At 46.6% G+C, this 57,671-nt stretch carries 48 protein-coding genes (2 of these 48 only partly in view); 7 read left to right on the top strand and 41 right to left on the bottom strand.

All coding sequences use genetic code 11. The features are described from left to right. Positions 1 to 869: the 3' portion of a PAS domain S-box protein gene (locus BM056_RS06115; RefSeq protein WP_131820730.1), read on the top strand. It extends 607 nt beyond the left edge of the window; 869 of the gene's 1,476 nt are visible here — the last part of the coding sequence; its start codon lies beyond the left edge, outside the window; it ends in the stop codon at positions 867 to 869. Positions 870 to 917: 48 nt separating this feature from the next. Here BM056_RS06115 and murA read toward each other — a convergent pair whose 3' ends face one another. From murA to BM056_RS06040, 15 genes are all read right to left on the bottom strand, one after another. Next, positions 918 to 2,171 (bottom strand): UDP-N-acetylglucosamine 1-carboxyvinyltransferase, encoded by a 1,254-nt coding sequence (gene murA / locus BM056_RS06110; RefSeq protein ID WP_092469747.1) that lies wholly within the window; start codon positions 2,169 to 2,171, stop codon positions 918 to 920. A 14-nt stretch (positions 2,172 to 2,185) separates the two neighbouring features. Beyond that, entirely contained in the window at positions 2,186 to 3,091 is a 906-nt protein-coding gene (murB, locus tag BM056_RS06105; protein WP_092469745.1) for a UDP-N-acetylmuramate dehydrogenase, read from the bottom strand. Between the two features lies 1 nt (position 3,092). Beyond that, positions 3,093 to 4,469, bottom strand: coding sequence for a UDP-N-acetylmuramate--L-alanine ligase (murC, locus tag BM056_RS06100; protein WP_092469743.1), 1,377 nt, complete (start codon positions 4,467 to 4,469; stop codon positions 3,093 to 3,095). Positions 4,470 to 4,625: 156 nt separating this feature from the next. Continuing rightward, positions 4,626 to 5,732 (bottom strand): undecaprenyldiphospho-muramoylpentapeptide beta-N-acetylglucosaminyltransferase, encoded by a 1,107-nt coding sequence (gene murG, locus BM056_RS06095; RefSeq protein ID WP_092469741.1) that lies wholly within the window; start codon positions 5,730 to 5,732, stop codon positions 4,626 to 4,628. A 359-nt stretch (positions 5,733 to 6,091) separates the two neighbouring features. Beyond that, on the bottom strand, positions 6,092 to 7,201 hold the full coding sequence (gene ftsW, locus BM056_RS06090; protein WP_092469739.1) for a putative lipid II flippase FtsW: 1,110 nt from the start codon (positions 7,199 to 7,201) through the stop codon (positions 6,092 to 6,094). A 36-nt stretch (positions 7,202 to 7,237) separates the two neighbouring features. Then, positions 7,238 to 8,593 carry a UDP-N-acetylmuramoyl-L-alanine--D-glutamate ligase gene (murD, locus tag BM056_RS06085; RefSeq protein ID WP_092469737.1) on the bottom strand — a complete coding sequence of 452 codons (1,356 nt, stop codon included), beginning with the start codon at positions 8,591 to 8,593 and terminating at the stop codon, positions 7,238 to 7,240. Between the two features lie 334 nt (positions 8,594 to 8,927). Then, positions 8,928 to 9,917 carry a phospho-N-acetylmuramoyl-pentapeptide-transferase gene (gene mraY / locus BM056_RS06080; protein ID WP_092469735.1) on the bottom strand — a complete coding sequence of 330 codons (990 nt, stop codon included), beginning with the start codon at positions 9,915 to 9,917 and terminating at the stop codon, positions 8,928 to 8,930. Positions 9,918 to 10,061: 144 nt separating this feature from the next. Beyond that, the gene (locus BM056_RS06075; protein ID WP_092469733.1) at positions 10,062 to 11,438 is read right to left on the bottom strand and encodes a UDP-N-acetylmuramoyl-tripeptide--D-alanyl-D-alanine ligase; all 1,377 of its coding nucleotides are present in this window, start codon (positions 11,436 to 11,438) and stop codon (positions 10,062 to 10,064) included. Between the two features lie 20 nt (positions 11,439 to 11,458). After that, on the bottom strand, positions 11,459 to 12,934 hold the full coding sequence (locus BM056_RS06070) for a UDP-N-acetylmuramoyl-L-alanyl-D-glutamate--2,6-diaminopimelate ligase (RefSeq protein ID WP_274377524.1): 1,476 nt from the start codon (positions 12,932 to 12,934) through the stop codon (positions 11,459 to 11,461). Positions 12,935 to 13,041: 107 nt separating this feature from the next. Further along, entirely contained in the window at positions 13,042 to 15,246 is a 2,205-nt protein-coding gene (locus BM056_RS06065; protein ID WP_092469729.1) for a stage V sporulation protein D, read from the bottom strand. A 28-nt stretch (positions 15,247 to 15,274) separates the two neighbouring features. Next, complete coding sequence (locus tag BM056_RS06060; protein ID WP_092469727.1) at positions 15,275 to 15,787, bottom strand: cell division protein FtsL; 513 nt, start codon at positions 15,785 to 15,787, stop codon at positions 15,275 to 15,277. A 3-nt stretch (positions 15,788 to 15,790) separates the two neighbouring features. Beyond that, the gene (gene rsmH / locus BM056_RS06055) at positions 15,791 to 16,756 is read right to left on the bottom strand and encodes a 16S rRNA (cytosine(1402)-N(4))-methyltransferase RsmH (protein WP_092469956.1); all 966 of its coding nucleotides are present in this window, start codon (positions 16,754 to 16,756) and stop codon (positions 15,791 to 15,793) included. 132 nt (positions 16,757 to 16,888) lie between these two features. Further along, on the bottom strand, positions 16,889 to 17,326 hold the full coding sequence (gene mraZ, locus BM056_RS06050; RefSeq protein WP_092469725.1) for a division/cell wall cluster transcriptional repressor MraZ: 438 nt from the start codon (positions 17,324 to 17,326) through the stop codon (positions 16,889 to 16,891). Positions 17,327 to 17,634: 308 nt separating this feature from the next. Then, the gene (gene hisJ, locus BM056_RS06045) at positions 17,635 to 18,447 is read right to left on the bottom strand and encodes a histidinol-phosphatase HisJ (protein WP_092469723.1); all 813 of its coding nucleotides are present in this window, start codon (positions 18,445 to 18,447) and stop codon (positions 17,635 to 17,637) included. Then, positions 18,444 to 19,517, bottom strand: a complete 1,074-nt coding sequence (locus BM056_RS06040; RefSeq protein ID WP_092469721.1) for a uroporphyrinogen decarboxylase/cobalamine-independent methonine synthase family protein — start codon at positions 19,515 to 19,517, stop codon at positions 18,444 to 18,446. The genes hisJ and BM056_RS06040 overlap by 4 nt, the downstream gene beginning before the upstream one ends. Before the next feature lie 264 nt (positions 19,518 to 19,781). Here BM056_RS06040 and BM056_RS06035 point away from each other — a divergent pair, with 264 nt between their 5' ends. Beyond that, entirely contained in the window at positions 19,782 to 20,405 is a 624-nt protein-coding gene (locus BM056_RS06035) for a DedA family protein (protein WP_165613401.1), read from the top strand. Positions 20,406 to 20,541: 136 nt separating this feature from the next. Here BM056_RS06035 and BM056_RS06030 read toward each other — a convergent pair whose 3' ends face one another. The 3 genes from BM056_RS06030 to BM056_RS06025 form a co-directional block, all read right to left on the bottom strand. Next, complete coding sequence (locus BM056_RS06030; RefSeq protein ID WP_092469717.1) at positions 20,542 to 21,462, bottom strand: patatin-like phospholipase family protein; 921 nt, start codon at positions 21,460 to 21,462, stop codon at positions 20,542 to 20,544. Positions 21,463 to 21,525: 63 nt separating this feature from the next. Continuing rightward, positions 21,526 to 21,675 (bottom strand): histidine kinase, encoded by a 150-nt coding sequence (locus BM056_RS25570; RefSeq protein WP_114319274.1) that lies wholly within the window; start codon positions 21,673 to 21,675, stop codon positions 21,526 to 21,528. An 8-nt stretch (positions 21,676 to 21,683) separates the two neighbouring features. Next, positions 21,684 to 22,139 carry a Fur family transcriptional regulator gene (locus tag BM056_RS06025; protein WP_092469715.1) on the bottom strand — a complete coding sequence of 152 codons (456 nt, stop codon included), beginning with the start codon at positions 22,137 to 22,139 and terminating at the stop codon, positions 21,684 to 21,686. A 535-nt stretch (positions 22,140 to 22,674) separates the two neighbouring features. Between BM056_RS06025 and BM056_RS06020 the strand changes: the two genes are divergently transcribed. Beyond that, on the top strand, positions 22,675 to 22,998 hold the full coding sequence (locus tag BM056_RS06020; protein ID WP_092469713.1) for a hypothetical protein: 324 nt from the start codon (positions 22,675 to 22,677) through the stop codon (positions 22,996 to 22,998). A 65-nt stretch (positions 22,999 to 23,063) separates the two neighbouring features. On the opposite strand, the gene BM056_RS06015 is transcribed toward BM056_RS06020, so the two are convergent. Beyond that, a complete protein-coding gene (locus tag BM056_RS06015; RefSeq protein ID WP_092469711.1) occupies positions 23,064 to 24,266 on the bottom strand; it encodes a methyl-accepting chemotaxis protein in 1,203 nt (400 codons plus the stop codon). A gap of 195 nt (positions 24,267 to 24,461) precedes the next feature. Between BM056_RS06015 and BM056_RS06010 the strand changes: the two genes are divergently transcribed. After that, complete coding sequence (locus tag BM056_RS06010) at positions 24,462 to 25,388, top strand: Na/Pi cotransporter family protein (RefSeq protein ID WP_092469709.1); 927 nt, start codon at positions 24,462 to 24,464, stop codon at positions 25,386 to 25,388. Positions 25,389 to 25,440: 52 nt separating this feature from the next. On the opposite strand, the gene BM056_RS06005 is transcribed toward BM056_RS06010, so the two are convergent. From BM056_RS06005 to BM056_RS05995, 3 genes are all read right to left on the bottom strand, one after another. Beyond that, positions 25,441 to 26,736 (bottom strand): D-alanyl-D-alanine carboxypeptidase family protein, encoded by a 1,296-nt coding sequence (locus tag BM056_RS06005; protein WP_131820729.1) that lies wholly within the window; start codon positions 26,734 to 26,736, stop codon positions 25,441 to 25,443. 59 nt (positions 26,737 to 26,795) lie between these two features. Then, positions 26,796 to 28,724 (bottom strand): ferrous iron transport protein B, encoded by a 1,929-nt coding sequence (gene feoB, locus BM056_RS06000; RefSeq protein ID WP_092469705.1) that lies wholly within the window; start codon positions 28,722 to 28,724, stop codon positions 26,796 to 26,798. A 97-nt stretch (positions 28,725 to 28,821) separates the two neighbouring features. Next, positions 28,822 to 29,097 carry a FeoA family protein gene (locus BM056_RS05995; protein ID WP_092469703.1) on the bottom strand — a complete coding sequence of 92 codons (276 nt, stop codon included), beginning with the start codon at positions 29,095 to 29,097 and terminating at the stop codon, positions 28,822 to 28,824. Between the two features lie 143 nt (positions 29,098 to 29,240). Between BM056_RS05995 and BM056_RS26105 the strand changes: the two genes are divergently transcribed. Continuing rightward, positions 29,241 to 29,390, top strand: a complete 150-nt coding sequence (locus tag BM056_RS26105; RefSeq protein WP_165613400.1) for a hypothetical protein — start codon at positions 29,241 to 29,243, stop codon at positions 29,388 to 29,390. An 84-nt stretch (positions 29,391 to 29,474) separates the two neighbouring features. On the opposite strand, the gene BM056_RS05990 is transcribed toward BM056_RS26105, so the two are convergent. The 5 genes from BM056_RS05990 to BM056_RS05975 all read right to left on the bottom strand — a co-directional run bounded on the left by BM056_RS05990 (position 29,475) and on the right by BM056_RS05975 (position 34,904). After that, positions 29,475 to 30,737: a nickel-dependent lactate racemase family protein gene (locus BM056_RS05990; protein ID WP_092469701.1), complete on the bottom strand. Its 1,263-nt coding sequence runs from the start codon at positions 30,735 to 30,737 to the stop codon at positions 29,475 to 29,477. Positions 30,738 to 30,985: 248 nt separating this feature from the next. After that, complete coding sequence (locus BM056_RS05985; protein ID WP_092469699.1) at positions 30,986 to 32,884, bottom strand: methyl-accepting chemotaxis protein; 1,899 nt, start codon at positions 32,882 to 32,884, stop codon at positions 30,986 to 30,988. Positions 32,885 to 33,013: 129 nt separating this feature from the next. Further along, positions 33,014 to 33,154: a hypothetical protein gene (locus BM056_RS26100; protein ID WP_165613399.1), complete on the bottom strand. Its 141-nt coding sequence runs from the start codon at positions 33,152 to 33,154 to the stop codon at positions 33,014 to 33,016. 42 nt (positions 33,155 to 33,196) lie between these two features. After that, entirely contained in the window at positions 33,197 to 34,324 is a 1,128-nt protein-coding gene (locus BM056_RS05980) for a radical SAM protein (RefSeq protein ID WP_092469697.1), read from the bottom strand. 139 nt (positions 34,325 to 34,463) lie between these two features. After that, entirely contained in the window at positions 34,464 to 34,904 is a 441-nt protein-coding gene (locus BM056_RS05975) for a hypothetical protein (protein ID WP_092469695.1), read from the bottom strand. Between the two features lie 478 nt (positions 34,905 to 35,382). Between BM056_RS05975 and BM056_RS05970 the strand changes: the two genes are divergently transcribed. Then, positions 35,383 to 36,906, top strand: a complete 1,524-nt coding sequence (locus BM056_RS05970) for a class I adenylate-forming enzyme family protein (RefSeq protein ID WP_092469693.1) — start codon at positions 35,383 to 35,385, stop codon at positions 36,904 to 36,906. Positions 36,907 to 36,958: 52 nt separating this feature from the next. Here BM056_RS05970 and BM056_RS05965 read toward each other — a convergent pair whose 3' ends face one another. The 5 genes from BM056_RS05965 to BM056_RS05945 form a co-directional block, all read right to left on the bottom strand. Further along, a complete protein-coding gene (locus BM056_RS05965) occupies positions 36,959 to 38,125 on the bottom strand; it encodes a trypsin-like peptidase domain-containing protein (protein ID WP_337833489.1) in 1,167 nt (388 codons plus the stop codon). A 216-nt stretch (positions 38,126 to 38,341) separates the two neighbouring features. Next, complete coding sequence (locus tag BM056_RS05960; protein WP_092469691.1) at positions 38,342 to 39,049, bottom strand: hypothetical protein; 708 nt, start codon at positions 39,047 to 39,049, stop codon at positions 38,342 to 38,344. Between the two features lie 18 nt (positions 39,050 to 39,067). Further along, positions 39,068 to 40,384 carry a sulfite exporter TauE/SafE family protein gene (locus BM056_RS05955; RefSeq protein WP_092469689.1) on the bottom strand — a complete coding sequence of 439 codons (1,317 nt, stop codon included), beginning with the start codon at positions 40,382 to 40,384 and terminating at the stop codon, positions 39,068 to 39,070. A 318-nt stretch (positions 40,385 to 40,702) separates the two neighbouring features. Further along, a complete protein-coding gene (locus tag BM056_RS05950; protein ID WP_092469687.1) occupies positions 40,703 to 42,343 on the bottom strand; it encodes an IS1634 family transposase in 1,641 nt (546 codons plus the stop codon). Positions 42,344 to 42,633: 290 nt separating this feature from the next. Next, entirely contained in the window at positions 42,634 to 44,151 is a 1,518-nt protein-coding gene (locus BM056_RS05945; protein WP_092469685.1) for an SLC13 family permease, read from the bottom strand. Between the two features lie 496 nt (positions 44,152 to 44,647). Between BM056_RS05945 and BM056_RS05940 the strand changes: the two genes are divergently transcribed. Then, positions 44,648 to 45,253 carry a CBS domain-containing protein gene (locus tag BM056_RS05940; protein WP_092469683.1) on the top strand — a complete coding sequence of 202 codons (606 nt, stop codon included), beginning with the start codon at positions 44,648 to 44,650 and terminating at the stop codon, positions 45,251 to 45,253. A 149-nt stretch (positions 45,254 to 45,402) separates the two neighbouring features. On the opposite strand, the gene BM056_RS05935 is transcribed toward BM056_RS05940, so the two are convergent. The 9 genes from BM056_RS05935 to sat form a co-directional block, all read right to left on the bottom strand. Then, the gene (locus BM056_RS05935; RefSeq protein WP_092469681.1) at positions 45,403 to 46,815 is read right to left on the bottom strand and encodes an ArsB/NhaD family transporter; all 1,413 of its coding nucleotides are present in this window, start codon (positions 46,813 to 46,815) and stop codon (positions 45,403 to 45,405) included. A 212-nt stretch (positions 46,816 to 47,027) separates the two neighbouring features. After that, positions 47,028 to 48,455, bottom strand: a complete 1,428-nt coding sequence (locus tag BM056_RS05930; protein WP_092469680.1) for an ArsB/NhaD family transporter — start codon at positions 48,453 to 48,455, stop codon at positions 47,028 to 47,030. Positions 48,456 to 48,842: 387 nt separating this feature from the next. Beyond that, positions 48,843 to 49,724: a CoB--CoM heterodisulfide reductase iron-sulfur subunit B family protein gene (locus tag BM056_RS05925; protein ID WP_092469678.1), complete on the bottom strand. Its 882-nt coding sequence runs from the start codon at positions 49,722 to 49,724 to the stop codon at positions 48,843 to 48,845. Then, a complete protein-coding gene (locus BM056_RS05920) occupies positions 49,724 to 50,314 on the bottom strand; it encodes a 4Fe-4S dicluster domain-containing protein (protein ID WP_092469676.1) in 591 nt (196 codons plus the stop codon). Before BM056_RS05920 ends, BM056_RS05925 begins: the two co-directional genes overlap by 1 nt. 121 nt (positions 50,315 to 50,435) lie before the next feature. After that, positions 50,436 to 52,640 carry a hydrogenase iron-sulfur subunit gene (locus BM056_RS05915; protein WP_092469674.1) on the bottom strand — a complete coding sequence of 735 codons (2,205 nt, stop codon included), beginning with the start codon at positions 52,638 to 52,640 and terminating at the stop codon, positions 50,436 to 50,438. After that, positions 52,640 to 53,893 (bottom strand): CoB--CoM heterodisulfide reductase iron-sulfur subunit A family protein, encoded by a 1,254-nt coding sequence (locus tag BM056_RS05910; RefSeq protein WP_092469672.1) that lies wholly within the window; start codon positions 53,891 to 53,893, stop codon positions 52,640 to 52,642. Before BM056_RS05910 ends, BM056_RS05915 begins: the two co-directional genes overlap by 1 nt. 371 nt (positions 53,894 to 54,264) lie before the next feature. Further along, the gene (gene aprA / locus BM056_RS05905; RefSeq protein ID WP_092469670.1) at positions 54,265 to 56,145 is read right to left on the bottom strand and encodes an adenylyl-sulfate reductase subunit alpha; all 1,881 of its coding nucleotides are present in this window, start codon (positions 56,143 to 56,145) and stop codon (positions 54,265 to 54,267) included. A gap of 50 nt (positions 56,146 to 56,195) precedes the next feature. After that, positions 56,196 to 56,639 carry an adenylyl-sulfate reductase subunit beta gene (gene aprB, locus BM056_RS05900; protein ID WP_092469668.1) on the bottom strand — a complete coding sequence of 148 codons (444 nt, stop codon included), beginning with the start codon at positions 56,637 to 56,639 and terminating at the stop codon, positions 56,196 to 56,198. Between the two features lie 569 nt (positions 56,640 to 57,208). Continuing rightward, on the bottom strand, positions 57,209 to 57,671 hold the end of the coding sequence (gene sat / locus BM056_RS05895) for a sulfate adenylyltransferase (protein ID WP_092469666.1). The gene runs 776 nt beyond the window's last position; the window shows 463 of its 1,239 coding nt (coding positions 777-1,239); the start codon falls outside the window, past its right edge; its stop codon occupies positions 57,209 to 57,211.

The raw sequence follows: 57,671 nt of genomic DNA, 5'->3' as shown, positions 1-57,671 counted from the left end.
AACATATGAAAGATAAAATTCGCGAGATGGATGAAAAATTATACCAAAATCCAGGTACTCAGGTCTATGAAACTAAGATTTCTCATGCCGATGGATCACAACATGATGTTATCTTAAACAAGGCTACTTATTCAGCTACCAGTAATGCACAAATTGATGGCTTAGTTGGAGTAATAACCGACATCACCGAATACAAGCATTTGAAAGAGGAGATGGGCCGCCTGGACCGTCTTAACTTAATTGGTGAAATGGCAGCCAGCATTGGGCATGAAGTTAGAAATCCAATAACTACAGTGCGGGGATTTCTTCAGATACTTAAAGGCAAAAAGGAATGTGTCAACTATAATGATTTTTTTGATTTGATGATCGAGGAACTGGACAGGGCTAATTCCATTATTACTCACTTCTTATCGCTGGCCAAAAACAAGCCTGTAAATAAGGTGCGGCAAAACCTTAACCATATAATAGAGACCATTTTTCCGCTAATCCAGGCCAGTGCCAATAAAGATGATAAAAATATCAATCTTGAAATTAACGACACCCCTAATTTACTTCTGGATGAAAAAGAGATCCGGCAGCTTATATTAAATCTGGTTCGCAACGGGTTAGAAGCAATGTCCCCCGGCAAAACTCTTTCAATAAAAACATACACTGACAAAGACAATGTAATTATGGCAGTTCAGGACCAAGGCAGCGGAATTGAAGCAGCATTAATCGATAAACTGGGAACTCCCTTTTTAACCACTAAGGACAATGGCACGGGTTTAGGACTTTCCGTTTGCTATAGTATTGTCGAAAGGCATCAGGCCAAAATAGATTTAGAGACTGGTCCCACAGGAACCACATTCTTTGTAAGGTTTAAGGTGTAATTAAATCTTGTCCCCCATAAAACCAAAAAAGAGTCCACATTAAATCAATTAATTGTGTACTCGAATAATACGCGCCCCCAGGGCGTTATATTTATTTTCAAGCCTTTCGTAACCCCGGTCTATATGCTCCACCTGTTCTATAACGGTGCCGTTTTCCGCCGCCATTGCCGCCAGCACCAGCGCAGCGCCCGCTCTTAGATCGGTGGCTTCCACACAGGCCCCCGATAAACCGGGTACACCCCTTACTACCGCTGTCTGGCCTTCCAGGCGGATATCCGCACCCATGCGGCGCATTTCCATTACGTGTTTATATCTGTTTTCAAAAACTGTCTCTGTGATTATCCCGGTTCCCTCGCACATGGTCAGCAGAGCCATGAATTGGGGCTGCATGTCGGTGGGAAAGCCGGGGTAAGGCATTGTCTTTATATCTACCGCCTTTAATTTTCTATCTACCGCCACCCTGACCTGGCTATCTTTCACCTCCACAAAAGCCCCGGTTTCACGCAATTTATTGATAACAGGCTCAAGATGTTCAGGAATCACATCTGCAACTGTCACATCACCACCGGTAATCGCCCCGGCAATCATGTGTGTACCAGCTTCAATCCGGTCGGGTATTACGGTGTGATCAGCCCCGTACAGGCCATCGACACCCTGAATTTTTATTACATCGGTGCCTGCTCCGTTTATCCTTGCGCCTAACAGGTTGAGGAAATTTTGCAAGTCGGTAATTTCCGGTTCACGTGCGGCATTTTTAATAACCGTTTTTCCTTTGGCGAAAACCGACGCCATCATCAGGTTCTCTGTCGCTCCCACGCTTGGTACATCAAGGTAAATTTCGGTGCCGGCCAAGTTCCTGGCCTCTGCCGAAATATAACCGAATTTTTCGGTTATTGTTGCACCTAGACCTTGAAGTCCTTTAAGGTGGAGATTCATTGGCCTTGAACCGATCTGGCAACCCCCGGGATAGGATATCTTTGCCTGCCTGAACCTGCTGATAAGCGGTCCCAGCACCAGATTTGAAGCACGCATGCGCCGCATCAAATCTTCCGATACTTCCTGGCTGCTGACATTTCTGGCGTCGATATACATAGTATCTTTCTCCCAGACCACACCGGCCCCGAGATATACCAGCACATCGCGCATAACCGCCACGTCCCTGAGGCGGGGTATCCCCCTGATAATGCACTGGCCGTCCAGCAGCAAGCTGGCTGCCATAATAGGCAGCGTGGCATTCTTGGAGCCGCTCGCGCGCACTGTGCCCACCAGACGGTTTCCGCCAACGACCATAAATCTTTGCAATTGTGTCACCTCCGCTAAAACTCTCCCAGTTTTTGCACCTCCATTATAAGTTTGCAGCCAAATTTTTCAAAAACACGCTGCTGCACTTTTTCCACCAGTGCCAGAACCTGCTGGGCAGTCCCTCCACCCAGGTTGACAAAAAAGTTGGCGTGGCACGGTGAAACCTGGATATTTCCTTCCCGCATGCCCTTGCAGCCAGACTGCTCAATCAGTTTTCCCGCCGAATCGCCGGTAGGATTTTTAAAAACGCTGCCGGCATTGGGGTATTCAAGAGGTTGGGTTTTCCTTCGACGTTCAAGGTAGCTGTCCATTTTCGCTTTAATCGCATCTGCGTTGCCGGGAATGCCTTCAAATTCGACTTCCGCCACAATTAGTTTTCTCCTGATCAGACAACTGCAGCGGTAGGAAAACTCCAGCTCTTGATTGTTTAATTGGACCTCTTTACCTTCGAAGTCAACGGCAGTTACCTGCCTGACCCTTTCACCTACCGCGCACCCGTTGGCGCCCGCGTTCATTACCAGTGCCCCACCCACCGTACCCGGTATGCCGGCAAGAAACTCAAAACCTGAAAGGCTGGAGCGCATGGCTACAGCGGCAAGGCGAGGCAGGGGCACGCCGGCTCCCACCTGAATTCTCTCGCCCCGCACCTCAATCCGGCTCAGCCCCGGCCCGATTTTTATTACCATACCTCTTACACCAAGATCGGAAACTAAAAGGTTGGTGCCGTTGCCGATAATGCTAACCGGCAATTCACAACGCCGGGCCAGAGATAGTGCCTCCCGCAAATCAACAATGTCTCCGGGCAGAACAAATATATCTGCCGTACCGCCGATGTGCCAACTGGTGTGTTTATGCATAGGTTCATTAAACCTAACTTCGCCTTTAATTATTTCGCTTAATAATTGGGCTGGGAAGCTCACCTTAATTCTCCTTTAAACGATCCAGCAGCGCCAGACCAGTCTTCCATACGTCACCGGCACCCATTGTTAATATGAGGTCGCCTTCCTGATCATTATTCAGCAAGTATTCAATTGTATCCCCTGCAGTAGGAAGGAAAACTATATCGTCCCCCTTAAATTCGCGCGCAGCGTCAACTATCAGCTGTGCAGATACGCCTTCAATAGGTTTTTCACCGGCACTATAAATTTCATTAATTATTACCAGGTCCGCGTCTTGAAAGCATGGCCCGAACCGCTTATGCAGCAATGAGGTCCTGGTATACCTGTGCGGCTGAAAAACAGCCACCACGCGACCGGCATGAACCTGCCGGGCTGCCCGCAGCGTAGCCGCAATTTCTGTTGGATGATGCGCGTAATCATCTACCACAGTGACGCCTTTTACGCACCCGTGGTATTGGTACCGTCTGCCTGCACCCCTGAACTCCTTTAGGCTAGCTGCAATTTCGTTGAAATCCAGGCCCAATTTAAGGCATGCGGCAACAACCGCCAGAGCGTTAGCCAGATTATGCCTGCCGGGCACAACCAGTTCTATCAGGCCCAGGCGCTGTCCCCGGAAATATACTTCTCCGGCCGACCTTCCGGGTTCCAGCTTGATATCACGCAACACATAATCCGCCTCCGGGTTATCCAGAGCATAGGTTATTACGGCGCCGCCACATTCCGGGGCAACATCCCGGACATTGGTGTCATCAAAACAAAGTACTCCCGCGCCATCGGCCGGTATCTTCTGCAGAAAATACCTGAACGACTTAATAATCTCATCTACCGACCCGTAATGATCCAAGTGATCATCTTCAATATTTGTAACAATTGCCAGATAAGGGTATAATTTTAAAAATGACCGGTCGCTTTCATCTGCTTCAGCCACCAGGTATTTTCCCCGTCCCAATTTAGCGTTACCGCCAACATCAGTCAGTTCACCTCCAATTAATATAGTGGGGTCCTGATGGCATTTTTCCATAACCAGCGCCAGCATGGCGGTAGTGGTGGTTTTACCGTGCGCACCTGCCACGGCCAGGCCCTTTTGCCTTTCCATAAGCAAGCCCAGCATATCCGCCCTGTGTATAACCGGAATGCCGCTTTCAGTGGCCACCCTGAGTTCAGGGTTATCACCGCTTATTGCGGTGGATACCACTACCAGACCGGCACCCGTGACATTGTGACCGTGGTGCCCTTCAAACACAGTAGCGCCAGCTGCTTTAAGCCGCTCAGTAACCTGGCTGGAATTGAGGTCCGAACCACGAACGTCAAAGCCAAGATCCAGCAGCACTCTGGCCAGGCCGCTCATACCGGCGCCGCCAATACCTATGAAATGAATTTTATCCGGAATATCCTGCATCCGCTAATCAGCTCCTTCCTGCACCGGGCGGCGCAAGTGCGACAAGCCGGAAGAAAGAGATACCTTATATTATGCTTGATTCAAATAAGGTGTTACTTGCACCTGTTTCCACCTATAGCTTGTCCCAATATATTGTGTTTGAAAGCGGAACCGTTTTTAGAAAAGCTCCGCTATCCCGTCTAATATGTCATCTAAAGCCCTGGGCTTGCCAAGCCCGCGGCTGGCTTCAGCCATTTTCGCCAGCTCATGGCGGTTTTCCAGCAGCTGTTTCAGTTTGTTAACCAGTGTTGTCCCATTAAATTCCGCGTCTCTGACCATTTCAGCCGCGCCTCTGGAAACCAGCGCTCTGGCATTGTATTCCTGGTGATTTCCGGTAGCATATGGAAAAGGAATTAACACAGAGGGCAGGCCTCTGGCTGTTATCTCAGCCAATGTGGCCGCCCCGGCCCTGCTTATGATCAGGTCTGCGGCAGCGAGCGCTTCGGGCATTTCATACATATACGGCACCATGTTGATATTGTCTGGCAAATCGCCCTGGCAGGCGCCACTTTTAAGCATTTCAAAAAAGTCCTGGTGCTGGCCGCTGCCGGTTACATGCAGCAGTTTTATGCCCGGCAGGGCAGATAACGGGCCTATGGCCTCAGCCACCGCGCGGTTGATGCTGCGTGCCCCCTGGCTGCCGCCAAAAGAAAGCACCATTATTTCCCCTGCACCGACACCAAATTTTTCTCTGGCCTTTTCTCTATCTGCAGAAAGAATTTCCGGGCGCACCGGCAGCCCCGTAAGGTATGGCCTGGACCGACCCGGGAAATATCGTAAAGAATCTTCAAAAGTCACCGCCACCCGGTCCGCCACCCGTGATAAAATCCGGTTGGTAATCCCCGGCAGCGCGTTTTGTTCATGAATAAATGTCGGTTTTTTCAGCCGTGACGCAGAAAGCAGCACCGGTCCACAAACGTAGCCTCCGGTACCAATTACAGCCCGGGGGGCAAAACCCCTGATCAGCTTGTGGGACTCTCTGTAGCCGGCCAATGCCTCCAGCGGCACTTTCAGGTTTTGCGGAGTTAGGCTGCGTTTAATGCCCACAGCCCGAACAGCATGAAACTCGTAGCCCGCCTTGGGCACGATATCCGCCTCAAGCCCCCGGCCGGTGCCGATATACATTATCTCACAGTTGGGATAACGCTGCTGTAGACCTCGTGCAATGGCCAGCGCCGGGTAAATGTGGCCCCCGGTTCCGCCACCAGCAACAACAAAACGCAAAAACCCCTCACCTCTCCACTATGTAGGCGGACAATAGTTGTCCACCCCTATAGACTCCTTTATAAAGCTTTACCCAGAAAAAGTTTTTAAGTTACTTGTATCTGGCGCTCCGGCGGTTCCCTCCGTGCGCTGCGCAATTTTCCTTATATCTTTTATTGTTATTTATAGCTAACGCTTGCAACAGATAGCCCGGCGAAACTTTACGCCCTTCCGGGGTCAAGCTTTGGGGATTTGACGGGCTATGGACCGCATCCAGTGCTCCGCTTACTCCAGGAATCCACCGGATCACCTTGCCTACGGTATCTACTTTTCATCCTTAGCTGGTGTCGCGTTAGCGGCATGGAGGTCTATCCAGCACATCATCTGGATGAGGTATATCGTGATATATTCAATATTATACCTACACCCATTAGGGAAAAGATCAAAGACGTTGATCCAAAGCTTACAAAAGGCAGCGTAATCCCCGTTACCGGCAGCGTACCGGTTACCACCCCAATGTTAACAAAGGCCTGCAGGACAATTCCGGTGACCAGTCCGGCGGCCAGCAGACTCCCGAAAGTATCCGGACAGGTTATGGCTATCCTGTAGCCCCGCCACGCCAGCAGCACAAACAATAGAATGATCAGGCATCCGCCGATAAAACCAAGCTCTTCGCCGATAGCAGCAAAGATAAAGTCGGTATGGCGCTCGGGCAAAAACAAATACTTGGAATGGCGCCCCTGACCCAAGCCTTCCCCGAGCAAACCACCCGAAGCCAGTGACATCAAGGCGTTGATAATATTCCAGCCCGCTCCCTTGGGGTCGGCGTTGGGGTCCATAAAAGCCATAAACCTTCTCATCCGGTAGGGCTCCAAAAAAATGGCCGCAACCACCCCGGCGACACCTGCTCCGCCCAGGGCTGTTAAATGCCCACCCCTGGCCCCAGCCGCAAACATTAAAACAAAAACAGTCCCCAACAGTGTTGCCGCCGTACCGAGGTCGGGCTGAGCCAAAATCAATAAAGCCGCCCCCCCGGCCACTAACAGGAAGGGCATCAACCCGGGAATAAATCTTTGTACAAGTTCTTTCTTTCTTGATAAACCATAAGCCACATAAGTTATAACACATAGTTTAACCAACTCGGACGGTTGGAAACTTGTAAATCCAAGATCAAGCCAGCGCTTGGCGCCCAGGTACTCCTCGCCGAAAATTAAAACAGCAAAAAGCGCGGCAAAAGAGCCGGCCAGCATCAATCCCACCCAGCGCTTCAATTTCCAATAATCATAATTCATCATGAACCACATGGCTACGATGCCCAGCAGCGCCCCCACAAGCTGTCTTTTAAAAAAATGAAATGGATCTTTAAAAGGCCCCTCAGGATCTCCGGCAAAATACGAACTGGCGCTGAAGACCATAACCAGGCCGATGCTTAACAGCATCAACACAGTAAGGAATAAAACAAAATCCGTTGATCCCCTGCGCATACGCATTGATTTACCCCCTTTGGTGCCAGTGCTTTATACTATTTATTTCAGGTCATAAACAATCTGGCGAAAAAGCTCGCCCCGTTCTTCATAATTTTTAAACATATCCCAGCTGGCGCATGCGGGGGACAATAATACCACATCGCCTGATTTGGCTGCGCCATGCGCCATTAAAACTGCTTCGTTAAAACTGGCAGCCTTTAGAATATTGGTTACTCCAGCTTGCCGCGCTGCCTGCTCAATTTCAGCGGCACACTCACCCAAAATAACCATTACCCTGGTCTTTTGCCTGGCCAGGCGGGCGAATTCGGTAAAATCACTGCCTTTGTTCCGCCCCCCGGCCAGCAGCACGATGGGTCTGTCAAAAGCCTCCAGTGCTTTGATGCTGGCTTCCGGATTGGTGCCTTTAGAATCGTTAACGTATTTTACTCCGTTGATTTCAGCCACTGTTTCCAGCCTGTGGGCCACCCCGGGAAAGGTTCTAAGTGTTTGTTCCAGCAGTGCCGGGGAGACGCCCAGCACTGCTGCAGCCGCCGCTGCGGCCAGAGCATTTTCCAGGTTATGCCCGCCGGGGATGGCAATATCTTTTATCGGCATGATTTCCGTAGCCGATCCTCCCAAACGCAGCAGCATGTTCCCTTTATGGACAAATACTCCTTCTTCTAAAATATGCCTGCGGCTGAAGAATATGACTTTCCCCGGGGTAATGCCGGCCAGAGCCCTGGTTTTGGGATCGTCATAATTTAAAACTGTATAGTCACCGTCCCCCTGCCGGGTAAAAATTTTAGCTTTAGCTGCTGTGTATGCTTCCATGGTACCGTGGCGGTCCAGGTGGTCTGGGGTTATATTAGTAATTAATGCCACCCGGGGGCGAAAAAATTCCACAGTTTCCAGCTGGAAACTGGAAACTTCTGCCACAATAATATCCCCGGGGCCGTAATCCTCAACAACATCCACCAGGGGCACTCCTATGTTTCCTCCCACCAGGGCTTTATACCCGGCCGCTCTGAAGATCTCCCCAACCAACGCGGTTGTAGTGGTCTTACCATTGGTGCCCGTAATCGCGATAAAGGGGGTCCGGGCAAAGCGCCAGGCCAGTTCCAATTCGCCGGTAACCGGCACTCCCCGCTCCCTGGCTGAAACCACCGGCGCTACCGTTGGGGGCACACCGGGGCTTACCACCACCAGGTCAAATACGCCGGGTGCCACTTCCGGATAACTGCCCAGTTCTGCCCTAACACCGGAAGCCAGCAAATCATCCAGTTCTCCGTTAAATTTGTCTCTGTCCCTGTTGTCGGTAAGCGTTACTATGGCCTCTTTTTGCATGAGAAATCGGGCCACTGAAATTCCACTTTTGCCGGCGCCAACCACCAGTATTTTTTTACCCTTTACGTCCAAGAGGTTTACCTTCTTCCTTAAATTGTCATTATATGCTCACCACGGCAATCTACACTTCTTTGATGTAAATATACTGAAAAGAGTTTTTAAGCTACTTGTAACTGGCACTCCGGTGGTTCCGCTCCGTGCGCTGCGCAATTTCCATTGTAGTTCGTGTAGTTATTTGTACATAACGCTTGCAACAAATAACTTTCGCGAAACGCTACGCCCTTTCGGGGTCAAGCTTTGGGGATTTGACGGGCTATGGACCGCATCCAGTGCTCCGCTTACTCCGGGAAGCCACCGGATCACCTTGCCAACGGTAGCTATTTTAATCCCTATGTTAATGCTTCGTTTAGCGGAAACCCGCCATGCCCACTACTGCAAACAATATTGCAACTATCCAAAAGGTACGCACTACCCGCACTTCACTCCAGCCGCCCAATTCAAAATGATGGTGCAGCGGACTCATGCGGAAGATGCGTCTGCCGAAAACCTGAAAGGAAAACACCTGCAGTATTACAGAAGCAACCTCCAGCACAAATACGCCTCCGATAACCAACAGCAGCAATTCGCTTCCTGTAATCAGAGACGCCGCGCCCAGGGCTCCTCCCAGCGCAAGTGATCCGGTATCACCCATAAAAACCCTGGCCGGATAACGGTTATAGAAGAGAAACCCGATGCAGCCTCCCGCCAGCGCTGCCATTGCCAGCGCAACTCCCGATTTGCCGGAAAGCAGTCCCACAAGTACAAACGTGAGTGCCGACACGGTGGTAACACCTGCCGCCAGTCCGTCAAGACCGTCGGTAAAATTAACGGCGTTAGCCATACCTACTATGAGTGTCGCGCTAAATACAAGGTAAAACCAGGGACCCCAGTCCAGAATAAGATAGTGTCCCGAAACAATTTTACTAAAAGGAACTGCAATGGCTGTACCCCGGTCCAACACTGTTACAGTTAACACCACCAGCATTGCCGCCAGAAGAAACTGCCCCAAAAGTTTTTCCCTGGCCCTCAGCCCCAGTGATCGCTTTAACGCCACTTTAATATAATCGTCAATAAACCCAATCAGACCAAAACCCAGCAGCGCCCCCAACACCAACAGGGCATCCCTGTCGCCCCATCCCACCACAAGCCCTGACGCAATTGAACTAATTATAAAAATGACCCCGCCCATAGTAGGCGTACCAGCCTTGCTCAAGTGACGTGAAGGGCCGTCGTTTCTAATGCTCTGTCCGAATTTAAGCCTGCGTAAAAGAGGAATCACCAGCGGGCCTAAAACTAACGAAACCACCAGTGCTATAATAAATGCCGTTAATATCTGGCTGCTAAAAACAACTTCCATCTGACTTCTCCTGTAACTTAATCTGTCATGGTGTGGAGTCCAAACGACTCGGCAATTCCTTATTGATAGTGCCTTTTTCGCTGCGCTCGCCATGACAGATTTGCAAAAAATGGTTTGAATTCCAATACAATCAAATAGTATTAATTAATCTTTCAACAAGTCCTTAACAATCTCCTCCATGCGCATCCCCCTGGATCCTTTTACCAAAACCATATCCCCGGCGCACAATTCCCGGTGCAGCACATTTAAAGCTTCAGGCTTATCAGCACATGGAAATACTTTCATAGCGTTTTTTCCTCTGGCTTGCAAAGCGCCCTCCGCAATTTGTTTGGCGAGTTCCCCAACCGTAATCAGCAGTTCAACTCCGTGCTTTACTGCGGCGGCGCCAACCCGAACATGTCCGGCCACCGCACCGGCACCCAGTTCCAACATATCTCCAAACACTGCCACTTTTCTCCTGGCTCCGGCCAGTTCTTCAAGTGTCTGCAAAGCGGCGACGGCGGAATCGGGGTTGGCATTATAAGAATCATTAATAATTGTCAAGCCGGTTTTATTGATTATTTCAGTTCTCATGCCGGATAGCACCACCTGGGCCAATCCCTTCTCTATTTCCTCAGGGGTCAGTCCCAGCAGCAGGCCGGTTCCCGCGGCAGCCAGTGCGTTCATAACATTATGGCGGCCTGGCAGCGGTAAAAAAATATTGCACCGGCTATTACCCATCACCACGGTAAATCTGTTTCCATCAGCACCGGAGCGTATATCTTCAGCATATATATCAAAGCTTGGATCAAACCCGAAATAAAGCACTTTTCCATAGCAGCGGCGCGCCTGCTCCCTGGCCAACTCGCTGTCCCCCGGCAGCAAAGCAAAGCCTTGGAGGGAAATGTGGTCTAAAATTTCACCTTTGGCCCGGGCGATATTTTCTTCAGAACCCAACCTTTCCAGGTGAGCAACACCGATATTGTTGATAATAGCACAGGTAGGCCTGGCCAGCCTGCATAGCGAGTCAATTTCGCCCAACCCACGCATGGCCATTTCTACTACCGCAGCGTCATGCTGCTCGGAAAAGTCAAGCAATGTCAGCGGCAAACCAATTTCGTTATTAAAATTTCCTCTGGTTTTCAAAACTTTAAAACGGGTTTCCAGCACCGCAGCCACCATGTCCTTGGTGGTTGTTTTCCCGCTGCTGCCGGTAACCCCTACCACGGGCACGGAAAACTGGCGCCGGTTATAAGCAGCTAACTCCTGCAAACCCACCAGAGTATCACGAACCTGGATTACCGGCACTCCCTCAGGAGCTGCTACTTTTCGGCTGACCACCAGGGCGCCCGCGCCACCACTTACAGCCCGGTCAATAAAATTGTGAGCGTCAAATCTTTCCCCCAGCAGGGCAAAAAACAAGTCCCCTTTTTGGATCTGCCTGGTGTCTGTGCACACTCGGGATAAGTTCACACTGTCATCACCTTGCAGAAGCCGGCCGCCTATGGCCCTGTATATTTGCCCCACCGTCATGGTTTTCATGGGTTTACCCCCTTTTACTATTACCCCAGTAATTCCAACGCTGCCGCCGCTTCTTCCCGGTCATCAAAGTGCGTGCGGTTGGTGCCGATAATCTGGTAATCTTCATGACCCTTACCGGCAATAACCACAACGTCACCGCTGCCCGCTTCCCCAACAGCCCGTTTGATGGCTTCCCGCCGGTCGGGTATCACCATGTAATTGGTTCCATTTGTAACGCGGATACCCGGTAAAATATCTTCAATAATACTAATGGGGTCTTCAGTACGGGGGTTATCAGAAGTAACCACCGTCAAGTCGCTCATCCGCGCTGCTATTGCGCCCATTTGGGGGCGCTTCGTCCTGTCGCGGTCTCCGCCGCAGCCAAAAACAGTAATCAGCCTGCCGGAAGTAATTTCTCTGGCAGTGGATAATACGTTTTGCAAGCCGTCGGGAGTGTGGGCATAATCCACAATCACCGCAAAATCCTGGCCCCGGTCTACCAGTTCAAACCGTCCGGGCACACCGGTCACACTTTCAAGCGCTCTTTTAATAACCGGTACCGGTATACCGTCGGCAACACCCGCCGCCACTGCCGCCAGGGCATTATACACATTGAACTTGCCGGTTAATTTTAAGTGCAAATCTATGGTTTCTCCAGGCACCTCAACCGTAAAGCAAACCCCGCGTGCCGTCACTAACACATCCCGGGCCGTAATATTTGCAGGCCTATCTATGCCATAGGTCAGCACATCAACACTGCAGGCATTAATCAGTTTTTCAGCCGCCGGGTCATCGGCATTAATAACGGCGCGTTTATTGCCGGTTTTGCGGGCATCCACACCGAGCCCGCTAAACAGCAGCGCTTTAGCCTCCAGGTATTTTTCCATGGTACCGTGAAAATCAAGATGATCCTGAGTAATATTAGTAAAAACCGCAATATCATATTCACACTGGTCAACCCGGCCCAGTGCCAGTGCATGTGAACTCACTTCCATTACCAGCGCTTGCACGCCCTCCTGGAACATTTGATCCAGAAGGCGCTGCAAATCAGCAGACTCCGGTGTTGTACGCGCCACTGCCAGTATTCTGTCCCCGATGTGGTTATGAATGGTGCCGATGAGGCCGGTTTTCAAACCATATTCTTTATATACGGCGTTAATTAAATTGGTGGTGGTTGTTTTTCCGTTTGTACCCGTAACCCCGATCAGCTTCATTTTTCGTGCCGGGTAACCATAGTAACGGGCAGATATCACCGGCAGGATTTGCCGGGTATTGCTAACCATAACCCGCGCTATGCCCCGGGGTACGTCAACTTCCTCCTGCACCACCACTGCTGTTGCACCTCTCGCCAAAGCATCCTTGACATAAAGATGGCCGTCGATTTGATATCCTTTAATAGCTACGAATAAAAAACCCGGCCCGGCCTGCCGCGAGTCGTAAGTAATCCCCCGCACCTCCGGGTTAGCACCCATGGAAACATTAACCGGCAGGCCGGAAAACAAATCGGATAAAAGCAACCCGCAGTCCTCCTTTTCATTATTAAACATTATTGCCACATTTAGCACATTTAACCTATTTGCGGCTAAAAAGACATCCGCCGGGACGGTGTATCCGCCCGGCGGTTTTAATCTGCATATAAATTTTCCAGTCGTTCAATGTCGTTATCCTGATCGGCCGGGGTCTGGGAGCTTGAATTATTATAGTTAGGCGGCTTAAAAGTTACTTTAACTGTGGAACCGGCCTTTAATTTGGTTCCCGGTTGAACATCTTGTGAGAAAGCCACCCCGCTTCCCTCCGGCAATAGCAGCAACCCCATGCTTTCCAAAATATTGCCGGCTTCCTTAATAGTCATTCCTTTTAAATTTGGCACCGTTACAGGCTCACCGCTGTCCTTATTGCCGGCAGGCTGCAGTTCCAGGATCACCTTGGTTCCGTTATTCACTCTGGCACCTGGTTTGGGGACCTGATCACAAACGATGAGCCCCTCTCCGTTGGTCTGTGGTTCAAGCCCGGCCGCCTGTAATGACCTTAATGCTTCCTCCACCGGGTAATTTACTACGTTGGGCACTGTAACCGTTACTTTGGGTACTTCAACTTCATACGGTTTTTTGGGTTTTTCTAAGCCCGGTGTTTCCGGCAGCTGCATATATCTGAGCACGTCTTTAGCGATGCCCTGGAACAGCGGCGCTGCTATTACTCCACCGTAATATTGCCCGCCCTGCGGTTCTGCGATAACCACCAGCGCCACCATCTTGGGATCGTCCACCGGGGCCATCCCGGCAAAGGAGGCTACGTATCTGCCGCTGACGTAACCGCCTTTTTCACCCACTACCTGGGCTGTACCGGTTTTGCCTCCTATACGATAACCCTCAACAAATGCGCCTTGCCCCGTGCCGTTGGCGACCACACTTTCCAACAGCAGGCGCAGTTGGGCGGCAGCATCCTTGGAAATCACCTGCCGGACTTTTTCCGGCTTGATTTCTTCGGCCGACTTACCTTCCTCCCTGATTTCCTTAACCAGGTGCGGCTTCATTAGCACCCCGTCGTTGGCTACAGCGCTGATGGCAGTGATCAATTGGATGGGGGTAACCGCAATGGACTGGCCGATGGACATACAAGCCAGGTTAAGGTTGGTTGCTTGCTTCTCCGGAATGACAAGACCGCTGGCCTCGCCCGGCAAACTGATACCTGTGCCCTGACCAAAACCAAAAGCATTAACGTACTTGTAAAATTTAGTTATACCGGTATTCAGCCCAACAGCAATAAACCCTGTGTTGCAGGAATTTTCAACCACCTCGACGAAACTTTGGCTACCGTGGCCGCCGGCTTTCCAGCAGCGAATCTGTTCGCCGGATACTGTGGCATAACCGGGATCGTAAAACCTGTCTTGGGGATGAACTGTCCCTTCCTCCAAAGCAGCGGAGGCCGTAATAATTTTAAAAGTTGATCCCGGCTCGTAGTTATACCAGATGGCAGGGTTTTTATCCCAAACTTCGCGGGGTTCCTCGGCCCAATTATTCGCATCAAAGGTGGGACGAGTGCCCATCGCCAAAATCTCACCCGTTTCCGGGTCCATGACGATACCCAGAGTGAATTTGGGATTATATTGGGCTACTACCTTGTCTAACTCTCTCTCCACAAAATACTGAATCGTTTCATCTATGGTCAGTACCAGGTCGGAGCCTTTCTTAGCCGGGATATACTGATGCATAGCTTCGGGAACTTCCCGGCCTGCAGCATCGTGCTCCACCACTATCCTGCCCGGTTCCCCGCGCAGTTCCTCGTCGTAGCTTTTTTCAATACCGATCAAACCCTGATTGTCAATTCCTGTAAAACCAAGCACATGTGCCGCCAGTGTTGAGTTTAAATAATAACGTTTACTTTCTTCAACAAAGCCAATGCCGCTGATTTTACCATCATTTTGCAGTTCTCTGATTTGGCTGGCAACTTTATTGTCAACTTTGCGTTTAATCCATTCAAAGGATGATGGTTTAGCTAATTTTTCAGCTAATTTGTCAACATCCATATCCAGTATAGGTGCAAGTCTTTCTGCCGTATCCTGGGGCTCTTTAACGTGACCGGGGTTGCAATATATTGAATCGACGCTGATACTGGTTACCAGTTCATTGCCATTACGATCATAGATGGTGCCACGCTTGGCCTCAACAGGCACATCACGCATCCGGACTTCCAGAGCTTTTTTTTGCAGTTCATCGCCACGCACGAACTGCACCCAAGCCAGCCTGCCTACCAAAATCAAAAATGCCGCGCTGGCCAGCAGGAATGTCCAGGTTAATCTTTTGCGAACGGTTATGTTGGTTCCGTGCATCCCTGACCCTCCAGTTATCGCCTATGCCCTAACCGGTTTGGATACTTTGCTCCATCCTGCCAAGCATTTTGGAAAAGGCTTTAATCATCCAATTTTCATCCCGTTCTGATTGCTTAGTCCCGGCCTTATTCCCGGCCGCATTTTTATTTGCCGCCGGCGCCGCACCTTTTAGCCCCGGTTGGTTAACGGCCTGCACCACAACAACCTGATCATTGTCCGGCCTGACCATGCCAAGCTTCTTAATGGCCACCGTTTCAACATAGGCCAAACTGGAAATCTCGTTAACATCGGCAAACAGGCCGTTGCTTTCAGTGCGCAACAGGGATAATTCCTTCTCCGCAGCGTTAATTTTATAACCAGTAGCCACTACCTGGGCATAATAACTGGCTATAACCGCACAAGAGCAGAAAATGATTGCCACCAGGCCCGTATATATAATCCGGTCTTTTATGGCCAGCCGTGGTTGCATCCGGGTGCGCCTTTTCTTTTCAGGCTGTTCAGGTAAACCGTAATATTCCGCCTTTTCTCTGGCTACTATCAAAACTTATTCACCCTCCCGGTTTTTTAGAACAGAGCATATCTTTTCCGCCACCCGAAGCTTGGCACTTCTTGATCGCGGATTTTCAGCCAATTCTTGTTCCGTAGGAGTCACAGGCCGGTTGTTTACCAACCTTATTGCCGGCATTTGCCCACAGGTGCAAACGGGAAACCGGGGCGGGCATATGCACGGATTAGCAAGTTTTTTAAATGCGTCCTTGGTTATCCGGTCCTCTAGTGAGTGAAAGGTGATCACACACAATCTGCCGCCAGGTGCCAGCGCACCAACGGCATCCTTAAAAACCTGCGGCAATATTTCAAGTTCGTTATTTACGGCTATACGCAGAGCCTGAAACGTTCTTTTGGCCGGATGCGGCCCTTCGCGCCTGGCCGCTGCAGGAACGGCCTTTTTAATAATTTCCACCAACTCTGCAGTGGTTTCAATAGCCCGATTCTCCCTGGCCTTGATGATAAACGACGCAATTCTTGACGCCCAGCGTTCTTCTCCGAATCGTTTGATTATATCGGCCAATTCCCGTTCCGGAAGAGTATTAACAAGCTCCTTGGCCGTAATGCCGCTTTCAGAATCCATACGCATATCCAGCGGTGCTTCACGCATGTAACTAAAACCCCGGGCCGGGTTGTCCAGCTGGTAAGAGCTTACGCCCAAGTCAAATAAAATGCCATTGACTGCTTCCAACCCCAAATCTACCAGTACCCGGGCCAGGTCCATAAAATTTGACCGCACCAGAGTGTACCGCCCATGGAACGGGGCCAGCTTTTCAGAAGCGGCAGCCAGGGCTTCCGAATCCTGATCCAGCCCCACCAGTTTCACCCCGGGGTCGGTTCTTTCCAGCAAAGCACGGGAGTGGCCGCCACCTCCAACGGTGCAGTCTACATAAACCCCTTCGCGTCCAGGGTTCAAACCTGCCATAACTTCCTCCAGTAAAACCGGCAGGTGGTTAAAGGAGATCGCATTGTCAAAAAAACTTTCCGCCATAATACTCACCCTTAGTAGGTTTACTCAAGTATTTTAGAATTCAGTAGTCAGAATTCTAAAATACTACTGGACGATAAACCATTCTTTCTTCCTGACTCCTAAGTATTATATGCCGATATCGAAATCCACAATCTTTTCTGCGATTTCTTCCACAGATGAGGCGGACTCGGAACTGTACTGTTTCCAGCGTTCAACAGACCAGATTTCCACCCGGCTGGAAACGCCAAGCACCATGACATCCTTTTCCAGGCCGGCGTACTCCCTGAGATTGGATGGTATTAATATTCTGCCTTGTTTATCAAATTCACACTCTGAGGCACCGGCAAAGAAAAATCGCACGAAGGCCCGGGTATCGGCTCTGGTTGAGGGCAAGGACCGCATCTTCTGCTCTATGTTAGACCACTCATCGGGGGGGTAAACAAAAAGACAGCTGTCCAGGCCTTTAGTAATAATGAACCGATCCCCAAGACCTTCGCGGAGACGGGCAGGAATTATTAATCTTCCCTTGGTATCGATTGTATGTTGGTATTCACCCAAAAACATGCCGTGCACCCCACAGGGTGTAATATATTTACCACTTTACCCCACTTCACACCACTTATTTTATCTCTTTTTTATTCTTTCTGCAATAGACTAGAAGTCCTACACAAAAAAATAAACCAGAGCTGTAAGCTTCTGGTATATTTTTACCCTAAAAAATTCTCACGTTACTTGTATCTGGCGCTCCGGGAAACCACCGGATCACCTTGCTTACGGTATCTATTTTTCATCCTTCCGATGGTGTCGCGCTAGCGGAAGGTGGTCTATCTCGCTTTTGTACATTGCGAGAAGCGAAGCGACGTGGCAGTCTCTCAAATTGGCCAGCCGAAACTCCTTTTTCTTTGGTTGAATGTTGCCAGTCCGGTATATCCAACCTGAATCAGCATATCCCGGCCCAGATCAAACCTATAACCAACCTGGCCAGGGGCGTGGGCGTCGGACCCCAAAGTAACAGGTACGCCGTATTGGCAACAAGCAGCAAGGAAATCCGGAGCAGGATATATTTCGTTAACAGGAGCCCTCAATCCTGCGGTGTTGACCTCCAGGCAGACTCCCGCCTCCTTTAAAACCCGGGCGGTATCACTATAAAGCTGCTGTAGGTTTTCAGCCGGCCGGTAATTAAATTTTTTTACCAGATCGGGATGTGCCATAATATCGAACAATCCACTGCGGGCGGCAGCCTGAAGCTGTGTAAAATACCGGTGAAAAAGGTCATTAATATTGATGTGCCGGTACTGCTCCAAATAAGCAGGATTATCAAACCCCCAGCCATCAATATAATGCACCGATCCCAGCACATAGTCAAACGGATAAGCGTCTATTAACAGCCTAGCCTTATCTTCAAAGCCGGGGATATAATCCACCTCAAGACCCAGCCTGATAGTTATTTCAGAATAATCTTCCTGCAAGCGCAAAACCTGCGCAACATATTCGGGCAGTTGCTCCTCCCGCATAGCCAAACTTGGATCCCGTTGTTTTTCATCAATCCAGTACATTGGAATATGATCGGCAAAGCCTATTTCTTTAATACCCAGCTTTATCGCTTGTTCCACATATTTTATCATTTCCCCCGTGGCGTGGCCGCAGCGTGAGGTATGAATATGATAATCGGGCCAATAAGTCATTGCGCTAAAACCTTAACCTTTTCTGCAACTTCCTTTGTCAGCCGGTAGATCTTTTCCGCCAGCTCAGACTCCAGTAATCCGGTGCCGCAAGCCGGCGTGATGATACTTTGCCTTAAAATCATCTGCCGGTCCATACCACGGGAAGTCAGTTCAGCCCATAGTTTTTCAAGGCGTACCAGCAGTGATTCGGCGCTTTCCTTAAAAGCCAGTTCCAGAGTTGGCACAATGCCCCAGGCCATGATCCCGCCCCGCTCCAGGTAAATTTTCATTTCCCTGGCATAGGGAATCAGGGAATCACCAAACTGATAGGTATCCAGGTTGACGATATCAAGGTCGGATTCAAACAATACCGACCAGTCAATGGCATCGCAGGAATGCACCCCCGTAAGGCCGCCGGCAGCATGTATGGCTGAAAAAATAGCATTAAGGTCTCCCGTCACCATTTCCCTGGTTACAGTAATGTAACTGCTGCTTCCATATACCCTGATGCCGGGTTCGTCCACAAAAATAATTACCGGCAGCCCGGCTCCAGCTAGTTCCACCGCCTGCCAGCGGGCGTGCATAGCCAGCGTTTTAACCAGCAGGTCACGTAATTGCTCTTCATAATAGGCTAAACGTCCCCGCTCGTCTTTCAGCTGAAATCCTATGGTCAGCGGGCCAGCCAGATGCCCTTTAAGGTATTTGGCACCGCCTATCCCATTTTTATTTATTTGTTCCATAAATGCATAAAAGCCTGCAGCTGATTCGCGGGGGAAAGCAAACTGCCGCAGAGCCTCCGTGTCTCCTGTTTCAGCGGAAAGGTAAGTAGAATAAAAATCTGTTAATCTCTGCGGCCATTCCGGGTTGTCCACCGGGAAAATAACTTTATCGTCTCGTTTTTCCAATAAGCCCAAGCGTACCAGCGGGTCAAGAAATTGCCGGACAAACCCCTCGTCCGCACCGCGCCGCGGCAATTGAGGCCAGTGAGGTATCTCCGGCAGGTTTTGGCCGATTAAAACAAGCGCGGGGTCCGGCTGCGTAAAAGGCATACTGCCTATACCTGTAGCCATCCCCCGGGGCAAAAATTTCATAAGATCTCCTCCCAACAAGCTAATTATACCTTTGCGAAAAATGGGTGTAAAGCGGAAAGGGCTGCGGTGTTTCTACTCCATGCATAAATAACTAATATCACCGGTGAGTTGCACTTTTTTAAATATCAGGTTATATTCTGAAGGTAGGTCCAAAAGATTACAAGATTGGTTTTATACCGGCATCCTCTCTGATGATAAACTGGCAAGGATTAGTCGTTTATGCTTGCCAGCAGCAGTAAAACTCTAAATTTGGTGGTATGTTGTATGGATTATAAAGATTCCGCCATAGAATTAGTTGACCTTTATGGTTATTGGGCTCTTTTTATCACCATGCTTGTTGATACAATAGGAATACCAATGCCATCAAAGACTATGCTTGTTCTCTCCGGCTACTTTGTAACTTTGGGAATATTTGATTTGCAGCAAATCTTTATTGTAGCCCTGGCGGGTACATTGGGCGGGTTTGCCATTGGATATACTATTGGTAATAAACTAGGCGTGCCTTTTATTCATAAATACGGCAAGTATATTTTTTTAACACCCGAAAAGATATCCCGATTGGAAAAATGGTTTATGAGCTTTGGTAATTATGCCATAATCATCGGTTATTTTTTACCAATAGCCCGCAGTGTAATGCCATATTTATTAGGGGTTTGTAAAATGCCATTTATTAAAGTAATAATCTTCGCAGCCATCGGGGCAACCTCTTGGATTATATCCCTGATCTTATTTGGTTATATTGTTAGTAAAAACAGGGAAATAATTTGGACATTTTTAGTGCAGTACTACCCCTACTTGATCGCCGGTGGTTTAGCATTAACCCTTGCTCCGATCTACATTAAAAAGCGCGGGCGAAAACCGAAAAATGAGCAATTAGACAGTGAATAACGGTGTGGCTTATTCATTTTTTTCAACCTGCGTTGTTTGGCAGTATTCTTTTCAGCGAATTGCCAGCCGGAGTGCCGCCAAATAAGTGGTCGGATTATCCAGGAGTTAATCCCCGAGGGATACAGATGGCCGCCGCTTATTTAAGATAAGGATAGCTCTCAATTTTACGTTTAATTTCAGTCACCTTTTTCCTTGTTTCATATTCCCCCTGTTTGATGCAATAACCAATTCTCTCAAATTCCCACGGCCCCATTTTAATTACCGGACGAATAACTACATCGGCGTAACGTTCAATTTTCAAATTTATACTTTCAGACATCAAAATTTCATAACTTTGGGCTATAATGTCAAAGATATTTTCCACACGGTGGTTGCTGCTGCCATCATAGCCCACATCAACGGCTATGACAATATCCGCTCCCATGCTGCGCAGCACGGAGGCCGGCACGTTGTCCCGCAAGCCCCCGTCCACCAGCAAATGTTCACCCATGCGGACAGGCTCAAATAAGCCCGGTACAGATGAACTGGCTCTGACCGCCAACGAAATTTTTTGATCGCCGATGAATTTATTTTCCGGTGGCAGAATAGTACGTATGGCCAAATTACCGTCTAAAAAAACTACCAGGGCAGCATTTCTTATGTCTACGGTAACAATAGCCAAAGGGATTTTAGTTTCGGTAAATAAACGGGTTTTACCAAGCCACTTGTTTAATAAGGCATCAATTTTTTTACCCTTCATGAGCCCCAGCGGCTTTCTTAAAGGGTACGGCATCCGCAGCAGACCGGCAGTAGTGTCTCCTGCAATTAAAAAAAGATTGCCCAGCAAAGGAGCATAATCAAATATGTCCCGAAACTTCAAATTTTCCACTATTTCCTGCATCTGATGCGGGTTGTAACCCGAAGCATATAATGCAGCCACAATACTGCCCGCGCTGGTTCCGGCCACCATATCAACGGCAATTCCCGCGTCGCGCAGTGCGCGAAGCACCCCTATATGCGCCATCCCCCGCATAACCCCGCCGCCCAGCGCCAGTCCAACCAGCGGTTTAGAGGGCATAAAAAATCACCGCCCTGTTTAAGGTTTAATACATAATATGAAACAGCTGCGGTGATTGTGTAATCAATTATTATCTTTTAAACGTTCAAGCTCATCTTCAAACTCTTCCAACTGGTTAACCATTTCCGGCTTGATAGAATGAGCTGGAAATCTTTTTTTTAAGTCAGTAATTTGTTCCTCAAGCTCTTGTATTCGCTTTTCACGCTCGTTCATTATTGTTGTCATTCCTTCTTATTTTTGGGCATGCATTCGCTGCACCGCCCGAATATTTTCAGTTCATGGTCACTAATGGTAAAATTATATGTCCTGTTGACTCTTTCTTCCAGGTCCTCCAACAGATCTTCATTCATCTCGATTATTTTACCGCATTGCACACAAATTAAGTGGTGATGCCTGTGCCCATCACCGTTATCCACCCCAAATTCATAACGTTTTCTACCGTCTCCAAAATCCATGCTATGGATAATATCAAAACTGGAAAACAACTCCAGAGTACGATATACCGTTGCCAGGCCAACATCAGGCGCTTTAATTTTAACCAGGTTATATACTTCTTCGGCACTGAGGTGTTTATCTTTGTTTTCTAATAACACCCTCAGGACATACTCCCGCTTGGGAGTCATTTTATATTCGTTAGAGCGCAGCTTTTCCTCTACTTCACCAATTACTCCGCGCATTTAACACACCACCAAAAATTTCTTTTAAATAACGAGGATACACTTCCGCTCCGTGATCATTGCTCCAATGCCGGAGATATACTTTCAATGAACTTCGTAGCCAGAAGAATTCCCTAATAGTAGTATATCCAAATATACTGGCGCCTGTCAATATGAACGTATGTCAAAAACTTTTAGATAAAAGAATCCCCGTCAATTGACGGGGAGAAAATTGGATGGACTCTTTTCATATATTATACTACTCAAATATTTCGCTTGCAATAAAAAAAGCGCGTTCAATCAGTTCCTTTAATACGCGCTTTTTTGTACTTTAATCCTATGTTCCGGCCATATACATAGCCGGATATAAATTCTAGCGAAGTGTGAAAAAGCGAAAATTAATCGGTTAAGTTTACACTCAAAGCTTGATCTTTTTACCTCGTATAAAACAGCCTCACCCGGGCAAAAGATTATATAAGCAATAAAGCCCGCGACAGCAATACATAGCTGAGCATAAAATAACCATGCTTTTTAGTCGAAATCGAGGTGGCTTCCATTGTATAACAACAGCAAATACGACATGATCAACCCTGCCCTCAGAGAGGCCCTTGACCTCTTGGAAGAAGCGCAAAACCATTTCAATAACGCCAATTATGACACTCTTGACGCGGCAATTTATGACCTTACAGCAGCGGAATTTCATTTGCGGGCAACCCTTAGAAGAGCCAGGGAAGGAATTCCCGTGTTAAGTAACGGCGAATCGGATGAGCAAGCCTTTAGAACAATAGCATATCCGATGCCCCAGCTAAAACAGCTGCGCAATAATCACAACGCTAAAGTAGACGCCCACGCCGTTGACGCGTCACCAACAGAAGAATAGCAATAACTGTTTAAAAGCAACCAAGTCGCATGTTATCTACCGGCGACTGACCGCCGACGACTATTTCAGGCGGCATCCTTCTTTTTAAATACGTCAAGCAATTTAACAAATCCTTCTAAAATTTGAACAGAAGACTTGATTAGTAAATCAGTATTTTCAAGATTTTTTTCTTCGGCCAGCAACCTGCCGGCCTCGTGCACCAAACGATGAGGTTCGTCAATAGCTTTAAATTCATTAATATGATTAAATTTATTACGATTGGCATCGTACCATTTACCAAAAGCACAATCATGATGAGTTATTGTAGTTCCGCCTTTGCCCGCATTATTGATGACATTTTTTAAAAACACCGCGTGATCAAAAAGGCGGGCCGCCAGAGTGCTGATAATGGAATCAGATTCAGTGAACTTTAAATATGGCTCGACTATGGCAATTAAATGGTTGGCATCGTTGACAATAACATCACCAAAGTCAACCGAAGCTGTGAGTTCCTGTGCAAGTTTGGCCAGGCTTTCCGTAGCCGTGGCCTGTTGCGTCATAGCCTGAGCAATTGTTTCCGAAGCTTCGGCTGTTTCTTCAATTTGATTTACGCTCTGGCGCGTCCGGTCAGAGACCTCCCTGACCTCATTCATATAGTTGTCAAAGGTTTTTTGAACCCCTGTCACCGCATCCCCCACCATCATGGCATCACCGTTAATCTGGTCTGATATGGTTTTCACCTCTGAAACAGCGGTTTTCGTCTGCCCTGCCAGCTTTCGGACTTCATCGGCCACCACCGAGAACCCCCGGCCGTGCTCTCCCGCGCGGGCTGCTTCAATAGCCGCATTTAATGATAATAAATTAGTCTGGTCGGCTATTTCAGAAACATTCTGGGAAATATTATCTATCTTTTTAATCCTGTTAACCAGATTGCCCGTGTCTCCAACCATTTTATCAAGTGTTGCTCCGACCTGATTTGACAATTGGTCAAGGCTGTCTATTTTATTAATGTTTTCCACGGACCCGGCCCTCACCTGCTGCATACCGGCACTGATTTGCTGGGCTGACGCAGATACTTCCTCGGTAGTGGCAGCCATTTCCTGGCTGGTAGCCGCTAAATCCGAAGCTTTTTGCACAACTTCCTGTATTTTTAACGACGCCCTGAAGGCCATAAGTTCCGTGTGGACAAGAGAAAAGCCTGATAACGCGGAAATAAAATTAATCATGTCGTTTTGATTCTGGCACGTGACTGTACCTGTGTTGTTTTTAAAAAAATTCATAAAAAACATCAATTTTCCCTCCTTTGATATTCCTGTTGTTATATTAAAGGATACAGTCAATTAATTAATAAATTATGTCCATAAAATTAAATAATTGTTAAACTGCCCCGAAAAATTTTCAATGAAAAGATTTAATCTTTCCTGCATACCAGGGGGCAGCCACCCATAAACAGTAATAAATACCCGGCGCCGGGAGGGACAGCTTTGTTGGTAATTACAGGGACATTAGCCGGTCTTTACCTGCTGCTGCAAGGTATGCAAATAATGAGGTCCGGACTGGAGAACCTATCCAGAGAAAAAATGAAGCGGGCACTATCCACGTTAACGGCCACATCTGTAGCTGCTGCCATTACAGGCACACTTCTAACTATGCTGGCACAGAGCAGCACGGCCGTATCAGTGCTTACCATCGGCTTCATTAATGCCGGTCTGCTTAATCTGGCGCAAGCCGTGGGGATAATCCTCGGTGCCAATGTGGGAACCTGCATAACCGTACAGCTGATATCCTTCGACTTATTCAAACTGGCGTTACCCGCCGTGGCAGTGGGAGCGGTATTATGTGTGCTAGGAGGACATCGCCCTACCGGTCAATTAGGTCGTTCCCTTTTCGGGTTCGGATTGGTTTTTGGCAGCTTATGGCTGATAGCCACAGCCCTTGCCCCGCTCCGGGAGGCCTCCTGGCTGAATGAAATCCTTTCAACCCTGCATGGCAGCCCCTTGCGGGCGGTGCTGGCAGGAACGCTGGTGACTGCCTTATTGCACAGCAGCGCTGCGGCCACCGGCATAGTTATGCTTCTATCAGAACAACAGCTCGTTTCTCTGCCGATAGCGCTAGCTCTGGTTTTGGGCAACAATATCGGCACCTGTATTACCGCCATACTGGCAAGCTTTGGAGGGTCCAGGGTTGGGAAACAGGTGGCTGCAGCTCACGTGCTGCTGAATGTTCTGGGAGTAATCCTATTCCTGCCATTTATACAGCCGCTTGCAATACTGGTCGGCCATAGCGCGGATAACCTGCCGCGCCAGGTGGCCAACGCGCACACATTATTCAACATTATCAGCAGCCTGGTCGTACTGCCGCTGGCCCGGCCCTTTACCAGACTGGTAAAGCTAATCGTCCCGGACCGGTGACCGGTAAATAAAAAAGCAGCCTCTTTGCTCTAACTGGAAAGAGGCTGCTTTTTTACCTGCGATCTCTATTTTTCAAGTAAACAACATTGCTCCGGGAACGTTGCCTGGGGCGCCGTCGCATCGCAATCGTTAACAATTTCAGCACAAACGCAGCCAAGGTTATGGCTGCAGCCCAAAACCACCAGTAACTTGTAATCTTACGGGACACAGGGTAAATATTGACCAACTGGACCCTTCCCAATTCCTCTCCGTCAGACTCCAGCACCAATTCCGCTAATTTTTGTCCGGCCTCCAACGGAGCACGGATATTTTCTTCCAATACAGCCTTGCGGGTTACCTCGGGGGACTCCTCAACAGGGAAATTGTAATAAAAACTACTTGTGGTTTCAAGTACGGCTCTTCTTGAGCCATGCAGCACAGCGGCGTCAGTAATTATCTGTTTGGGCTTGATCAACTGCACCGGAGTAAAATTATTAAAACCATAATCAAGTAACATTGCGGGATCAGACCACAAGTTGGCACCCTGGGTCTTTAGCACCACCGCTATCAGCTCCCTGTCGTCCTTATCAGCAGAGGCGACGATGCATTGGCCAGCGTCTACGGTATAACCTGTTTTAATGCCGTTTGCCCCTTTATAACCATAATAGCTGCTCGAGATAAGTTTATTATGGTTATAAAAATCCTCCTGTACCGGACCGTAAATACGCTCCAGCTTCTCAATGTTTTGCTTTAGCTCGGGAGACATATTTTTTTTACGATCCACTTTGTAATTTGTTGTTCCGACGATCCTCCTGAAAGCAGGATTTTTCATCGCCTCGCGGCTGATTAAAGCCAAATCCCGCGCTGTGGTATAGTGGTTTTCGTCAGGCATGCCGTTCGGATTGATAAAGTTTGTTCCCGTTGCTCCCGCTTGTTTAGCCCGGGCATTCATTAAGTCGGCAAAATGCTCTACTGAGCCTCCCACATGCTCGGCAATGGCAATAGCCGCATCGTTAGCCGAGCTTAGCATGAGAATGTACAGCAGGTCTTCCATTTTGACCTTTTCCCCGGGTTGCAGGCCTACTCTCGTTCCGCCAATCTTAGCCGCCCGCTCGCTTATCTCCACCATATCATCAGGCTTGGCCCGTTCAAGGGCCAGCAAAGCTGTAAGTATTTTGGTGGTACTGGCAGGGAACATTCTCTGATCCGCATTTTTATCATAAAGTACCTGGCCGTTATCCGCATCAATTAGAATCGCGGCCTCACCCACCGGCTCGGGAATATTATCCGGAGCCGCCACAGCGGCCGGAGGTCTCCCAACAACCGCCATCAGATAAAGCATCAGCAATAAAATTATTCTCTTCAGCAACTGTTTTCTCCCGCCCTTAAATACCTCAAACAACGGTAATTTTATCACATTTCTTGATATCAACCAATCCCTCGTCGCCAGCGAGCCGCTATTACTGCCAGCATTAGCAACATCGAAACGAACAGCGCGGTCAGCGGCAGCGTCATGGCCGGGTTTACTCCCTGCGCATAGTAAATGACGTGGGCCAACAACCCACCCATGGTAAAGGCCAGCGTCAGTACCGTTAACCAAATGGCAATTCCTTCCCGCCAGCCCCTCTCCTTGAAAATAACGAGCGTAGTTGCGATACAGGGAACGAATAGGGTTAGGGTTACCAGTGCGATAAATTTTTGCAATGGCTCCATTGGTATGGCCATGATGCCCGCTGTACCAAAATCTCTGCGGATAAAACCCATAATAAAGGCACCGGCTGTTTCACCCGGCAAGTAGAGCCAGCCGGTGGTTAATGGCTGCATCATTCGTTCAATTGCCTCCATCAGCCCGGTTACCTTAAGCAAACTTAACAACAACGCACCTCCCAGGAAAATAGGAAACGCTTCCTTCAGAAAGCCAAATGTCCTGATCCAGGTTTTTTTCAGTATATTATTTAGCCTCGGCAATCTCATTGTAGGCAAGTCCAACCAGAGCGGCTGAGTATATCCAGGCAGCAGGCGGTCCATTAAAGTACCCACCCCGGCCATAACGCTTAAGATGAAGAACCCGTATAAAAACATGTACCCCGGGCCCAGCGAGCCTAAAATCGCCGCCACAAAAGCAAGCTGCGCCGAGCAGGGGATGGAAAGAGCCAGTAAAAAAATAGCTATGCGGCGCTCCCGGTCCGAGGCCAGCATACGGGTAGTTATGGCCGCCATTGTGACGCAGCCAAAACCTAGCACCAGAGGAATTACAGCCTGCCCGTTAAGCCCGATATAACTCATTATCCGGTCCATCAATGTGGCAATCCTGGGCAGGTATCCCGAATCCTCCAGAATGGAAAGCACCAAAAAGAACCCGCCCACCAGAGGCAGCAGCAACCCAAATAGATAAGTTATGGCCATAGTTAAAAGGCCGAATTGCCCGGATAAAATAACTCCCAGGGGTGAATCCAAATCCAAAACATGGTTAAGCAGCGACCGGACCAGCGGTTCATAGTGTCCTTTCATAATAATAATTTCAGTAACTCCTACCACCGTTTGGGCGAAAAAAACCCCCACCAGTTCATAAATAGCCCACAAAGTTATAATTAATGCGGGAATACCCGTTAAAGGATTAATCAGCCAGTGACCAATAGTGGAAGCGATAGACGCGTCCATGCGCTTTTCTTTCAAAACAGCTGAGGAAATTTCCCCCGCACGGTGCTGCCTGGCTTGGTAAATTTTATCTCTGTCCTGCCCCGGCTCCAACCCGCGGTGGGAGGACACTTCGGAATCTCCCTCCAGAATAAAAACTGCCTCTCTGCGTGGTATGCCGGGGTAACCCGCCAATAACTGCCCAACCAAAATGTCAGCCTGACCCGGACGGGCTGCGGCCAGCTTTTCACTGAGCCGGTTAAAACCCTGGCCGGTTACCGCCACCGTTGCAACAACGGGAACACCTAAAAGTTGCTCCATCCGGGCTGTATCAACTTCCATACCACGCCCTTCAAGTTCGTCAACCATGTTAAGAGCTATAACCATGGGCACCCCGGCATCCAGCAGCTGACAGGTTAAAAACAGGTCACGTTCCAGATGTACAGCATCAACCACGTTAATTACCATGTCTGATGTTAATACTGCGTCCCGGACCAATAATTCTTCTTCGCTATGGCCGGACAGGCCGTACACACCAGGTGTATCCACCAGGAAATCGGAACCAAGCTTACCACAGTAAAATTCCATGGTAGTACCCGGGAAATTAGATACATCAACATATTGACCGGTCAATCGGTGAAAATAAACCGACTTGCCTACGTTGGGGTTGCCCACCAGCACAATTCTTTTTTGTCCCTCTGGTGCAATTAAATTTTCCATATTTAGCCTCGACAATTGATCTATATTGAAATAAAAAAGCCCGGTCCAAGTCCGGGGCAGTCATACAAGTTAAAAGCGATGCTTGGCAAGCCGGTGTTTATCGGCAAGTTTCGCTTTTCAGGGCAGGCTTGGCCAGCCTGGTCGCGTCCGCCCGGGCCAGAACTTCAACATTGATATGCCGGGCAAAGGCTCTGCCGATAGCCAGTTCCTGTCTGTTTTTACTTACAACCACCGGCCCGGCCGGAACCACTTCGGAACAAGTCAGTACAGTTCCTGCATCAATACCCATGCGAAGGGCCCGCTCTTTGGTGCGGGAATCACCTATAGATATTACTTTGATTTGTTCGCCACGTCTAACTTTATCCAAAGTCATTAAGAGCACCTACAGTCGTCAATTGATAAAGATAACCGTTCTCACCATATTATATTTTTGTTTCTTGTTCAGGTCAACAATTATTATTTCACGCTATAAAAAAAATAAGTTTGGACAAAAATAATTTAAAGGAGGGATGAAATATGCCAAACATTGATACCAAAGGTATGGAAGCAGCAAATTTGTCGCAGGAACAATTAAACCACCTGATTAATACGGAAAAAGAAATAAATGCCAGCGGAGCAAACCAGGAAATATACCTTTTGGCGGTCCAACGCCACCCCGGTAAATAGCGACCGGTAATTCCGGGGCCGTAGCAAACGGCCCCTTTTACAGGATTTTTACTAATTGGTTAACAATTCAGGCCGAGTGTTTTCTTACCAGGCATATTTATTCTCCGTTATAATCAAGCCTGCCCAGGGGATAACCACAGCCTTAAAATCACTTCCATGCTTCTTTGTGACCAACTGCAGGGCTTCTTCGGGGCTTTGGGCTGATTCCATGAAGAACTGCCGCACACTTTGTGCGAGCATATCTGATACCAGAACAACATTAACTTTTCCCACCAGTTCAGCCAGCAAATGAGCTTTATGCCCCCCTAAAACGAATTGTTTTTGCAGCCGGCTTGTAAGTTCAAAAGGGCTGGCAGCTTCGTGCACCCATTGCTCCAGTACAGCATTGCCGGCGCCTTCATTACAACGGGCAAACATCACCAGTGTACCACCCTCCTTGATGAATTTGGCGACGCTGCGCATAGGCTTAATCGTCTGGTACAGATTGATGTCACGGGGGTATCCCCCGGCGCTTGTAAAAGCTATATCGGCAGTGATTATATTTCTAACCTTAGTTGAATCACGGCATAATTTTGTGCCGGCCAGCCAGGCTTTTTCCGGGTCACCGGCCACCGCATGGACAGGCAGGTTTTGTGTATCCGCAACCACATTAAGAATAAAATCAGGTTTTACCACCTGCATAGCTTCCATCATTAGCCGGTGCACCGGGTTGCCGTCCAGTTTACCGGTGCCGATACCACCCCTGGTTAGCAAAGAGTGATTGGCTGTTATAGCTTCTATGCCGGCAATACCCGGCAGTATCGACTTGCGACCGCCTGAAAACCCTGCCAGTTCGTGGGGAGCAATCATACCTGTTAAGATTACCAGTTCGGCCTCTGCCACCAAAGGGTTGATATGAAGGTGAACACCATTGGACAGGACACCCATATCGATCAGGTCCGTGCTGCGGCAATTGTGATTGACAATTGCACACCGGCTGGCAGCAGTGCCCAGCGAAATCTGGCTTTCAGCTGCTGTATTGCCCCTGTGCGCGCCGGTCGCCACCACCAACGTAATGGCATCGTTACTAATACCGGCATGATTTAATTCCCGCAGCAGAATTGGCAGCATATAGTCATGCGGCGTTGGCCTGGTATGATCATTAACTATAACCGCCACCCGCCCGGGTCGCTTGACTTTAATCAACTGGTCCAGAGCCGGTGAGGCAATGGGGTTATGCAGGGCAGCCTCTACCAGGGCTCCCGGGTCTGCAGCCCGGGGGAATTTAGGATTAATTACTGCAGCCACGTTTTGTTCCGGCAGTCCCAAAGACTTGTATCCCTGGCCATAAGCCATTTTATATTCCATTAAGCAAGTCCTCTTCAGTAGTGATTTTAATGTTAATTCCAATGGTCTTAATATGGTGCCACCGAGAGCAACACATATTGGGTCTGGAAGTAGTATTACCGGACAGGCAGGTTATCATTACCAAGTTCCGGACTGCAGGGCGGTAAAAAACGCGCGCTTAATCAGTTCCTTTAGCGCGCGTTTTAATATTCATACCTATAACTGGCTAAGTCTACAATAGAAACTGATATCGCTGGCAACCCATTTCGTTATTTTTCTACAATAAATTTGGCAGCAGCCTGTTCCAGAGCAGCGGCAATACCCGCCAGGTCCAGGGCTGCGCCCGATACCTGCTGAATGGTGGAAGAAATTTGTTGAATAGCTGCCGAAAGCTGCTGGGCTCCTTCATTGATTTGATCTGCACCTATAGCCAGGTCGCTGATCGTTTCAGCATTTTTATCAATGGCAGCGGTAATTTTGTTCAGAGCCATACCGGCGCTGTTAGCCATTTCCACACCTTCATTGACTTCAACCAGCCCTTTATCCATCATCATAGTAGCCTCTCCGACACCGGTTTGAATTTGTTTAACCAAACCGGTAATCTCATTAGCCGCCCGGCCTGATTGTTCGGCCAGTTGGCGCACTTCATCGGCAACCACGGCAAAGCCCCTGCCGTGTTCGCCGGCCCTGGCAGCCTCAATGGCGGCATTTAAAGCCAGTAGATTGGTTTGATCGGCAATTCCGGTGATAGTACTGATAATTTCCCCAATCTTATCGGACTGTTTGCCCAGGTTGTGTACCGCCCCGGCAATCAACTTACTGTTTTCAGCAATAGAGTTGATTTTTTTCAAAGCCTGCTGGATGGCCAAATCCCCGTCCCCGGCAATTTCACGCATGTGGATTGATTCTTCCTGCGCAGCCCTGCTGTTCTCTGCACTATGGTTAATTGTAGCCGCCACCTCATTGGTGGTGCCGGCCAGTTCTTCCACAGTAGCGCTTACCTCTTCTCCCGACGCGGCCATTTCCTGGCTGTGGGACGAAAGTTTAATCGAGGTGCCCTGCAGGTTAGCCACAATCACCCTCAACTGGGACACCATCTGGTTAAAGGCGCTGCCCAGCTCGCCTATTTCATCCTTGGAGCGGACGTCTACACTGCGGGTTAAATTGCCTTTGGCAACTTCTTGAACATTGGCCAAAAGTGTTTTAATCGGCCGGACAATACTCCGGGCAAAAAGCAGCGTAAGCCCAAGACCAATTAAAGCCACAGCCAAACCAAGGGTAACCATAAATTTGCGCATAATATATACGGGAGTCAGAAAATCAGTTACCGGTGATGTCAGCCCAATGGACCAGCCCTGGCCCCGGTATTCCCCCCAGCCGTCCAGGGGAACGTAGGCAACATACTTATCCACATCCTCATATTGGTAACGTGAAAATCCACTTTCTCCCCTGATCATTTTTTCTCCCGCCGCTTTAAGTTCGGAAATTCCCATTTCCAGGATATTTTGATTCAGCACCATTTCCCGGTTGGGGTGGGCCATAATTACACCGGACTTATCAACTATAAACGCATACCCTACTTTGCCATGCTTTTCCTGCATTTGTTGAAATTCATCCACCATGGTCCAGATAGTGCTCTCAAGGATCAACCGGCTGGTCAAAGTTCCGATAATATTACCACTCCCATCCTTAACGGGACAGGCAAAATTTAAAACAGGCTTATTCAGATCTCTGGACATGCGCACATCAGAAATATACAGATTACCCTTTACGGCAGCTTGAAACCACTCAAGGTCGTTCTTCATCACCCCGACCGTGCCTTCACTGTCCGCAACCTGCATGCCGGAAGCGTCGGTCATTGAGATGGAAGCGTAGCAGCCATAATCCTCCTTGTAGTTTTTTAAAACCGCCGACTTTTCCGCGCCAGTGGTATTCATGTTTATTAACACGGGATGTTTGGCCATTATTGCTATATCTTTACTGCGCTCAAAAATATATTTATCCACCATATCTGAGTAAATTGCCGCGTCGGTAATAAGCCGCTCCCTGGTATAATCAACCAGCATGGTGCGGGTTTTGTTATATGCCAAATAACTAATTGACAGGACAGATATCGCAATTAACACCGTGATTATGACAGCCAGCCTGGTTTGGATGCTTTTTTGCATAAAAAACGGGCAAATACATGCTGGATATACCTGCCCTACCTCCCTTCTTTCCCTTTAGATTATTTGTGATCTCTGTCACAAACTATTTTAAAAAAATATTAACTTTTAATTAACTTTTTGTCAATAATATTAAGACATCAACCACAAAAAAAACACCAATAAAAAAGAGCTGGCGGCAAAAAGTAAAAAAAGCAGCAAAAAAACCGGGTCTATCGCCAGTTTTCCTATCCTTAGCTTTTTGGAACCGTTTTGCTCATGCTGTGCTGCCATGGTTTCCTCCCACAAAAAAATAACAAATCATCTTGCGCAGTATTACACAAATCCCCGGCGAATTTTGGCCAGCTCTTTGTTAATATTTTCAGGTCCACCAATTTGACTGAGCAGACTCTGCACGTAATTAAATCTATTTTTATTTTGCATATCGTCAAGCTTTAAATATACCCCGGCCCTTCGGCCCAACTGATAATTGTTTTTGGCTTCCTGAGGTAAAGCAAGATAACGGGCGATTATGTTCAACATTTTCTCCCGGTCAACCGGCAAAGTACCTTCAAGCTCCTGCAGCAGATTCAATACATGGTCACTAACAATTGTCGTGGTCACTCCATTGAGGGATTGAATGATTAAACGCTGCTCCTCTACCATATCATCCTCATCGGGCACAGTGAATATACCGCTTTGCACCATATCATAAAGCGGGGTTCTTTTTAACACCGAAAGTGTTCTAAATCGAACATAATCCGGATTACCCGCATTGATCACCTCGGCGGTACCTAACGCATGCTCACTGGAATGCTCTTTACCTCCAAGGCCAGGCATGATATACCAGCACAGTGATATACCAGCCCCCCTGATCTTTTGGGCCGCCTGTATCAGCTGGCTGGAGGTAATACCTTTTTGAACCATTTTCAGCACAATATCGGAACCGGATTCCATGCCCATATGAATCCTGGACAGGCCGGCATTGCCCAGAGCTAAAAAATCCTCATCATTTTTCCGTGCGGCAGTATCCGCCCTGGCATATGTAGTCACCCTTTCCACCGACGGGAAAGCAGTCCTGATATAATTTATTATCTCAACCAAGTCTGAAGTTTTTAACAGCAACGAGTTGGCATCCTGTAAAAAAACAGACTTGCCTCCATAATACAGCCAGGAAGCAACGTGGTAGTGTAAATGACCGTACCGTGCCCCTGATTCGTTGACAACTTCACTGGTTATCTTGCCGCCAAATCCTTTGGACCGGGAAATTTGCCTAACCTGCTCGCTGACCCGCCTGACGGTATCCACATCTCGCAGCACTTCTTCAATAGGCCGGCGGCTAAACTTTTTACCCTTGTAAGTGCTGCAAAAGGTGCATTTATTCCACGGACAATTCCTGGTTACCCTGATCAGCAAGCTTGCTGCTTCGCTAGGCGGCCTAATCGGCCCCTGCTCTATATTCATTTTATGCCCCCCAAAAACATAATTATAATTCAGATTTTACCATAAAACTTAATCCTAAATAAGCTATTATCCTTTTCAAAAAAATTAATGAAAAAAAGCCAGGGTAAGTCCCTGGCCGTCATATTAAATATAATTATTCTTATGCGTACCTATAACCGGAAGAAAAGTGCGCCATATACATTGGACCGTCCATTTCCCAGAACCCTTTAGGCGGAGCAGCATTGTTACGCACCGCCCCAATAGAGAATTTTTCAGTGCCGACTACCAGTGAAGCACAATTATTCAACTGAACTTTTTCTCCTGGTCCAAGCATTTGGTAATTTCCCTGGTAATTATCCTGATCGAACACACATATGTAACACTGGCCTGCATCAATTGAAGTAACAGGGTTCATATTATGGAAATTTCTTATAGAAGTATTTGGTATTAAAGAGTACGAAAAACCACCGTGCCAAATGCGTGCTTTTTTACTTACGTCATTTGTACTGAAAAACCCCACAAATGATTTGATAAGCCTTTTAAATACATTGGGCGCCGCCCATTCCACATTTTTATCAACGGTTTGAGAGACGCTTGACATATAAATCACCACCTGTTTTCTTACCAATATAATAATTTTATTAGTTTAAAAATCAGTTTTAGCTGAACTACAAATTTTTATCCTCATTGGCTTGCTGGTGTTTTCAAAATTTTCAAAACACGGCGGACATACTAAACTTTTTCACCTAACCACCCTTGCTTATTATTTTACATTGTCACCACATATTTTAGCAATAGTTTGACACAAGTTATTTAATTCACTATTTAAACTCCACTATGTGAATTGTTGCTCTTGTCACTTGTTATTGCTGCAATAATTTTACAGCAATAACAGCAAACCTTTTATCACACAAAGTGGATTATAAGAAGGATTTCTGTGTTTATAGGTAGAACTTAAATAAAATTATTTACTCTTTAAATCAGGTTATCTAGCTGCACATATATAAAATAATTACTTTGTTTTCTCACAAAAATGTTTTAGAATAAAATTAGCCCCGGCGCATCAAGGAGGTTTCAAGATGAACTTACCTGTGAGACTTGCTGAAATAGCACGGGTATCCCCCGGTCAGGAAGCTATTGTTTTTAAAAACCGGAGAATGACGTACGCCCAACTGGAAACCCGGGTTAATCAGCTCGCCGGTGGGCTGCAGCAACTAGGTATAAAATCCGGCGACAGAGTCCTTATGGCCATGAGTAATTGTCCTGAATTTGTAATTGCTTATTACGCTATTATTAGAATGAAAGGTATTGTAGTACCGATCAGCCCTCAGCACACAATTAATGAATTTGCCGTTGTGATTAAAGACTGCCAGCCAACTGCGGTGATTACAACTTCAGAATTAAAGGAGAAATTTGTTACTTTAAAAGAAAAAATGAACGTTTCTCTAAAGATAATTATTAATGACCCTGATTCCCAGGGTGACGGCTTTATAACTTTGGAACAAATTTTTGAGCAAGGTACCGGTACCTTTCACGATACCAAGTACAGCCGGGAGGATGTGGCAGTTATTTTATATACCGCGGCAACGGCAGGTAAACCCAAAGGGGCAATGCTTACTAATTATAACCTTTACAGCAATGCACTAACCTTTTCTCAGCTTTGCCGCATGACACCTTCAGACCGCGCTCTATTGACCGCACCGGTATACCATGCGGCTGCCCAGACTTGCGTTATGAATAACTCCATTGTTGCAGGAGCAACCATGGTTATTCAAAAAAAATGGCAGGGTGCCGCAGAAACATTAAAGATTATTGCACATGAAAAAATCTCATTCTTTTTTAGCCCTCCCACCATTTATAATTTTATTATCAATTACGAAGATCTTGATAAATATGATACCAGTTCTTTACGTATAGCCTTAACCGGTGCTGCCACCATGCCGGCTGATCTGTACGAAGAATTTGAAACAAAAATGAAATTACCTGTTACGGAAGGTTACGGACTGACTGAAACTTCACCGGTGGTGACCATAAATTTTGTTAGCTCATCAAAAAAACCCGGTTCAATTGGCAAACCTATTCCCGGGGTAGAAGTTAAAATTTTCGATTACGAGGATAGGGAAGTACCTCAAGGACAGGTTGGTGAAATCGTTGTTCGAGGTCCCAATGTGATGAAAGGCTATTATAACCAGGAAGAAGAAACCAGGTGGGCATTGCGTAACGGCTGGTTCCATACCGGTGATCTGGCGTATTTTGACCAGGACGGTGACTTATATATTGTTGATCGCAAGAAAGAATTGATTATCCGCGGCGGGATTAATATTAATCCGCGGGAAGTCGAAGAAGTGCTTTATGATCATCCAGACATATTTGAAGTGGCTGTGGTAGGTGTTCCAGATGCAGTAATGGGCGAAGAAGTACTTGCGTTTATCATGCCCAGGGAAGGCAAAAAACTGGATGATGAACAAATTAAAAAGTTTTGTGAAGGCAAAATGGCCAATTACAAGATACCTCGTTATTACAAGTTTGTTGAAAACATTCCCAAAACATCATCTGGAAAACTTTTACGAAAAGAGCTGTTAAACTGGATCAGCAAACAATAATAACAAGAACCTCCGGTGGATGACCGGAGGTTCTTCTATTTTACTTTTTATATTACTGCAGTTGTCCGGGTTTCTCGCCTACCGCAACGGTGATATACATGGACTGGTTGTCTCGGTAAACCAAAAGCAGCAATTCTTGGCCAATTTCCGTTTTCTTAATGCGCTCAGCCAGTTCATCAGCATTTTTAATTGTTTGTTTTTGAATCTCAACAATTACGTCACCCTGACGTAAACCGGCTTGTTGCGCCGGACTTCCCGGAACAACACCAACTACAACCACACCTTCATTGCTTTCCAAGTTAAGGTATTCCGCCAGATCTGAAGTAAGGTTTTGCATTTGAATGCCCAGCCAGGGCCTGATCACCTTACCCTTTTGCATCAACTCATTTTGCACATCCTTTACCGTACTGGTGGGGATAGCAAAGCCTATTCCCTGTGCCTGGGCAACCGCGGTATTAATCCCAACAACTTCACCTTTTAAATTCAATAGTGGCCCCCCGCTATTGCCAGGATTAATTGCGGCATCTGTTTGCAGCAAATTTTTATAATACCTGCCTTCCACCGGCACCGGCCTGCCTTTGGCGCTTATAACACCAACAGTTACTGTATGGTCAAAGCCAAACGGGTTCCCGATGGCAATTACCCAGTTTCCAACTTCTATTTTTTCAGAATCCCCCAGTTTTAAATAGGGAAGGTCTCCTTTTTTTTCTATTTTTAAAATGGCCAGGTCCAGGTCATAATCAGCACCTATCAACTTGGCCTGATAATCTTTTTGATCATCCTGGACAGTAACCATAATTTCATCTGCACCGTCTATAACGTGCTCATTGGTCAATATATAGCCGTCCTTCGAAATAATAAAACCGGAACCGAGCCCCGACTCGGTTCTAGGCCTTTGCCTCTCAGGTGTACCAAAAAAATTTCGAAAAAAAGGGTCATTCCAAAGCGGATCAATGTAATTGCTCCCACTAACCTGTTTTTCCACGCTTATTTTAACCACTGCAGGACCGGAATTTTTTACTATATCTGCAATCGTACCGGCGCCAACTCCCGGCAATCCCTGGTCGACCCCGGCGGCATTACTGGAATACCCGGGCGGTACGGTTTTATCGTTTCCCTTAATATCATTAACCAGTAGGCAGCCTCCGGCGAACATTATGCCTGCAACAAATGCAACAAGGCCGGCCAGCAAAATAAAACGCCTGTATCCCTGAAACAACCCAACCACTCCTCGTATAAATATATTAGTCTATATATTAACAAAAAATGCTTGTTATTTCCACCTGAGCATTTTTAAAAGAAGAAGCAGGTTTTGCCAGCCGCAAAAACCTGCTTCTTCTTTCACATAAACACCGTTTAATCTAATGCGTATATATTGGGAACATGCCTCCAACCCTAAAGCTATGACCCTAAATGGAGGTGTGTTCCCCATTCCCTAAGCCTCCGCTTTTTCACCGTGTGATGAAGCAACAATACCCAACCCTTCAAAGATGAACATTATCGCAAATCCATACAGAATCGTGTATAGCACGTAAAACAGCAGCATAAAAGTTGTGATTCCGCTTCTTTCCTTAACATTTACGGCTTGAATGCCTTCGAAATTATAAGCCGGCTCAAGTCCTTTTGTCATTACATCATTAACCAGACCCAGTTCCGCTACTTTATTATCCAGTTTATACTGGGCACTTAATGCTTTAATACCGTTATACCAGCAATAGATAACTTCCCTGGACTCCATGCCGTACTCACTCTTTAGTTGGGCGCCATTGTTTTGAAATTCAACATCTGCATCTTTTAATGCTGCTACGGACACTTTGCCCAAATCGCCATTGATATTAACATTGCCGCCGTCGGAGGTAACTTGCGCACCGGCTGCTGAAAAAACTTTGGCATACTTTTCTGCATCTTCCAGGCTTTCAGCTTTCACTGAAACCTGGAAGCTGGTGCCTTCAAATTTTGCCGCATTATCGATAACCTTGGGAATAATGTAGGTTGACCCTTTGGTAAGCTGGTTGAACAAATCATCGGCTGCCTGGACCAGCGTTTTACCATTAGCTAAAGGACTCATTATAGTTATAAAAACCGCAGTGAAGATTAACAGCAACACAATGCCGGTGATAAACTGTTTCTTATTTATTATCATTATACACACCCCCTTTGATTAATTGGAGGCAGTGGACAGTTTCGCCTCTGCCTCAGCCCTGGCCTGCTCTCTGAATTTGCCAATACCCTTGAAGAACGAGGCCATAATCCAGATGGAGAACACTATTACCAGAACAAAGAACACTGTGTTACCCACGCTTGTCAAAACAGCCGTACTTTTACTGCTTATGGACAAGTAGCCGGCATCATTTAATTTGGGTGGCAGAGAGCAAAGCCTGTTGGTGAAGCCTGCTACAATTGTCAGAGCGTAAATGGCCCGGATAGTTGTACCCTTCATAATTTTAGTTGCCATTGCCCCCATCTGAATCCCCACCAGTGAGCCAAGCAGCATTCCCATTGCTACGCTGTAGAATACATAGCCGTAAACTGCATATTGGGTGATTGAAGAATAAGCCGTGGTGAAGATAATTTGCAAAATATCTGTTCCTACTGTGGTAAAGGTCGATATGCCAAATCCGTATACAAAGATCGGGAAGGTCACGAAACCGCCGCCGACACCCATCATGGCAGCCAAGTTGCCGACAATGAAGCCTACGATAATTATGGGGTACACCGCCATGCTGCGACCGCCGGGAACGATATCTTCATCGAATTTAACCCTGGGCTTTAATTGTATTGACTGCAGCCACTTGGCGAACTTGGTCGTGGCTTCGGTTATATTGCCATCAGCAGTTTTGTTTTTCTTGTTGGAACTGACCCAGTCATACATAGCGTATGCACCCAGGATTCCCAGCATTACTACATAAATCAAACTGATGAAGGCATCACTTAGAGCGGGGCTCTTCTGGTAAATAGCCCGGTTAATCATGCCGCCGGTGGTGGCGCCTGTCACTGAGCCGAGCACAAACCAAACTGCGATCCAGAAGTTTACATTGCCCAACTTCTTGTGAATAACCGTACCCATGATGCCTTTGGCGAAGAGGTGGAACTGGTCGGTGCCGACCGCCATGATACCTTTAACACCGATACTCATCAGCGCGGGCGTAAGCACATAACCGCCACCGGCTCCGATAACCCCGGTGATCAACCCCGCCATCAAGCCCACAAAGATAGAACCGATAAACATATTTAGAGTTACAAAACTTGGCATATACCCTTTATGTCCTCCGAGATACCCCGGCAGGTCGGCAGCCGAGGCCACTTCCAGACCTACACCGAACAAAACGGGCAGCATGGCAACCAGTAACCATTTCCACCTTTTTCCCAGAATCACGCGACTCATTTGAAGTTCCCAGTTGGCTTGCGCCCTGGACAAATCTGTTAGAACTTTTCCTGTGGCCAAACTTCCTGTGGCCATTTTTTTTAAGATACTCATTATTATCTCCCCTCCTTAATCTCAGAACAATCCATTAAAGCCTTTAAACAGGCATGATAATTCCCACCACCTCTTTCATTGTGAAATTATATGCATTTGACAGCCAGTAGCCGGTTTTAGGTAGTGACAACTTTTTAACAAAAATAGTTGATAAAATAGACCAGTTTATGTTATTATTGATGTGAATGGATCAAGATACAACTTGTGTTTCAATAACGTCCGCCAACGTTATTGTAGGGTAAATTTAATTGTGCAATATTACACAAGGCATCTCAAAAAAATGCTGTCACTGATTTGTTAAGAGTTAAACCGGAGCTGTCAAATAACACCACGATGGTCACTGACTATCCCAATTGCGCTGAAAATCTCTTCTTGCGGCTCAGCAATGCTGGTTATAGATTTAAATTCTTCGCCATCTAATTGATTTATGGCAATTTTAACCTCTTCTAATAGCAGCAATGCCTTGCGTGTGTCTAAATTTAATCCGGCTTGGCGCATTATTCTTTCCAGTGTTTTTTCAAGTGCCGCTGCCAGCACACACATAAATACATTGGCAGATAAGTTAAGTTCGGCATAAAGGTAATTTTGCCTTGGTTCAAAGTTTTTAATTTCTTTAAACGATTCGCTTATATAAGCAAGCCCTGAGTATGCTTTTACAATTTCTTGCCCCCTGAGAAAATTATTATTTGTTTCCAGCATAAACGATCCGGCAAGCGCGATATCCCGTAAGATCTGGTCCTGTTTAAATCGATATGAAAATTCCATAGTGGAATCATTGTGTTGCCACTCAATATATTTACGGCAGAAATTATCCGCTAAGACAGGATAGTTGTTGATTTTTACTCCTCGTTTTCCACTTATTTGCCGCTTAAGATCAACAAACTGGCTTTCTATCCTATTCAGCTTATCATAAATCAGGCTTTTCATTTGTTCCGAAGCTCTAGGATTACAACATATCAAATATCTTATATCACCATTTCCTAATTCCTTAAACCAAAGATCTTCGTTAATTTCACGAAAGCCATTTAAGCCTGCTTTCATTTCCCCTATAAGCAAATCATAATCTTGGTTGGCCAGGCGTTTGCGCCCAAGGATATATTCGTAGCCATGGGCAACCAAAATTTCCATAGCCGGGTTAGCAAGGATACTGCGGTCGCCAACAAAAATGCATCTATCAATTCCGAAATTACGTCTCAGGTACTCCAATATCGCTCTATATTCCATTTCTTCCGCGTTTTCACCGATAATTCTATGTCCCAAAGGCATGCCGTCCCTGCTGGTCAGTAACCCTAGATCAATTTTTTGAAATTCATCGGGCTCTCGCCAAATGTACTTACCATAGGATATTAAGTTCAGGTCCTCTTGCGGTGACGGTTCAAACACTGATGTGGTTAACAAACAAAACGCCAGGTCTGTGTTTATTTGGAACATATTATTAATGTTTTTATAGATGCTACTCTCAAGTTCTTCTTTGAATTTAGTTATCTGGTCCAATGCCCGGTAAAAATGATGTGAAGTTAAATTCTGGTCTTCTAGTTCCGGTAAATACAGGCATTGATACCAATCACTTATGGCCTGTTTATGTTGAGGTTTAATTATTTGGTTGATTGCCATAAGTTCAGCTAGCAAAGGCACATTAATATCATTACCTGATTCAGGAATAATACTATTTAAAACCGATTCAACACCTAGCAACTCCCATATTTTATGAATTGCCAGAACTTCCCCGTAGCGCAATATCTTTTTTGTCTCAATCTTATCGGACTTTTGAGATAATCCGCAAATCTTGGATAAACCAGTTATTAGCCCGTTAACCTTATCCGGCGTTAATTTGTCCAGACTCCCAAGATTGGCGATTACCCTTTGTTTAACTTTATCCCCTTCCCTGTAGTTTTCTATCAACTTCAGATAAGTGTACTCTTTTCCGTTACTTTTACTGGTAATTTTACGAAAAAACATTTCCTCACCACCTCTGAACTGGAACTTTTTTATTTATTTTGTAAATCCTTATTTCCAAGCCACCATTTTTTAATAATTTTTTCACACTATTTTCCGTCCCATATTTGATAAAATTAAATTTTTTACTAAGTTATTTGTCTCTTGCTTTTTAATAATTTTAGTTAATTATTTGCTTAAAAAAACTATACCACACATAATTTGCTTGTGCAATATTTCACCATGTAATTTTTTATAGTTGTAATTGTCTCAAAATTTAGATATTATCAGTTTCTGCAAACTGCGTAATCTATTTAAACACCCAAAACACGCCACCATATAGCCGCCAAACCAACAATGGTAAGTACTAGAGAAATAATAAATAAAAAGCTCCCCGCCTTCAGAAAATCAGAGGCTTTTAAAAAACCCGGCCCATATACAATAGCATTTGCGGGAGTTGCAATCACCAGTATATATGAAAAAGCCGATCCTAAGGAGGTGGCAACACCAATAGCTAATGGTGAAGTATTAGCTAATTCAGCTGCCTTGATAAACACTGGACCCAGTACTGCAACTGCCGGCCCGTCAGCCATCGTGTTTGTAACCAGCGCTGTTATAGAGGTAGTTGCGGCCAGCAGCGGAAGTCCTTTGGATATTCCAATGGCCGCTGCACCGGATAAGAGCAACTTGGCCAACCAGGCGGCTGCCCCTGTTGTTACCAGCATTTTACCCATTGATACAGCCCCGGCATAAAGAACAACCACTCCCCACTGCGTCTTCTGCTGCAGGTAGTTCCAGTCCACCAGGCGCAGGACCGCAGCCACAATGACACCAATCATAGCAATATTACCAACACCATATTGGCGGCTGAACAGAACCCACCCGGCCACGATGGCAAGAAAAATTGCTATAGCTGCTATTCCTTTTGCTGTCATTGGTCCGCCTGCATCTAATTCTTGCTGTATTCTTTCCATGACATCTTTTAAATCTTTAACCTCGGGCTTAAATAGCTTTAACAACCAGTAAGTTACTATAATAATCATTATCAATGTCAGCGGGAAAGCCATTAAAATCCATTGTCCGTAACCCATGTTTATACCCATGTTATTCAAAAAACTGAGCATCAGGGCATTACGGGCACCACCGGAAGGAGTGGCTATACCGCCAATAATTACACCGTAGGCGATAGACAGCATCATCAACTTACCCAGTCTGGGAACCTTTTTAATGCCGCCGCTTAATGAAACAATACCGACCCCAATGGGAAACATTATTGTAACAGCAGCGTGCTCTGTTATAAACCCGGCGCTTAAGGCGCAAAAAGTCACCATCCCCAGCACCACCCTGTCAATTCTGGTGCCGGATATTTTTAGTATAAAAAGGGCAACCTTACTATGAATATTATACTTAACCAGCATGGCCCCCAGCATCAAAACCCCCATGATAAAGATCACAGCATCATCCATAAAAGACTTGGAAACCTCCTGGAATCCCGCTATTCCCGTTATCACCTGGTAACAACCGATAACCATTGCTGTTACAGGCAGCGGAAGCGCTTCTGTCAAGAAACATACCACCACAAAAGCCCATAATGCAATTGCATACTTCCCTTTATCAGTTAAACCTTCCGGCGTGCTCATTGAACATATAAAAACCAGCAGCAAAGTACCCAGCAAAAGCCATTTTCTTTCCACCATCATAGCTATTATTCTTTTAAACCAATCATCCTGTCCACTTTTAGACCGCGGCTGGTCTTCTGCTAGCTCATAGATATCAACCGGTTTATCTTTATTCTTATACTCTTGTAAGTCAAGAATCTTTTTGTTACCCATACGTCACCTCCTTAACTGGTGAAATAATTTTCTTTATATTATACTTGAAAGCCCCAAGAAAAACATCATCCAGCAATTCATAAATTAAGAACTGAAAGTTAACATAAAAGGGCGAAAAAAAAAGAGCGCCTGTAAAGCGCTAAAAACTTTCCATTTACCCATTGACATAAATTATATATAGCAGGCAAAAAACACATTTTTTATATGTGAATAATTGCGCATTTTTAAATAACAGTATATAATAACCTAAAGCTATTTGTGAAATTTTTAACTATCTTGTCACTGTATTTGTTTTTATTTTTGGGAGGTGGTTATTACTTTTATCAGAGCACATTAAGCCGGCCGCCACCGGTTAATGTGCTCTCTGCAACAATTAACACCAAAGCATTTTGTTAATAATATCACAACCTCATACTTTTAGCAATTGTTTGATCTAAAATTTTGTCACCACTTTAAATATAGAATATCGGTTATTACGCTGAAAGGAGGCCCCAAAATGGAAAAAACATATGAAAATAAAGTAAAAGATATTATGATTCCAATATATGATTATCCTACCGTTTCTGGCGAAGCAACCCTAAAAGATGTTTTACGTATCATAATGAATTCCTATCATTTCCAGGGTAAACCCCGGACCGGGAGGAGTTGCGTCTTTGTCGTAGAAAATTTTGAATTGGTAGGCATATTTGGCATTCCTGAGTTACTTGCGGCCATTGAACCCCAATACATTAAAGGCTCTGTAAAGAGCGTTAAAGGATATACATTATGGGCTACTACTGACATAGCTTTTTTTTGGGACGGCCTTTTAACCGAGCGTTGTCAGGAAATTGTATGTGATAATGTAAAAGATTTTATGAAACCCATTGAAAACTATGTGGATATAAACGACACCTTGCTAAAGGCTGCTTACTCCATGGTAAAAAATAAGGCTGATACAGTGGCCGTAAAAGATAAAAAGCGCCTTGTGGGCATGATCCACAGTGTTGATATTTTCAGAGAAATAATCCGCATAGTCTTTCAAGATGATTCCACCACCATAAGTTCCAAGATTATAAACAGCGCCTGGGATGGAAACATAACATTTAAACAGCCACCTGCCTAACTGCAGTCAAATACCATTTGCGCGCGGATTTTAATTGTTAGCTTTTGCCAGCTATATGACAAGATCTAATTTACTACCGTAAAAAACAGAGTCTCTCACGGCTTTAAAGAGAGACTCTGTACTCAAAACTTTTTCAAGATGATAGCTTTTTATCCCTGGATGTTATCCTTTTTAGCAGCGGCTCTACGCTCCAGTAGCTTATTTACAGGCATTGCTCCAAACCCGACAAGGATACCAAACAGCAAGGTAACAATTATGGTTATGGTTTCAGGGTAAATATGCCATAGAAGAAGATAAGCGGAACTTAAAACCAATGATACCAACATTAATGGAAATGCCACCTTAAAATAATTCATAAAAGTTATGTTGGCTCCCCGCTTTTCTGCCATACCTATGACCACAACATTGGCTGATGCACCAATAATGGTGCCGTTGCCACCAAGGCAGGCCCCCAGAGATAATGCCCACCAGAGCACATTCAAAACCGTGGGGTCAGTAATTCCCATCAGCTGGCCCATGTCTTTGATTAGCGGAATCATAGTGGCAACAAATGGAATGTTATCAACAAAAGCCGATGCAATCCCCGACAGCCAAAGGATCAGCATAGCCGTCGGGATCATCACTCCACCGGTTACATCAAGCGAGGCCCGGGCAATAGCCTCAATAACGCCAACCTTTTCCAAACTGCCCACAAGCACAAATAAACCAATGAAGAAAAATATTACCGGCCACTCCACTGCATGCAGAGCGTGTTCCGGATCTTCCTTACTGATTAAAAGAAGAAGGCTGGCACCGGTTAAAGCAATGACCGAAGACTCAAGATCAGCATACTGGTGCAGTACAAAGCCCAATATGGTCAGCACCAGGACCAATAAGCATTTGCGAAGCAACTTCATGTCCTTTAGCTCATCTTGTTCATTTAATTCCATAATTGTTTTTTGCCGTTCAGGATCTGCAACAAGCTGGGAGCCATAAATCAACCTAAGCAATGTAAGCGTAACCACATATATAACCACTATAATTGGAGTAAGATTGACAATAAAATCCATAAATCCCAGGTGCGTTGCGCTGCCAATCATAATATTGGGCGGATCGCCGATTAGTGTGGCTGTGCCACCAATATTTGAGGATATTATTTCAGCTATCAATATAGGAATGGGACTGATCCTCAACTTTTGTGCTATAGCAAAGGTAACCGGAACAATAAGCAGCACAGTGGTCACATTATCCAAAAGGGCCGATAACACGGCTGTTACCAGCGAAAGTGCCGCCATTATTCTTAATGGATGCCCCTTGGAACTCTTTGCAGCTTTAATAGCCAAATATTCAAACACACCAGTCTGGCGGGTTATTCCGACAATTATCATCATTCCCACCAGTAAACCAATGGTATTAAAATCAATGGCATGAACTGCTTCTTCAGGCCCCAAGATTTTTGTTACCGTAATTAATGCCGCCCCTACCAGAGCGATAACCGCCCGGTGGATCTTTTCCGAAACGATAATAACATATGTTATTAAAAAAACTGATGTGGCAAAATAAATTTGAATGTGCTCGGGCAAATCCACTCCTCCTCAGATAATTTAAGACTTAATAAATAATTATTCACTAAAATTAACCCAAAATCCTGCCTTCTATCAAGTATACTGTCTCATGATACAGTATACTTGTTTATCCGCTGATAACAAAAAAACGCACTAAATCAGTTCCTTTAGTGCGCTCTTTTATACTTTTAGCCTTTGTTCTTGCCAGGCGGGTTTTAGACCGCCTTTTATTATTTTGCCAGTGCGACAGGCTGTTCTTGGGGCTGATGCTTTAAAGCATTTCTTTCCAGCATTCTGTTAATAGGTGTAACGGCTATCCCTACTATAACTGACACGATAAGCGTTGCCCCAATGGTGATTGCCGGAGAGTATACATACCAAAACACCATGTAAACTGACGATAATACGAGAGATACCAGCATCAGTGGAAACGCCACTTTAAAAAAGTTCATAAAGGTAATTGGCGCCCCCCGTTTTTCCGCCATCCCTATAACTACAACATTAGCGGACGCGCCTATTATTGTGCCATTACCACCCAGGCAAGCCCCCAGGGAAAGCGACCACCAAAATAGGTTTAGCGCTGCTGGATCGGCTACCCCCATAATTTGACCCATATCCTTAATCAATGGTATCATTGTTGCTACAAAAGGAATATTATCAACGAATGCTGAAGCTATTCCTGATAACCAAAGAATTAACATTGATGTGGGAACCATTACACCGCCGGTGATTTTTAGTGACGCCGCGGCAACAGCCTCGATTACACCAACCTTTTCCAGACTTCCTACCAGTACAAACAAGCCGATGAAGAAAAATATTACCGGCCATTCCACAGCGTGCAACGCATGCTCCGGATCTTCCCTGCTAACCAGTAAAAGTAAACTGGCTCCCGACAGAGCGATAACGGAGGATTCCAGATGCAAAAACTGGTGTAAAGCAAAGCCGGTTATGGTTAGTGCCAGAACAATCAGGCATTTTCGCAGAAGCTTGGTATCTTTTAACTCATTTTTTTCATTTAATTCCATAATGCTCTTTTGGCGCTCAGGATTTGCTGATAGCTGATTTCTGTAAATTAGTCTAAGTAAAGTTAAAGTTACAACATATATAAGTATAATAATCGGCGCCAAGTTAATGATAAAATCCATAAAGCCCAGGTGCGTGGCGCTGCCGATCATAATATTAGGCGGATCTCCAATAAGTGTGGCTGTACCTCCAACATTTGATGAGAGAATCTCAGCAATTAAGATTGGAATCGGGCTGATTCTTAGTTTTTGAGCAATGGCAAAGGTTACCGGAACAATTAGCAAAACAGTAGTTACATTATCCAAAAGTGCTGATAAAACAGCAGTTACCAATGATAATGCCGCCATAATTTTTAAAGGATGCCCCTTTGAGCTTTTAGCCGCCTTGATGGCCAAGTATTCAAAAACCCCCGTTTGGCGGGTAATGCCCACAATAATCATCATCCCGACCAACAACCCCAATGTATTGAAGTCAATTGCGTGTACGGCTTCTTCAGGGTCCAATATTTTGGTTGCCGCTATCAATGCAGCCCCTACCAGTGCTATAACCGCCCTGTGTACCTTTTCGGAAACAATAATGACATATGTAACTAAAAAAACAGCACTGGCAAAATATAGTTGAATGTGCTCCGGCAAAGTTTATTCCTCCTTTAAAAATCAATAGATTTTAATTTATTTATCAATAGAATTAGCCCTATCATCCTCCTTCAATGTTCAATTGAATAGTGAAATATAATACTATCATAATCGAGCTTTAAACTGGGCTCCTTACATGTTGTCATTGGTTTTGTGCTATATTGCACTTATTTTATCACAGCCATACAGTTCCCACAAGTGAAATTTTCTACAATATACATAATACACATCAGATTTCAGTCCGGTAATTGCTTAATATTTTTGTCACTATGAACCTAGAAAAGCGTGCTAAATCAGTTCCCTTTGTGCGCGCTTTTAAAAAAATAAAAGCTCCCCCTTTTTGCGGAGAGCTAGATCCCGACATTGGTACAAATTGTATTTATTAATTTATCTTGCGACGCCATAGCTTGCCAGCGCTTGATAGGGTGAATTGATACAATAACTCAGTGCTTGGGCATCAGCGGGTAAATCAAATGCTATAGCCATTAATTGAGTGAAAAACAAAATCGGCAGGTTAAAATTGGTACCATATTTTTGATTTACCATCTGCTCATAGGCATCCAGGTTCAACTGGCACATTGGACAGGGCGTTACAATAACATCTGCTCCGCCTTTGCTGGCTGATTCAAAAATCTTGTAAGCCTGATCAATTACAATTTCCGTTGCGGCAATGGCGTTGGAACTTCCACAACAGCGGGCTTTCATTGGAAAATCGGTAGCTGTTGCGCCAAGCGCCTCCATCAATTTATCCATTTGAACGGGATACTCCGGATCGTCAAATTCGTAAGGGATCGCCCTTACCGTCTGGCAGCCAACATAGCCGGCCACTTTCAATCCAGCCAACGATTTTTTAACTTTAGCCTTGATATTATCGAAACCAACATCATTTATTACCACTTCCAAAAACTGACGCACTCTCAGCGATCCGTTATATTTATAACCACCAGCCGCCAACGCCTCATTAGCCTTTACTTTAAAGTGCTCGTCTTCCTTAAAGCGCTTATTAGTTACGGCCAGGCTGAGGTAACAAGAACTGCAGCCCACAACCACATCCCAACCCTTTGTTTCTGCTATGGCCAGGTTACGGGCAGTCATTACCTGCTGAGTAAAGTCCCCAACCACACCTGAGGCTACAGTGGCACCGCAGCAGTTCCAGTCAGGGATTTCTTCCAGGTGCAGGTCCAGAGCCTTGGCCACTGCTTCTATTGATTTCAGGTTGGCCTGTGCAGTTGCTTCCATAGAACATCCGGGATATATGCTGTATTTCATCATCTGGCCTCCCTCCGCTCAATTTCCTGCGCCTTGTTAATAATTTTCTTTAGATTGCCATATCCTTTAATTTTCTTGGGCGGGAACAAAGGCATCCTTTTATGCTTGAGCATTTTCATGCCCACGTCTTTCATGGCCAAAGCCTTCTTGACTTCGTCCAGTCCACGGATCAGGTAATACCGGGCAGTGATACCACCCTCAAAAGATTTGCCCCGTTTGGCAACTTCAGCCCAAAAAGCTTTATAGAAGGCTGCTTGCGGGTAATCTGCGTAACCATTTTGAATTGCGTATTTTTTCAGATCATGCATAACATCAATAATCGGCACCCCCCTGGGGCAGCGTGCCTTACAGGTGCAGCAGGATGTGCAGTTCCACATGGTATTTGCTTGCAAAACTTCATCCTTTTTGCCCAGTTTAATCAGGTTAAACAAGCGTCTTGGCGAGTAATCCATGATTTCGCGGGTGGCGCAAGAAATTGCGCACATCCCGCACTGCATACATTGTTTGATATAAGAACCATTTTCTAAATTATAAATCTCCCGGGCAAAATCCAAATCATATTTAACAGGTTGATTGTTGTTTTGTTCCATAATAAGAACATACTCCCTTTCTATTTTTTAAAGGAGTGTGGGACGGTCTGGTTTCGACCGTCCCTCTATCTTTATTTCTGAAATCGGAATTTACTAATTGGTTTAATCCGGTAAATTACTCTTACTGGAAGTCCTTCATCGGGTTGGGTCCCAGTTCTTCCAGCTCTGCAGCAAACTCGTCCAGCATAGCCGGAATCTTGTCATAATCCATAATGTTTACTGTTGTCGCCCGTACGCGCTCGGACTCCAGACCAAGGCGGTTAAGAGTTTCAGATATCTTGGACAGGCGGATTTCCGCCAACTCACTGCCCTTCATGAAGTGGCACTGGTAGTCATCGCCGTGCTTGCAGCCCATCAGCAATACGCCGTCAAAGCCTTTGGCCATGGCGTCATTGATCCAGATCAGGTTCAATGAACCCAGGCACCGCACGGGAATTATCCTTACCCACGAGTTGTATTCCAAATGATTCATTCCTGCCATGTCAAGTGCCGGAATAGCATCGTTTTCACAGGCAAAGATCAGGATTCTGGGCTTCTCGTCAGCTTCTTCGGGCACTTCAATAGCCTTAACCATATTACCGATCATGGGCACAGAGTAGTTCTTGAAGGAAATAATCCGCTCGGGGCAAGCACCCATACAGGTACCGCACCTTCTGCAGCGGCTTGGGTTCGGCAGCGGATTGGCTTTTTCGTCTTCGTTAATGGCGCCGAACGGGCATTCCTCAGTACAGCGCTTGCACTGGGTGCAGCGAGTCATGTTGAATTCCGGGAAAGACATATCACCGGATCTCGGGTGAACCGCCTGGCCAACGGCAGTAGCTTCAATGCACTGGATCGCTTTCAGCGCAGCGCCTACAGCGTCCTCCTGGGCATAAAGCATATCCATTGGGGCCCTTACAACACCGGCCGCATATATACCGGTGCGCCTGGTTTCATAGGGGAAGCAGATATAATGTGAATCGGGGAAGCCATATTTTAATTCCGGCAGTTCCGGGCCCTGCCTGTAAGCCAGGTTCAGTAAATTAGACTTGATAATCGCGGGAGCCTGTACCTTTGGCTCTTCAGCAGCGGCAGCTGCCTCATCCTGGGCCGGCTCTTCAACCACATCACCCAGCGCCGCAGACGGAACCATACCGTTGGCCAGAACTACGAGATCAAACTCGTCAGCTTCAGACTGAGTTCCCATGGTATGGTCATCAGCAGTAATAGTCAGTGTGCCATCGCTTTCTGTTATTTCGGTTACATCGCCTTTGATGAAGATAACGCCTTCCTGCTGGGCCTTCTTGTAGAAGTGCTCATACTGACCATTGGAGCGGATGTCCTTGAAATAAACATATACGTTGGCTTCAGGGTTCTTTTCCTTAACTATAAGGGCCTGCTTCATGGACTCGATACAGCAGGCTGCCGAACAGTAGGGCAGGTGCTCCTGATCCCTGGAACCGGCACATTGGATAAACGCAACCTTACTGGCTTCCAGTTTACCCGCCACAGCCATTTCTTCCAACTGGGCCTGGGTAATCACGTTTTCGTACTTGCCATAACCCAGGTGTCCAAGTTTTTCAGCATCATAGGGTTTAGCACCGGTAGCCAGAACAATGGCACCTACCCGCTCTTCCACAGTGCTGCCGTTTTGATTAATGGTAACGTCAAACATCCCGGGTGCACCGGCTGTATTTTCAAGAGTAGCTGAGGTGTATACCTTTACCCCGGCATCTTCAACGGCCTTAATTAGGGCCGGTATGCTGTTTTCTTCAAGTTCGGTAAAGGGAGCTTTCATGGGTACTTGCTTATACATTTTACCCACGTAGCCACCCAAAGCAGCTTCTTTTTCCACCAGCACTGTCTGATAGCCGGCCTTGGCTGATTCCAGCGCAGCAGTAAGTCCGGAGAAGCCGCCGCCAACTACCAGAACAGTTTTGGACATATTCTCCACTTGGTAAGGCTCCGGCAGGTTCATATTCTTTTGCTTTACCAGGGCCATGCGCAGGTTATCTTCAGCCAGCATCTGGGTATCTTCATCATCAGCCGGGTGACACCAAATAACCTGCTCTCTCAGATTGCATCTTTCCACAATTTTATCCGGTCCGAAATTAAAAACATCATAATTGATCCTGGTGGAGCAACCAGCTATAACTATGGTATTAGCGCCTTCAGCCTCGATATCATTTTTGATCAGCTCGACGCCTTCCTGTCCGCAAAGAAAACCATGGTTTTTACAAATCGGCGTTTTATACTCACCTGTTGCTACTTTGGACAGAGCATCAATGTCCAGGGCCTCACCAATTCCGCAGCCTGTGCAAATATAGACAGCTATTTTCTTTTCCATTATTGTTGCCCCCTCACCGTAGATTGAATCGCCTTGAGCGCTGTGGCAGTAGCATCCCTAACAGCTGAGGCAACATCCAACGGACTCTTGGTGCAACCGGTGGCATATATTCCAGGCGCCGCTGCAGCTACAAAGCCATCTTCATCGTAGGCGGCTTCGCCGGGTATTTGCGCCATAGAAGTATTGGGAGCCATTCCGGTTGCCAGCACAACGAGGTCAAACTGCTTCTCCATTACCTTCTGCTCAATTTGATCCTCTGCAATGACGATTAACTGATTACTTTCAGGATCTTGCTTAACTTCGCCGGCTTTACCTTTGATCAGGGTGATGTTGGCTGTTTCCTGCACCTTGGTGAAGAAGTCCTCATACTTGCCGCGAGCCCTGATATCAATGTAGTAAATACAGATTTCGGCATCGGGGTACTGTTCTCTGATGTAAGTAGCGTGCTTCAGCGATGCCAGGCAGCACACATTGGAGCAAGCCTTAAGGTGATTTTCATCACGCGAGCCGGCGCACTGAATAAATGCTACGCTCTTAATTTCTTTCCCGTCGGACGGGCGAACAATTTTGCCTTTGGTCGGGCCATTGTATGCGGCCAATCTTTCCATCATTACGTTGGTAATTACATTGTCATACCTGCCGAAACCGTAATAACTCAGCTTGTTGGCATCATACGGAGTCCAACCGGTGGCCCATACTATGGAACCCACGTTGAGCTTCATGGTTTTAGCCTGCATGCCCAATTCAATAGCGCCATACTCACAGGCCTCAGCGCATTTACCACACTCGGCTCCTTTACACGCTTGGTCATCGATTGCATACTTCATGGGGAATGCAAATTCGTGGGGCAGGTAAACCGCTTTGGTTTTATCCATTCCGTAGTTGAAAGCGTTGGCTCGTTCAGCCGGGCAGGCCTCAACGCATTTACCGCAGCCTGTGCATTTTTCGTTAACATAACGGGGATTAATTTTTACGGTAACTTCAAAGTTACCTTCCTGGCCGGATATGCTCTCAACTTCTGCCATGGTAAAGAAATTTATTTTGGGGTTTTTTCTAATACGCTGGAAGTTAATTTCAAGTCCACAGTTGGGTGGACAAAGCTTGGGGAAGTACTGGTTAAGCTGGCTAACCCTGCCGCCCAGGTATGGGTTTTTCTCTACAATGAAAACCTCGTTACCTACTTCAGCTGCTTCGACAGCTGCGGTAAGGCCGCTGATTCCTCCCCCGACGACTAATATACTTTTATTTGCCATAATTTATCACCACGCCATTTCTCCCGTCTTAGATTATTCTGCCCCATGTAATTTTAACTGCTATTTTAACGATTAGTTTAGCAAATAACCGACAAAAGCTTTATATTGAAGGCTACCCGAAGGCCGGGATTTAAAAAAAACTCCAGGCGGCCTGTAAGGACGCCTGGTAAAATTGCATTTACCTCGGTAAAAAATTGCCCAGTCCCTACAAGCGCGACTCAGCCAGGGCTGTTAGCAACTCCTTCCAGCGCTGTCACAGCGCAAAGGACCCGTGGCCATCGGCTACGGGCCCTCTTTGCGCCGTGGATGGCACATTTTAAGAGTTACTTGATCTCGCCCGGGACATGGGGAGAGATCAGTTGTTTATATTACTATTCAAACAGACGAATTACAGGCTTCTTGAATACATCCCACTGGCCAGTGGCAGGATCCCACTTGCAGTTAACGAAGCAAAGCCAGTTTTCTTCATCCATCTTAGGAGCATCAGCGCGGAAGTAGTAACCAGGCCACCTGGTCTCTTCACGGAACATCACAGTGCGAACGTGGGACTCAGCAATCCACATACGGTGGATATTTTCCCAGCATCTCATAAGTTCGTGCAGATCGGCAGCAGCCAATTTTTCGGCGTCTTCCTGCATGAACGCAAGCAGTTCCATAGCCTTCTCCAGGCTGGGCTTGTTGGTGCTGAAGTTAGCGCTCACGCCACCGACGTACTCGTCCATAAGCTTCTGCAACCGGAACATGAACATTTTGGGCTTAATGTAAGCCGGGTTGACTTCAGGATCAGTGGTGAAGTCTTTATTGGCTTCAAACAGTTCCAGAGGCTTGTAAGTAGCAGCTTTGAGCTCTTCCACTTTAGCCATGTCAACGTTGGGCTGACTGCTGTTCTCAACGATGAACTTAATGGCAGCCTTAGCAGCAATACGGCCTTCAGCGTGGGAACCGGAGGAGAACTTATGGCTGGAAGCGCCGGATGCGTCACCAGCGGCGAACAGACCTTTAACGGTGGTCATGTTGGCATAGCCCCAGAAATACTCAGGAGGAGCAATGTCTTCAGGTCCGGATACCCATGCGCCGGATGCGCCGGAGTGGGAGCCGATGAAGTAAGGTTCAGCCGCTGCGATTTCGGAGGATTTCTCTTCCGGCTGGGTGTTGGTGGCCGCCCACAGCAGGGCCTGGGAAATGGTCATATCAAGGAAGTCTTCCCAAGCTTCGGATTCGAGTTCTTTCATTTTCTTCTTGAAGGCTTTGGGATCATCTTTATAAGCATCGGCCAGTTTAGCAATAGCTTCGTTGGTCATCATAAGCAGAGGGCCTTTGCCTTCGCTTACATCCAGCATGCCGAGGTAGTTACGCAGGTTGGCCGGAATCGGCTTGACCAGACCGTAAGGAGCCCAGTTTTGTAACTCATCGCGGCGTTCAACCATATATTCGCCACCGATGGCGCTGATGGCTCTGGATTTGAAGAGCAGGAACCAGGCGCCAACCGGGCCGTAGGCATCCTTAAAGCGGACCGGAATAAAACGTACTTCTTGACAGGTCATTTCAGCGCCGGCACGGATGGTGAAGTATGCGCTGGAACCGGTGCTGAACGGGGGATACCATGAACGGCCAAGACCTTCACCAGTGGAGCGGGGCTTGAATACGCCAACGGCACCGCCCATGGCAGCCATAACAGCTTTAGCCTTAAATACGTAGAATTTGTTTTCGCGAACGCTGAAACCAACAGCGCCGGCAACCCTGTCGCCATCAAGAAGAGGCTCGATTACAAATACGCGTTCGTAAATATTGTCCATGCCAAGAGCGTTCTTAGCAGCTTCAGCAACGATAACTTTGTAGGATTCACCATTGATCATGATCTGCCAGCGACCTTCATTTACGTAGTCACCAGCGTCATTTTTCCAAATGGGCAGACCCCATTTTTCAAACAGGTGAACAGTTCCGTCAACGTGGCGGGCGATGTTGTAAACGAGGTCGTCACGGGCGATGCCCATCAGGTCGTTCTTAACATACTCAACATACTGCTCAACAGTGTTTTTGCCTTTGCCTACGCCGAGGTACTGGTTAATAGCAGACAAACCCATAGCAACAGCACCACTGCGGTCCATGGAAGCCTTGTCTACGAGGGTTACTTTTAAACCTTGTTTCTTTGCCCAGTAAGATGCTTCCACTGCCGCGCCGCAAGCTGCCATACCGCCGCCCACGATCAGAAGGTCAGTGGTGACTTCTACAGTTTCAAAATTCATTGGCATTAATATAAACCTCCTCCGTAAAGTTCTTTAAATTTGCAATTAGGTCGTAATTACTTCTTGATGGTCGGAACTTCGTCCATCAGCAGGGATGCAGGCTCGGTGAACAGAGCAGCACTGTTCAGGTCGCCAGCGCCTTCAGCAAAATCGCCGCCAGGAACAGCTGTACCTTCTTCAGTTGTCCTGATGGGGAACTTGAAGCGCTTAACCATACCGTCCCTGAACTTAATGGTCCACATAATATTGTCAGAACCTCTCAGAGGAGTTACACTGGCGCCCATCGGTACGAAGTCAGCGTAACCACGCAGGTCCATGGCTTGCTGCGGGCAAGCTTTTGCACAGCAAAGGCATTCCCAGCAATGCCAGGGGTCACGGTTGTAAGCCTTCATTTTTTCTTTGTCCAGCACCATTAAATCATTGGGGCATGCATGCATGCAAGCAGTTTTGTCCTTACCCTTGCAGCCGTCACATTTCTCGGTCATTACAAAAGTTGGCATTAATTCAACCTCCCGTTCCCTATTTGTTAATAAGTTTCTGCAGTTCAGCATTGCCGACTGTAGAAAATGATGTAACGTTTTCCTGAAACCTAGAGAAAAATTATTACCTTTGCTCTCCCTAGCTCTTAACATCTGTCAAATCAATTATCTAGTTAAATTTCGCTGTGGTGTAATTATTACACCTTTTCCAAACCACCTCCTCTGATAGATTTTCATTTTCGGAGCTGCATTACGCATTCCTTATTGTCAATTGAAAACTCCGACACTGCAGGTCATCAGACACCTTAAGTGCCACAGCTTAATATAGATTGCATAGTTGATCACAAAGTCAAATACTAGTTATACTCATTTTAACAATAACTATACTTTAAATAATTTCGACGCATGCGCCCGGTATCCTTCTTACTGTGATAATAAAATTGCACTTTTTATAAGCAGTTTTTACCTTACCCTGGGCCACTACCGGACATGCTGTGCACTATATTATATTCGTTTTCAACCATTTATTGCCACATTTTTTATGGTTTTATGCCAGATGCGCCACAGAGGCACACCTGGCTTGCAAATGCTTACTTCTGGGGACCAGGGATATCCTCGTATGCACCCTTTTTAATTTCGACTTTTTCAGCAGTCTTATAGTACTCGCGCAGGATATCCATAACTTCGGGACGGCCAAACTCCTTGGGAATTTCTTCTCCTTCTTGCATCATACGGCGGAACTTGGTGCCACTAACCACGCAACGATCTTCCGGACCATGCGGGCAGGTGCGCTGACTGGCCATGCTCTGACACTTGTAGCAGTAGAAGGTCCAGGCAATCAACATGGGCTTTAATTCCAGAGCGCCTTCCCATAGTTTATTAAATATGGTTTGAGCGTCAAACGGTCCGTAGTAGTCGCCTACGCCGGCATGGTCACGACCCACGATAAGGTATTTGCAACCCCAGTTTTGACGGAATACAGCGTGCAGCAGGGCTTCACGGGGTCCGCCGTAACGCATTTCCATAGGATATACGCCCAGAGCAATGTTCTCT

Source organism: Desulfotruncus arcticus DSM 17038 (assembly GCF_900113335.1).
Lineage (GTDB): Bacteria > Bacillota > Desulfotomaculia > Desulfotomaculales > Desulfallaceae > Desulfotruncus > Desulfotruncus arcticus.
Note: the sequence above shows the minus strand (reverse complement) of the source record. Positions and strands in the feature narration are given on the sequence as shown.

What these genes read in the sequence shown, in the direction of transcription:
- murC (WP_092469743.1), bottom strand. Translation starts at nt 4,469, where the DNA reads ATGCAGGATATTCCGGATAAAATTCATTTCATAGGTATTGGCGGCGCC.
- ftsW (WP_092469739.1), bottom strand. Translation starts at nt 7,201, where the DNA reads ATGCGTATGCGCAGGGGATCAACGGATTTTGTTTTATTCCTTACTGTG.
- mraY (WP_092469735.1), bottom strand. Translation starts at nt 9,917, where the DNA reads ATGGAAGTTGTTTTTAGCAGCCAGATATTAACGGCATTTATTATAGCA.
- BM056_RS06075 (WP_092469733.1), bottom strand. Translation starts at nt 11,438, where the DNA reads ATGAAAACCATGACGGTGGGGCAAATATACAGGGCCATAGGCGGCCGG.
- BM056_RS06065 (WP_092469729.1), bottom strand. Translation starts at nt 15,246, where the DNA reads ATGCACGGAACCAACATAACCGTTCGCAAAAGATTAACCTGGACATTC.
- mraZ (WP_092469725.1), bottom strand. Translation starts at nt 17,326, where the DNA reads ATGTTTTTGGGTGAATACCAACATACAATCGATACCAAGGGAAGATTA.
- hisJ (WP_092469723.1), bottom strand. Translation starts at nt 18,447, where the DNA reads ATGACTTATTGGCCCGATTATCATATTCATACCTCACGCTGCGGCCAC.
- BM056_RS06040 (WP_092469721.1), bottom strand. Translation starts at nt 19,517, where the DNA reads ATGAAATTTTTGCCCCGGGGGATGGCTACAGGTATAGGCAGTATGCCT.
- BM056_RS06035 (WP_165613401.1), top strand. Translation starts at nt 19,782, where the DNA reads ATGGATTATAAAGATTCCGCCATAGAATTAGTTGACCTTTATGGTTAT.
- BM056_RS06030 (WP_092469717.1), bottom strand. Translation starts at nt 21,462, where the DNA reads ATGCCCTCTAAACCGCTGGTTGGACTGGCGCTGGGCGGCGGGGTTATG.
- BM056_RS25570 (WP_114319274.1), bottom strand. Translation starts at nt 21,675, where the DNA reads ATGAACGAGCGTGAAAAGCGAATACAAGAGCTTGAGGAACAAATTACT.
- BM056_RS06025 (WP_092469715.1), bottom strand. Translation starts at nt 22,139, where the DNA reads ATGCGCGGAGTAATTGGTGAAGTAGAGGAAAAGCTGCGCTCTAACGAA.
- BM056_RS06015 (WP_092469711.1), bottom strand. Translation starts at nt 24,266, where the DNA reads ATGTTTTTTATGAATTTTTTTAAAAACAACACAGGTACAGTCACGTGC.
- feoB (WP_092469705.1), bottom strand. Translation starts at nt 28,724, where the DNA reads ATGGAAAATTTAATTGCACCAGAGGGACAAAAAAGAATTGTGCTGGTG.
- BM056_RS05995 (WP_092469703.1), bottom strand. Translation starts at nt 29,097, where the DNA reads ATGACTTTGGATAAAGTTAGACGTGGCGAACAAATCAAAGTAATATCT.
- BM056_RS26105 (WP_165613400.1), top strand. Translation starts at nt 29,241, where the DNA reads ATGCCAAACATTGATACCAAAGGTATGGAAGCAGCAAATTTGTCGCAG.
- BM056_RS05990 (WP_092469701.1), bottom strand. Translation starts at nt 30,737, where the DNA reads ATGGAATATAAAATGGCTTATGGCCAGGGATACAAGTCTTTGGGACTG.
- BM056_RS05985 (WP_092469699.1), bottom strand. Translation starts at nt 32,884, where the DNA reads ATGCAAAAAAGCATCCAAACCAGGCTGGCTGTCATAATCACGGTGTTA.
- BM056_RS26100 (WP_165613399.1), bottom strand. Translation starts at nt 33,154, where the DNA reads ATGGCAGCACAGCATGAGCAAAACGGTTCCAAAAAGCTAAGGATAGGA.
- BM056_RS05980 (WP_092469697.1), bottom strand. Translation starts at nt 34,324, where the DNA reads ATGAATATAGAGCAGGGGCCGATTAGGCCGCCTAGCGAAGCAGCAAGC.
- BM056_RS05975 (WP_092469695.1), bottom strand. Translation starts at nt 34,904, where the DNA reads ATGTCAAGCGTCTCTCAAACCGTTGATAAAAATGTGGAATGGGCGGCG.
- BM056_RS05970 (WP_092469693.1), top strand. Translation starts at nt 35,383, where the DNA reads ATGAACTTACCTGTGAGACTTGCTGAAATAGCACGGGTATCCCCCGGT.
- BM056_RS05960 (WP_092469691.1), bottom strand. Translation starts at nt 39,049, where the DNA reads ATGATAATAAATAAGAAACAGTTTATCACCGGCATTGTGTTGCTGTTA.
- BM056_RS05955 (WP_092469689.1), bottom strand. Translation starts at nt 40,384, where the DNA reads ATGAGTATCTTAAAAAAAATGGCCACAGGAAGTTTGGCCACAGGAAAA.
- BM056_RS05950 (WP_092469687.1), bottom strand. Translation starts at nt 42,343, where the DNA reads ATGTTTTTTCGTAAAATTACCAGTAAAAGTAACGGAAAAGAGTACACT.
- BM056_RS05945 (WP_092469685.1), bottom strand. Translation starts at nt 44,151, where the DNA reads ATGGGTAACAAAAAGATTCTTGACTTACAAGAGTATAAGAATAAAGAT.
- BM056_RS05940 (WP_092469683.1), top strand. Translation starts at nt 44,648, where the DNA reads ATGGAAAAAACATATGAAAATAAAGTAAAAGATATTATGATTCCAATA.
- BM056_RS05925 (WP_092469678.1), bottom strand. Translation starts at nt 49,724, where the DNA reads ATGAAATACAGCATATATCCCGGATGTTCTATGGAAGCAACTGCACAG.
- BM056_RS05920 (WP_092469676.1), bottom strand. Translation starts at nt 50,314, where the DNA reads ATGGAACAAAACAACAATCAACCTGTTAAATATGATTTGGATTTTGCC.
- BM056_RS05915 (WP_092469674.1), bottom strand. Translation starts at nt 52,640, where the DNA reads ATGGAAAAGAAAATAGCTGTCTATATTTGCACAGGCTGCGGAATTGGT.
- BM056_RS05910 (WP_092469672.1), bottom strand. Translation starts at nt 53,893, where the DNA reads ATGGCAAATAAAAGTATATTAGTCGTCGGGGGAGGAATCAGCGGCCTT.
- aprA (WP_092469670.1), bottom strand. Translation starts at nt 56,145, where the DNA reads ATGCCAATGAATTTTGAAACTGTAGAAGTCACCACTGACCTTCTGATC.
- aprB (WP_092469668.1), bottom strand. Translation starts at nt 56,639, where the DNA reads ATGCCAACTTTTGTAATGACCGAGAAATGTGACGGCTGCAAGGGTAAG.